The organism is Ideonella sp. A 288, from assembly GCF_002198735.1.
In the GTDB taxonomy this organism is placed as follows: domain Bacteria; phylum Pseudomonadota; class Gammaproteobacteria; order Burkholderiales; family Burkholderiaceae_C; genus Pseudaquabacterium.
The window spans coordinates 1-55,783 of sequence record NZ_MWLO01000158.1 but is presented as its reverse complement, the minus strand read 5'-3'; the positions used below and the strand labels follow the sequence as shown (position 1 = coordinate 55,783).

Sequence of the window (55,783 nt, the reverse complement as noted above, 5' to 3'; positions counted from 1 at the left end):
GCCATGCGCGAGAGGATCAACGACCTGGCCGCGCGCTGCGACTGGGTGCTGCCCGGCCTGGACGAAGGACGGCAACTCACCGGCGAGGCCACGCCCGAGGGCATCGCCGCCTTCTACCGGGCGCAAGGCGCGAGCCTGGTGGTCGTCAAGATGGGGGCCGAAGGCGCTTACTTCAACGGTCAGCAGGGTTGTGGCCATGTGGCCGCCTGGCCGGTCGAACGTGTGGTCGACACGGTGGGTGCGGGCGACGGCTTCGCGGTGGGCCTGATCAGTGCGCTGCTCGACGGACGCCCGGTGGCCGAGGCCGTGCGGCGCGCCACCTGGATCGGCGCCCGCGCGGTGCAGGTGCGGGGCGACACCGAAGGCCTGCCGACGCGGGCCGAGTTGATGGCTGCCCAGCTCTGAAGCCCCGTGGCGGGCGCCGCAGCAGAGGGTTTTCCTGTGCTGTGCCGGCCCGGTGGCACCGCTACCATCGGCGCAAATTGGCCTGACCACCTGACCGCCCGCCCATGCCCCTCCAGGCCGTCGAACCCCGCCGCCTGTACCGCCAGATCGCCGACCAGTTGCGCGCGCTGATCCACCGTGGCGTGTACGAGGTGGGCACCCGCCTGCCGGCCGAGCGCGACCTGGCCACCCGGCTGGGCGTGTCGCGGCCGTCGGTGCGCGAGGCGCTGATCGCGCTCGAGGTCGAGGGCCTGGTCGAGGTACGGCCGGGCTCGGGCATCCATGTGGTCGCGCGCGAGCCGGCCGCGTCGGCGCAGCGGCTGGAGCCCAACGCCTTCGGCCCCTTCGAGATCATCCGCGCCCGCCAGGTGGTCGAGGGCGAACTGGCCGCACTGGCCGCCGACGTGGCCAGCCGGGCCCAGGTGGCCGGGCTGCGCGAGGCCATCGCGCTGATGGAAGACGACATCGCCGCCGGGGCCATGCCCACCCGTGGCGACAGGCTGTTCCACGTGCGCCTGGCCGAGGCCGCCGGCAACGGCCCCCTGGTGCGCACCGTGACCGAGCTGTACGACGAGCGCAACAACCCGCTGTTCGAGCAGATGGGCCACCACTTCGAGAGCGAGAAGAGCTGGCGCAAGGCGATCGCCGAGCACCGCAGCGTCGTCGCTGCGGTGGCCGCCCACAAGCCCGATGCCGCGCGGCGTGCGATGCACCTGCACCTCGAACGTTCGCAGGCGCGCTTTGCCGATGCGTGGCCGCCCGCGACGGCGCCTGCCCCGGTGGCCATGCCGTCCTGACCCCGCGCCGACCGAAGGAACCCCCATGTCACTGGCCTGCCTCATCCACGGTGCGCTCGACCTCCGGCTCGAGCAGGAAACCCCGCGCGCGCTGGGCGCGAACGACGTGCTGCTGCGCCTGGGGGCCGGCGGCATCTGCGGCTCCGACCTGCACTACTACAAGGAAGGCCGCGTCGGCGCCTTCGTCGTGCGCGAGCCGCTGGTGCCGGGGCACGAGGCCTCGGGCGTGGTGGTGGCCCTCGGCGATGCCGTCACCCGCGTCGCCATAGGGCAGAAGGTGGCCATCAACCCCTCGCACGCCTGTGGCCGCTGCAGCTACTGCCGCGAAGGCCGCGGCAACCTGTGCCGGCAGATGTTCTTCCTGGGCAGCGCCAGCGTGTTCCCGCATGCGCAGGGCATGTTCCGCGAGCGCTTCGTCATGGGCGAGGCGCAGCTCACGCCGATCACCGAGCCGGGCATCTCGCTGGGCGAGATCGCCTGCGCCGAGCCGCTGTCGATCGGCCTGCATGCCCTCCACCGTGCGGGGCCGGTGCTGGGCGAGACCGTGCTGGTCACCGGTGGCGGCACCATCGGCTGCATGAGCGTGATGGCCGCGCGGCTGGCCGGCGCGGCCCAGGTGATCGTCTGCGACATCAACGACCGCGCGCTCGAGATGGCCCGCACCGTGGGCGCCGACCGCACCATCCGCAGCGACCAGGCCAGTGCGGCCGAGCTGGCCGACCTGGCCGAGGTCTCGATCGAGGCCGCCGGCAGCCCCGCGGCGCTGGCCACCTGCCTGACTGCCACGCGGCGCGGCGGCCGCATCGTGCAGGTGGGCACGCTGCCGGCCGAGGTGGCCTTTCCGGCCAACAGCGTGATGGCGCGCGAGCTCGACTACCGCGGTGCCTTCCGCGCCCACCTCGAGTTCGACTGGGCGGTTCAGGCCATCCGCAGCCGCCGTGTCGACGTGCGGCCGCTGATCAGCGCGCAGCTGCCGCTGGCCGATTCGAAGCAGGCCTTCGAGCTGGCGCTCGACCGCACGCGCAGCACCAAGGTGCAACTCGTCGCCGACTGATCCCCGTTCCCTCGCCGTCCCACACCAACACCACGACAGGAGACACCCGATGACCCGTCCGACCTTCAAGTCCCTGCTGCCCGGCCTCGGCCTGGCCTTCGCCGCCGCGATGTCCACGCTGGTGGCCCTGCCCGCACTGGCGCAGACCAAGCTCAAGTGGGCGCATGTCTACGAGACCAGCGAGCCGTACCACACGCAATCGGTGTGGGCTGCCGAGGAAATCAAGAAGCGCACCAACGGCAAGTTCGACATCCAGGTCTTCCCCGCCTCGTCGCTGGGCAAGGAGACCGACATCAACCAGGGCATGACGCTGGGCACGGTCGACATGATCATCAGCGGGCCGTCGTTCGCGGCGCGCAGCTACCCGCGGCTGGGCATCGCCTACTACCCCTTCATCTTCCGCGACGCCGACCACCAGCTGGCCTACAGCAAGAGCGAGGTCTTCAAGGAGATGGTCGACGGCTACCGCGCCAAGACCGGCATCCAGATCCTGGCCTACACCTACTACGGCGCGCGCCACACCACGGCGCAGAAGGCCTTCACCGACTGCGCCGGCATGAAGGGCCTGAAGATCCGCGTGCCCGATGTGCCGGCGTACCGCGCCACACCCGAGTCCTGCGGTGCCAACCCCACGCCCATCGCGTTTGCCGAGGTCTACCTGGCGCTGCAGAACGGCACCGTGGATGCACAGGAGAACCCGCTCACCACCATCGAGGCGAAGAAGTTCTACGAGGTGCAGAAGCACATCATGCTCACCGGCCACATCGTCGACGGCCTCACCACCCAGGTGGCGCCGCACGTGTGGACCAAGCTCACCGACGCCGAGAAGAAGATCTTCGGCGAGGTGGCTCAGGAGGCCGCGGCCCGCGCCTCGGCGCAGATCAAGAAGCGCGAGGCCGAACTGGTGGAAGAGTTCAAGAAGAAGGGCCTGGGCGTGCACACGGTCAACCGCCAGAGCTTCGTCGACGCGGTGCTGAAGGCCAAGACCGTCGAGTCGCTGGGCTACGACCGGAAGGACTACGACCGCATCACGGCCATCAAATGACCCCCCCGGAGTGGCCTGCGGCCACCTCCCCCCCAGGGGGGGCGGACGCCAGCGGCCCGGCAGAGCCGGTTCCGCGGCGTCTGCTTGGGTGGCTGCAGCGGCCACACTGCCTGACACTCGGAAACGGACACCATGGATCTGGATGCACTGCCCAAGGTGATGGGCGATGACGGGCAGTTCCACGCCGTCGACGAGGCGGTGGACCTGTCCGGCACCACGCCCGAGGCCTGGGCGGCGCTGCTGCTGTTCTGGCTGCTGGGCGCCACGGTGTTCTACCAGTTCTTCACGCGTTATGCGCTGAACAACTCGGCCTCGTGGACGGAAGAGATCGCCCGCTACCTGCTCATCGGCACGGTGTTCGTGGGCATGGCCATCGGCGTGGCCAAGAACAACCACATCCAGGTCGACCTGCTGTACCGCTACCTGCCGCCCGCGGTGGCGCGCGCGCTGGCCACTGCCGTGGACGTGGCCCGCATCGGCTTCTTCGGCGCGATGACCGTGCTGACGGTGCAGATGATGCAGAAGATGGGCAACTACCAGATGACCATCGTCGACCTGCCGATGAACATCGTCTACGGCGTGTGCCTGCTCGGCTTCGCGGCGGCGGCGCTGCGCTCGGTGTGGGTGTTGCGCATCCACCTGCGGCGCGGCTACAGCGTGCTCGAGCGGCCCGAAACCACGATGGACGACCGTTGAGCGCCCGACGATGCTGAAGCTCCTGTTCCTGTTCCTGATGGCCAGCGGCATCCCCGTGGCCATCGCGATGGCCGGCTCGTCGCTGGTCTACATCCTGGTCAGCGGCGACATGCCGGGCTTCGCGGTGGTGCACCGCATGATCGGCGGCATCGACAGCTTCCCGCTGCTGGCCGTGCCCTTCTTCATCCTGGCCGGCAACCTGATGAACAACGCCGGCATCACCAACCGCATCTACAACTTCGCCTTGTCGCTGGTGGGCTGGCTCAAGGGCGGTCTGGGCCACGTCAACGTGGTCGGCTCGGTCATCTTCGCCGGCATGAGCGGCACCGCCATCGCCGACGCCGCGGGCCTGGGCACCATCGAGATCAAGGCCATGAAGGACCATGGCTACGACACCGAGTTCGCGGTCGGCGTCACCGCCGCGTCGGCCACGCTGGGGCCCATCATCCCGCCGTCGCTGCCCTTCGTCATCTACGCCATGATGGCCAACGTGTCGGTGGGCTCGCTGTTCCTTGCCGGCATCCTGCCCGGCGTGCTGATGGCCTTCCTGATGATGCTGACGGTGGCGTACTTCGCCCACAAGAACAACTGGGGCGGCGACATCAAGTTCGAGTGGGCGCGCGTGTCGAAGGCCCTGATCGAGACGGCCGTGGTCATCGCCTGGCCGCTGGCGGTGTATGGCGCCATCGAGAAGGCGGGCCTGCACCCGCAGCTCACGGTGGTGGTGGCCATTGCCGTGCTGTTCGCGGCCGACCGCCTGTTCAACTTCCAGGCCGTGCTGCCGATCATGACGCCGGTGCTGCTGATCGGCGGCATGACCACGGGCCTGTTCACCCCCACCGAGGGCGCCATCGCCGCCTGCGTGTGGGCCATGGTGCTGGGCCTGGCCTGGTACCGCACGCTCAGCTGGAAGATGTTCGTCAAGGTCTGCCTCGACACGGTCGAGACCACGGCCACGGTGATGTTCATCGTGGCCGCCGCGTCGATCTTCGGCTGGATGCTCACCGCCACCGGCGTCACCAGCGACATCGCCGCCTGGGTGCTGGGCTTCACGAAGGAGCCCTGGGTCTTCCTGGCGCTGGCCAACCTGCTGATGCTCTTCGTTGGCTGCTTCCTCGAGCCCACCGCGGCCATCACCATCCTCGTGCCCATCCTGCTGCCGATCGCGCGGCAGCTGGGCATCGACCCGGTGCACTTCGGCCTGGTGATGGTGCTCAACCTGATGATCGGCCTGCTGCACCCGCCGATGGGCATGGTGCTGTTCGTGCTGGCGCGGGTGGCCAAGCTGAGCCTCGAGCGCACGACCATGGCCATCCTGCCCTGGCTGGCGCCATTGCTGGTGAGCCTGATCGTGCTCACCTACGTGCCGGCCATCGGCCTGTGGCTGCCCCGCCAGGTGGGGCTCTGAGCATGACGACCATCACGCAAGTCGAACTGCTGCACGTGGACCTGCCGCCGCCCGTGCCGCGCAGCGACGCCATCCAGTCCTTCGTGACGCAGGAGACGCCGTTCGTGCGCATCACCTGCGACGACGGCTCGCAGGGCATCGGCTACAGCTACACCATCGGCACCGGCGGCTCGTCGGTGATGGCGCTGCTGCGCGACCACCTGGCGCCGCGCCTGATCGGCCGCGACCCGGCACTGATCGAGCAGTTGTGGCGCGAGCTGATGTTCCACACCCATGCCACCACGGTGGGCGCCATCACCAGCCTGGCGCTGGCCGCCATCGACACGGCCCTGTGGGATTGGCGCTGCCGCCGCGACGGCCAGCCGCTGTGGGTGGCCGCCGGTGGCGCCAAGCCGCGCATCCCGGTCTACACCACCGAGGGCGGCTGGCTGCACCTGCCCACCGACACGCTGGTGCGCGAGACCGTGGCCGCGCAGGCCGCCGGCTTCCTGGGTGCCAAGCTGAAGGTCGGCAAGCCGCACGTCAGCGAGGACGTGGCCCGCCTGAAGGCCGTGCGCCAGGCCGTGGGCGACGGCTTCGAGCTGATGGTCGACGCCAACCAGTGCTTCACGCTGTCCGAGGCCTTGCGGCGAGCGCCGCGCTACGCCGAACTGGGCATCGCCTGGTTCGAGGAGCCGCTGCCCGCCGACGACATCACCGGCCATGCCCGGCTGGCCGCGGCCAGCGAGGTGCCGATCGCGGTGGGCGAGTCGCTGTACTCCACCACCCAGTTCGCGGCCTACGTGCAGCAGGGCGCGGCGTCGATCCTGCAGGTGGACGTGGCGCGCATCGGCGGCATCACGCCGTGGCTGAAGGTGGCGCACCTGGCCGAGGCCTTCAACCTGGCGGTGTGCCCGCACTTCCTGATGGAGCTGCACGTGTCGCTGTGCGCGGCGGTGCCCAGTGCAGCCTGGGTGGAGCACATCCCGCAGCTCGATGCGGTGGCCGACAGCCGCCTGGCCATCGTCGACGGCCATGCCGTCGCCCCCGACACGCCCGGCCTGGGCATCCAGTGGCGCTGGGACGAGATCCAGCGCCGCGCCCGCGCCCGGCACACGCTCACCTGAAACACCCGCCCCAGTTCAAGGACTCTCACCCATGGCCCAACGACTCGCCGGCAAGACCGCCTTCCTCACCGCCGCCGGACAAGGCATCGGCCGCGCCGTGGCACTGGCCTTCGTGCGCGAAGGCGCCACCGTCATCGCCACCGACATCAACACCGGCCTGCTCGAGGCCCTGAAGGCCGAATGCGGCTGCACCGTGCAGCGGCTCGACGTCACCGACGCCGCCGCCGTGCAGGCCGCGGCGGCCGCCGCCGGCCCGGTGGACGTGCTGTTCAACGGCGCCGGCTTCGTGCATGCCGGCACGGTGCTCGATTGCACCGAGGACGAATGGACCTTCGCGTTCGACCTGAACGTGCGCTCGCAGTTCCGCACCGTCAAGGCCTTCCTGCCGGGCATGCTGGCCGAGCGGGCAGGGCGGCGCGGTGGCTCCATCATCAACATGGCCTCGGTGGCCGGCAGCATCAAGGGCGCGCCCAACCGCTTTGCCTACGGGGCCACCAAGGCCGCGGTGATCGGGCTGACCAAGTCGGTGGCGGCCGATTTCATCACCCAGGGCGTGCGCTGCAACGCCATCTGCCCGGGCACGGTGGAATCGCCCTCGCTGCGCGACCGCATCGCCGCGGGCGCCCAGGCCAGCGGCCAGAGCCTGGCGCAGGTGGAGGCCTCGTACATCGCGCGCCAGCCGATGGGTCGGCTGGGCAAGGCCGAGGAGATCGCCGCGCTGGCGGTCTACCTGGCCAGCGACGAATCGGGTTTCACCACCGGCACCACGCATGTCATCGACGGCGGCTGGTCCAACTGACCCCACAGGCTCGATCAGAACCTCACCACTTCCACCACAAGGACACCGACATGAAACTGATGCGCCATGGCCCCAAGGGGGCCGAGAAGCCTGCCTTGCTCGACGCCACCGGCCAGGTGCGCGACCTGTCCGCGTTGCTGCCCGACATCGGGCCGGCCACCTTGTCGCCGGCCGGGCTGGCCGCATTGCGCAGCGTGGACGTGTCCACCCTGCCCGTCGTGCCGCAGGGCACGCTGGCCGTTCCCTGGACGGGCATGGGCAAGTTCCTGTGCATCGGCCTCAACTATGCCGACCATGCGGCCGAGTCAAACCTGCCGATCCCGAAGGAGCCCATCCTCTTCATGAAGCCCACCAGCGCCGCGGTCGGCTGCCACCACGACGTGGTGCTGCCGCAGGGCTCGGTGAAGTCCGATTGGGAGGTCGAACTGGGGGTGGTCATCGGCCGCACCGCGCGCTATGTTCCGGAAAGCGATGCGCTCGCGCACGTGGCGGGTTACTGCGTCGTCAACGACGTGTCCGAGCGGGAATACCAGATCGAGCGCGGCGGCACCTGGGACAAGGGCAAGGGCTGCGACACCTTCGGCCCGGTGGGCCCGTGGCTCGTCACGGCCGACGAAGTGCCCGACCCGCAGGCCCTGGGCATGTGGCTGGAAGTGAACGGCCACCGTTACCAGAATGGCAGCACCCGCACGATGATCTTCTCGGTCGCCCAGTTGGTGAGCTATGTCAGCCGCTTCATGACGTTGTATCCGGGCGACCTAATTTCGACCGGAACCCCCCCAGGTGTGGGCATGGGCGTGAAACCTGCACCTGTTTTTCTGAAGCCCGGCGATAGAATGCGCCTAGGCATCGAAGGTCTGGGTGAGCAGTACCAGGCCGTGCACGCGTGGAGCCCGGCGTTGATCGACGGGTGAGCCGTACAGCGATGCCCCATAACATGCGTTGCCGGCGATGGCGATCGGCGACCGTCAAGGGAGTGTTCCCGAACAAGGTGGACCACCCATGCCTGCTCGTACTGCAATTCTTCCCACCGGCGCACGCATCCGTGTGCCCGAACACATCCAGCGCATCGACACGCGCAGCACCCACGGCTGGCAGCTTCGCTACGGCAAGCCCACGCTGTTCTTCTCCGACAGCAAGGCCAAGGGCGCCAGTCCGCGGGCATCGCTCAAGCTGGCGGTCGACGCCCTGCGCGAGCGCCTGTCCACGCTCGACGCGCCCACCGGCCTGCAGCGGTCGGCCAGTGCCAGCAAGCAGAACGACCTGCCTGCCGGCATCAGCGGCCCCATCCTGCGCCAGCGGCCAGGCCGTGCCGCGCCCGAGTGCCATTTCTCGGTCAACCTGCCGCGCTATGGCGACAAGCCGTTGCGGCGCAGCGTCTACATCGCCAACCAGAACACCTACTCGAAAGAGCGGTACCAGGAGGCGCTGGACACCGCCATGGCGCTGCGCCAGGAGGCCGAGAAGGCCTACCAGGAGGCTGCCACCGCGGCCAAGCGTCGCGCGGCCAGCAAGCTGTAAGCCGCCAACGGCCCCCGCCCGGGGGCCGGGCCTGGTGGTTCGTTTCGACGTCCCGCATCCCAGCCTTCCCGTGGGGGCGGCCGTGCGGGCGTGCCTCGTCGGGAGGGCTTTCATCGCAAGCCCACCATGGGCCCGGCGGGTCGCCCCGAGGGCGACCACCGCAGGGCGCCGCCCGGAGGTCACCCAATGAGCCAGAGCCCGGTCATCCGCATCCACTCCGCCGACAACGTGGTGATCGCCCGCCGCCAGTTGCTGGGCGGTACCGTCGTGGCCGACGAAGCCATCACCGTGGCCGGCCTGGTGCCGCCCGGGCACAAGGTGGCCACCCGGCCCATCGCCGCGGGCGAGGCCGTGCGCCGCTACGACCAGGTCATCGGCGTGGCCACCCAGGCCATCGCGCCGGGCCAGCACGTGCACACGCACAACCTGGCGTTCAGTGACTTTGCCCGGCAGCACGCGCCGGGTGCCGGCGCACAGCCCACGGTGCCGGCGGCCGAGCCGGCCACCTTCGACGGCATCGTCCGTGCCGACGGCCGCGTGGCCACGCGCAACTACATCGGCGTGCTCACCAGCGTCAACTGCTCGGCCACCGCGGCCCGGGCGATCGCCGACCATTTCCGCCGCGACGTGCGCCCCGAGTCATTGGCCAACTATCCCAACGTCGACGGCGTGGTGGCCCTGACCCACGGCATGGGCTGCGCCACCGCCAGTGACGGCGAAGAACTGCAGGTGCTGCGCCGCACGCTGGGCGGCTATGCGCGCCACCCCAATTTCGCCGCCGTGCTGGTGGTGGGCCTGGGCTGCGAGACCAACCAGATCCAGGGCCTGATCGCGCAGGAGGGGCTGCAGGAGGGCGCCCACCTGCAGGCCTTCAGCATCCAGGACACCGGCGGCACGGCCAAGACGGTGGCCCGTGGCATCGAGCTGATCCGCGGCATGCTGCCCGAGGCCAATCGCGTGGCGCGCCAGCCGGTGCCGGCCCGCCACCTCACCGTTGGGCTGCAGTGCGGCGGCAGCGACGGCTACTCGGGCATCAGCGCCAACCCGGCGCTGGGCGCCGCCGTCGACCGGCTGGTGCGCCACGGCGGCAGCGCCATCCTCAGCGAGACGCCCGAGATCTACGGCGGCGAGCACCTGCTCACCCGCCGCGCCGTGTCGCGCGAGGTGGCCGACCGGCTGCTGGCCCGCATCGCCTGGTGGGAGGCCTACACCGCCCGCAACGGCATGCAGATGGACAACAACCCCTCGGCCGGCAACAAGGCCGGCGGCCTGACCACGATCCTGGAAAAGAGCCTGGGCGCCATCGCCAAGAGCGGCACCACCAACCTGGTCGACGTGGTCGAGTTCGCGCAGCCCTGCACCGCGCGCGGCCTGATCTACATGGACACGCCGGGCTACGATCCCGTGTCGGCCACCGGGCAGGTGGCCGGCGGCGCCAACCTCATCTGCTTCACCACCGGCCGCGGCTCGGCCTATGGCTGCGCGCCGTCGCCGTCGCTGAAACTGTCCACCAACACCGCGCTGTGGCTGAAGCAGCAGGACGACATCGACATCGACTGCGGCACCATCGTCGACGGGGCCGAGAGCGTCGACGAGGTGGGCGAGCGCATCTTCCGCCTGATGCTCGAGACGGCCTCGGGCCGCATCACCAAGAGCGAGCAGCACGGCTACGGCCAGAACGAGTTCGTGCCGTGGCAGCTGGGCGCGGTGATGTAGCCCTTGCGGCGACGGGGAGCGCGGACATGCGCGGTGGGTGGCCTTCGGCGAATCGCGCGATGCGGCGAATCGTGTTGCCCGTCGCGCGAACCGCAGCCCTGGCCGCGGCACTGTGTGGCGGCTTGGCCGGCAACGCCACCGCGATGGAAGAGGTGCCCTTCATCACCACGCCCGACCACGTCACTGCCGCAATGCTGCAACTGGCCGGCGTGGGCGCCAGCGACTACGTCATCGACCTGGGTTCGGGCGACGGGCGCATCGTCATCACCGCGGCCCGGGTGCATGGCGCGCGTGGGTTGGGCGTGGAGATCGTGCCCGACCTGGTGGCCCAGAGCCGCGAACTGGCGCGCCGCGCCGGCGTGGCCGACCGGGCCGAGTTCCGCGAGCAGGACCTGTTCGCCACCGACCTGTCGCCGGCCAGCGTGGTGACGATGTACCTGCTGCCCGAGGTGAACCTGCAGCTGCGCCCGCGCCTGCTGGCGCTGAAGCCCGGCACGCGCATCGTCTCGCACGACTGGGACCTGGGCGACTGGCGGCCCGACCGCACCCTGGTGCTCGACGTGCCCGACAAGGTTGTGGGCCTGGACAAGCGCAGCCGCCTGCACCTGTGGACCGTGCCCGCCGCGGTGCAGGGCCGCTGGTGCGGCACCGGTGCGCAGCATGGCTGGCAGCTCGACCTGTCGCAGCAGTTCCAGCGGGTGCAGGGCCGCGTCGAGCCGGGCGGCCTGGCCATCGACGCCACGGTGAGCGGCCTCGACCTGGCCTCGGCCGACGGCCTGGCCCTGCGGCTGGTCGATGGTCCGGCACGCGCGCTGGCGGTGCGTCGGGCCGATGGGGCCTGGTCCATGTTGGCGGGTGCGCGGTTCGAGCCGGCTGCAGCCGCCGGGTGCCCGCGCTGAGCGGGCTGCGTCGAGCCACGGTCGCCGACTTGCCTCGATGCCTGTCCGTCACGCCATTCGAGAGGAGCCCACGACATGCTGACCCCCGAGACGATCCAGGCGATCCTGGCACCGATGTTTCCCGGCCTGATGGGCGTGCAGGTGCGCGAGGTCTCACCCGAGCGCGTGCTGGCCACGATGCAGGTGCGGCCCGACCTGTGCACCAGCGGCCAGGCGCTGCACGGTGGCGCGATGATGGCCTTCGCCGACACGCTGGGGGCGGTGGGCACGGTGATGAACCTGCCCGCCGGCAAGCGCACCGCGACCACCGACTCCAACACCCACTTCATCGCCGGCGTGCCGGTGGGCACCACCGTCACCGGCGAGTGCCTGGCGCTGCATCGGGGCCGCACGACCATGGTCTGGCAGACCTCGATCCGCGCCGAATCGGGCAAGCTGTGCGCGGTGGTGACGCAGACGCAGATCGTGCTGGACGCGTGAGCCGCTGGACACCCGGGACGGTGCCTGCCCGCCGGGCGCACGGCATCGATCCGCGCGGGGCCGTCAGGCCTCGATGAAGCCCCAGCGCAGCGCGATCAGCGTCAGCTCGCTCTGGTTGCCGGCGTTGAGCTTCTGCTTCACGTGGTACAGGTGCGTGCCCACGGTGCTGGGCGAGAGCTTCAGGTTGTCGGCGATCTGGGCCACGCTCATGCCGCGGGCCAGTTGCAGGAAGACCGAGAACTCGCGTTCGCTCAGCATGTCGGCCGGGCTGTCGTCGCCGTCGATCTGCGCGGTGGCCAGCGCCTGCGCCGTGCGCGCGTCCAGGTAGCGCTGGCCCTGGGCCACGGCGCGCACCGCAGCGATCAGCTCGTCGGGCGCGCTGCGCTTGGCCAGGTAGCCCAGCGCGCCGGCCTTCAGCACGCGCCGCGGGTGGGCCGTGTCCTCGTGGGCCGACAGGGCCAGCACCCGCACCTTGGGATCCTGCGCCACTAGGCGGCGCACCGCCTCGAGCCCGCCCATGCCGGGCATGGACAGGTCCATCACCACCACGTCGGGGGCAATGCGGGCGTAGTCCTGGCAGGCCTGCTCGCCGGTGTCGGCCTCGGCGGCCACGGCGATGTCGGCATTGCCCAACAGCATGCGAAAGCCCATGCGCACCAGCACATGGTCGTCCACCAGCATCACGCGGATCATGGGGCGGTCTCCAGTGCCGGCGCCGCCATGCGGGGCAGTGTGACGGCCAGCCGCACGCCGCGGCCCTGGTCCCCCGGGCCGATGTCCAGCGTGCCGTGCTGCGAGGCCACGCGCTCGGCCAGCCAGCGCAGGCCGTGGTGGCCGTGGGCGGGCAGGCCGCCGGGCGGCAGGCCCTGGCCGTCGTCGAGCAGTTCCAGCCGCACCGCGGCGGGCTCGGCCGCCACGCGCAGGCGCAGCAGCCGCGCCTGGCCGTGGCGCAGCGCGTTGGTGATGCCTTCCTGCGCCGCGCGGTACAGCGCCAGCGCGGCGTCGGGTTCCAGCGCCGCATCGTCCAGCGCCACCTGCATGTCCACCGCCACGCCGGGGTGGGCGCGGCGCGTGCGCTCGGCCAGATCGGCCAGCGCGTCGGGCAGGCCGAACTGGTCCAGCACCAGCGGCGCCAGCCGCGGGATCAGGCCGTGCATCGCGTCGTACAGGCGGGACGATTCCTGCGCGATCAGCCGCGCCGCGTCGGCCGACTCGGCATCGACGGCCTGCACGCGCTGTGCCACCGACAGCGCCATGCTGCGCATCGCGGTGACCGACTGGCCCAGCTCGTCGTGCAGCTCTCGGGCGATGGTGCGGCGCTCCTGCTCGATGCGCTGGCCCACCCAGTGCGCCAGCTCGCGCTGGTCGGTCAGCTGGCCTTCGGCGCGCACCGCACGCTTCTCGGTTTCGATGTGCTCGGCCAGCACCGCCACCATGCGGTTGAAGGCGGCGCCGATGGCCCCGGCCTCGCGGCCGGGCAGCGGCGGCAGCGTCACGTCGAAGCGGCCGGCCTGCAGTTGGCCCAGCGCATCGACGATGCGCCCGAACGGCCGCACCGTGCGCCCCACCAGCCAGAACACCAGTCCGTTGACCAGCACCAGCAGTACCGCCGCGATGCCGGCGAACCAGACGAAGGCATCCCAGGCATCGACGGCCGCACGCGACGCATCGGCGCGCACCTCCAGCCGGCCGTCGGGGAAGGCGAAGGACTGGGTGGAGGGCTCGGGCGAGATCAGCCGCTCGAACCAGGCGGGCGCGTTGCGGCCGGCCTTGTAGGGCGACTCGGGCGAGCGGTAGATCACCGTGCCGTCGGTGTCGGTGAGCACCAGGTCGTTCGAGCGCACGCGGCCCAGGCCTTCGAGGAAGGCCCGCATCGCCGGCACGCCCTGCGCGGCATACAGCCAGGCATTGCGCTTGAGCAGTTGCGTGGCCACGCGGTTGGCGGCCACCACCTCCTCCTTCACCGAATCGCGCATCGCGCCCAGTTGCACGGCCGTGAGACCGGCCACGAACAGCAGCGTGAGCATGCCGACGATGAGGTTGATCTTGGCGCGCAGGCTCATGGAAAGGCCCGGCGCTCGGCCCACCGGTCCAGGGCGTCGACCATCGCGGCGACCATGCCCGGGTGGGTGGGGTCGTGGCCCGCGTCGTCCACCCATTCCAGGCGGCTGCGGGGCATGCGCGCGTGCAGCCGTTCGGCGCCTTCGGGCGGGCAGATGCGGTCCTGGCGGCCCTGCACCAGATGCACCGGCAGGTCGGGCTTCAGCGTGCCGCAGCGGTCGACCAGCGAGGGCTGGTCCAGCCAGCAGGCCTGCCGCAGGTAATGGCTCTGCACGCGCAGGCGGTCCACCTGCGCGGCCAGCGCCGGGCCGTCCAGCCGGGCCTGGTCGGCGGGCCAGCCGGCCAGCGCGCGCTCCCAGCGCCACCAAGCCAGGGCCATGTGCTCGCGCAGCGTCGGATCGTCGCCGTGCAGGCCCGCGTGCAGCGCGTCCAGCAGCGACTGGCCCTCGGTCGGCGCCACCGAGGCGGCGAAGTGCCGCCACGAGGCCTCGCGCCCCGGCGGCGGCTGGTCGAAGAAGCGCGCGATGTCCTCGGCGCGGCTCAGGAAGATGGCGCGCAGCAGCAGCCCGTCGACGGCCTCGGGGGCGTCGAGCGCATGGGCCAGCGCCAGCGTCGCGCCCCACGAGCCGCCCACCACCAGCCAGCGCGCGATGCCCAGGTGCGTGCGCAGCGCGCGCAGGTCGGCCAGCAGGTGCGCGGTGGTGTTGTGCGCCACCTGCCCGCGCGGCGTGCTCAGCCCCGAGCCGCGCTGGTCGGGCGCGATGACCCGGTAACGCGTGGGGTCGAACATGCGCCACAGCACGGGCGAGGAACCCGAGCCCGGCCCGCCGTGCAGCAGCAGTGCGGGGATGCCGTCGGCGCAGCCCCATTCGCGCACGTGCAGGCGATGGCCGTCGCCGGCGTCGAGGTCGTGCGTGCGGTACGGCGGCTGGTCGGGGTAGGGGATCGGTGTGGGCACGGCGCCGATGGTATCGAGCGCTGCCCCATCGGGCCGCCCGCCGCAAGCCCGGCCCTGGGGCGGGGCTGCAGTTTCATGAAAATCATGAGGCCCGATTCATGATCGGAGCCCTGGGCGGACCGGGGAGGGCGCGCGACCATGCGCCACGGGAACACACCGCATCCCCACGTGGCCAGCCGGCGACGTGCCACCGATCCCCCAGGAGACTTCACATGCAATGGACCACCCCCGCCGCCACCGACCTGCGTTTCGGCTTCGAGATCACGATGTACGTGGCGGCGCGCTGAGCCCAGCCTGTCGTTGACCGCAGGGCCCCTTGCCGGGGCCCTGCTCCTTTGTCGAAGGCAGCATCGCGATGCGCATCACCGTTCTCGGTTCGTCGGCCGGCGGCGGCTTCCCGCAGTGGAACTGCAACTGCCGCAACTGCGCCGGCCTGCGCGCCGGCACCCTGCGCGCCAAGGCCCGCACACAGTCCTCAATCTTCGTGCAGCCCAGCGACCACGCCGACGGCGTGCTGTTCAATGCCTCGCCCGACATCCTCGACCAGATCCGCAGCCGCCCCGCGCTGCAGCCGGGGCGCGCGATCCGCGACACCGCCATCGCCGGCGTGGTGCTGATGGACGGGCAGATCGACCATGCCACGGGCCTGTTCATGCTGCGCGAGCGCACCAGCCCGCTGCCGCTGTGGTGCACCGACCCGGTGGAAGAAGACCTGCGCCAGGGCAACCCGGTGCTTCGCGTGCTGGGCCACTACTGCGGCGTGGCGCGCCAGCGCATCGCGCTGGACGGGCCCGCCTTCGAGGTGCCCGGCGTGGCCGACCTGAAGTTCCGCGCCATGCCGCTGGCCAGCAAGGCCGCGCCGTACTCGCCGCACCGCGAGCAGAGCGTGCCCGGCGACAACATCGGCATGACCATCACCGACCGCCGCAGCGGCCGCAGCGCCTTCTACGCGCCGGGCCTGGGCTCCATCGACCCGGCGGTGTTCGACGCGATGGCCGGTGCCGACGCGGTGCTGGTCGACGGCACCTTCTGGACCGACGACGAGATGATCGCGCTGGGCCTGTCCACCAAGACCGCGCGCGACATCGGCCACCTGCCGCAGTCGGGCGCGGGCGGCATGGTCGAGTGGCTGGGCCGCCTGCCCGCGCGCACCCGCAAGCTGCTCATCCACATCAACAACACCAACCCCATCCTCGACGAGGACTCGCCCCAGCGCGCCGCCCTGGCCGCCGCCGGCATCGAGGTCTGCGAGGACGGGATGACGATCGACCTGTGAGGAGACACATTCGATGATGATGCGTGCCGACCTGCTGAAGGCCCAGGGCCGCGCCGTGCCCGGCGACAAGCCTTGGAGCCGGGACGAGTTCGAGGCCCAGCTGCGCGAGCGCGGCAAGGCCTACCACATCCACCACCCGTTCAACGTCATGCTGAACACGGGCAAGGCGACGCCGGAGCAGATCCGCGGCTGGGTGGCCAACCGCTTCTACTACCAGATCGCCATCCCGGTGAAGGACGCGGCCGTGCTGTCGAACTGCCCTGATCCCGCGGTGCGCCGCGGCTGGGTGCAGCGCATCCTGGACCACGATGGCTTCAAGCTCGGTGGCGTGGAGGATGCCGGCGGCATCGACGCGTGGCTGCGGCTGGCCGAGGCCACCGGCCTCACGCGCGAGGAGGTGCTCGACCTGCGCCACGTGGTGCCGGCGATGCGCTTCGCGGTCGACGCCTACGTGAACTTCGCGCGCCGCGCGCCCTGGCAGGAGGCGGTGTGCTCGTCGCTCACCGAGTTGTTCGCGCCCGAGATCCACAACCAGCGCCTGGCCACCTGGCCGGACCACTATCCGTGGATCGCGAGCGAGGGCCTCAGCTACTTCCGCAACCGCGTCAGCCAGGCGCGGCGCGACGTGGAGCAGGGGCTGGCGGTGACGCTGCAGCACTTCGACACCCGCGCGCTGCAAGAGCGCGCGCTGGAGGTGCTGCAGTTCAAGCTCGACATCCTGTGGGCGATGAACGACGCGATGGCCCAGCGCTACGGGGTGAGTTCATGACGGCACCCTTGAGCACCGACAGCGTGCCGCGCATCGGCCGCGGCTTCCGCCTGCAGTGGGAGGCCGCCCAGGACTGCCACGTGCTGCTGTACCCCGAAGGTATGGTGAAGTTGAACCAGAGCGCCGGCGAGATCCTGAAGCGCTGCGACGGCCAAAACGACGTGGCTGCCATCGTCACCGACCTCGAGGCCGCGTTCAACGCGCAGGGCCTGCAGAAGGACGTGCTGGGCTTTGTCGAAGTGGCGGCCAAGCAGCGCTGGCTGGAGTGGTCATGACGGCGCCATCGACCCGGCCTGGGCCGCCCCTGTGGCTGCTGGCCGAGCTGACGTATCGCTGCCCGCTGCACTGCGTGTTCTGCTACAACCCCACCGACTTTGCGAGCCATTCCCAGGAGCTGTCCACCGACGACTGGATCCGCGTGCTGCGCGAAGGCCGCGAGCTCGGCGCCGTGCAATGCGGGCTGTCGGGCGGCGAGCCGCTGCTGCGCGACGACCTGGAAGAGATCGTCGCCGAGGCCCGCCGCCTGGGCTACTACACCAACCTGCTGACCAGCGGCGTGGGCCTCACCGCCCAGCGCGCCGCTGCGCTGAAGGCCGCGGGGCTGGACCACGTGCAGCTGAGCTTCCAGGATTCCACCCGCGAGATGAACGACTTTCTCTCGCACACCAAGACCTTCGAGCTGAAGCACAAGGTGGCGGCCATCATCAAGGACAACGGCTGGCCGATGGTGATGAACGTGGTGATCCACCGCATGAACATCGACCACATCGACCGCATCATCGGCCTGGCCGCCGAGCTGGGCGCCGAGTACCTGGAACTGGCCAACACCCAGTACTACAGCTGGGCCCTGGTCAACCGCGAACACCTGCTGCCCACCACCGGGCAGTTGCAGCGCGCCGAGGCCGTCACCGACGAATGGCGCCGCAAGCTGGGCGACCGCATGCGCCTGTTCTTCGTCGCGCCCGACTACCACGAAGGCAAGGCCAAGAAGTGCGTCAACGGCTGGGGCAGCATGTTCCTCACCGTGGCGCCCGACGGCGCGGCGCTGCCCTGCCACACCGCGCGCATGCTGCCGGGCCTCACGTTCCCCAACGTGCGCGACATGGGCCTGCGCGAGATCTGGTTCGACTCCGACGGCTTCAACCGTTATCGCGGCACCGGCTGGATGAAGGAGCCCTGCATCAGCTGCGATCGCAAGGAAGAAGACCTGGGCGGTTGCCGCTGCCAGGCCTTCCTGCTGGCCGGCGACGCCACCGCGGCCGACCCGGTGTGCGCCAAGAGCCCGCAGCATGCGCTGGTGCGCGACGCGGTGGCGCTGGGCGAGTCGCCCGCGCGCGTGGTGGAGCACCCGCTGGTGTTCCGCGACCCGGCCAATTCGCGCAGGCTGTCGGCGAAGGGCGGCGTGGAAGCCTGATCCGATGCAGCGGCGGCGGCGCCTCCGGCCGCCGCGCTCAATCGGCGTACAGCCTCGCCAGTTGCCCGATCGCGGCCCGCAGGTGCCGCCGCAGTGCGGCGGGCTGCAGCACCTCGACTTCGGTGCCCAGGCCCAGGAACTGCCGCGTCGCGTGTGGCACCGATTCGATGGGCACGGTCACCCGAATCCAGCGCGGCATGTCGGGATCTGCCTGGGCGGTGCGCGCCACGGCCTCGGCCACCGCGCTGCTCAGCTCCTTCAGCAGCCTCAACCCCTGCGCACTGGCGCGCAGCGTGGCCGTGCCGCTGTAGATCTCGGCCTCGAAGCGGCGCGTCGAGGCCTGCCAGTGCCGCGCCAGGTTGAAGGCCTTGGGCGGCTTGAAGGTCTTGTCCAGCAGCGTCAGCCCCAGGATGCTGGACAGGCGGTAGGTGCGCGGTTCGCGCTCGGCCTCGGGCAGCGCCACCAGGTACCAGATGCCGGCCTTGAGCACCAGGCCCAGGGGCCGCACCACCGGCTGCGAGACGCGCTTCCAGCCGTCGTACGTCATCTGCAACTGGCGCTGCTGCCAGACCGCGCGTGCCACCGCCTGCAGGCGGGGCGGCGGGCTGGCGCTGCGGTACCAGTCCATGGCGTCGATGTGCAGCCGCGCATTCACCCGGGCGGCTTCGGCGCGCAGTGCTTCGGGCAGCGAGGCCAGCACCTTCAGCCGTGCCGACGACGACGCGCTGCCCAGGCCCAGTTCGGTGGCCGCGCCGGGCAGCCCGGCCAGGAACAGGGCCTGCGCCTCGGCCTCGGTCAGGCCGGTGAGCTGGGTGCTCCACCCGGCCCGCAGCTCGAAGCCGCCCTCGCGCCCGCGTTCGGCATACACCGGCACGCCCGCCGCCGACAGCTGGTCCATGTCGCGCAGGACGGTGCGCACCGACACGTCCAGCTCGGCTGCCAGCGCCGGCGCACTCAGTCGGCCACGCGACTGCAGCAGCAGCAGGATGGACAGCAGGCGGCTGGCACGCATCGATGGGGCCTCCGTTCATACATGACATCGTTTGGCATGGTTGGGTCAGTATGGTGCCGTCACCGTCACTGCACAAGCTGCCACCATGCGTGTCCTACCCTGGCCCCTCCGATGGGCCGCCCGCCTGCCGGGCACCCTCGCCGTGCTGGCGATCGCGTTCGCCAGCGTGGCCGCCCAAGCGGCCGAACCCGGCCCCTTGCCCAGCGACGCCGAAGGCTTCTACTTCCTGGCGGGCGAGTGGCAGGTGCAGCACCGCAGGCTCGAGGACCCCTGGGGCGAGCGAGAGGCGTGGCGCCAGTCGGAAGGCAGCGCCAGCTTCCGTACGCTGGTGGATGGCCTGGTCAGCGTGGAGGAACTGCGCGACGCCAAGGGGGCACCCTTCGGTGGTGCCGTGCGCACCTTCGACCGCGAGCGCCGCGTCTGGTCCGACAGTTGGGTGGGCGTGCGAGACGGCATCCTGCAGCCCGGCGTGATCGGCCGTTTCAACGGGCCGGTGGGCACCTTCATCACGCCGGACACCCACAAGGACAGGGTGATCCTGGCCAAGGGTGTCTGGCGCCGCGTTTCGGCCGACGAGTTCACCTGGGAACAGTTCTTCTCGCGCGACGATGGCGCCACCTGGCTGCTGACCTGGCACATGCGCTTCCAGCGAAAAGCCGGCAGGGTGACGCCGTGACGCCCCTCGACGGGCGCTGCGCCTGTGGCGCGCTGGCGTTTCGGCTGTCCCGGCCGCCGCTGTTCGTGCACGCCTGCCATTGCACGCGCTGCCAGCGCGAGACCGGCGGCGCCTTCGCGCACCACCTGATGATCGAGACCGCGCACCTGCACCTGCTGCAAGGCGAGCCGCACTTTGCGCGGGTGCCGACCGACAGCGGGCGCCGCCACTGGGTGGTCGGATGTGCCGGATGCCAGGCGGTGGTCTGGAACGCCCATGGCAGCCGCAACCCGTTGATCGTCTACCTGCGGGTGGGCACGCTGGACGCACCCGCCACTTGGCCGCCCAGGGCGCACATCTTCGTGAGGTCCAAGCCTGCGTGGATGCTGCTGGACCCGGCGGTGCCGCAGTTCAGCGGCGCCTACGATGCTCGGCGGGTCTGGCCGGCCGAGAGCGTCGCCCGCCATGACCTGGCCCAGGCAGCGCGTGCGGCCGGGCGCAGGGCACCGGCCTCGACCGCACCCGTGCCAGCCCCGCGAAAGCGATCGGCGCCGACACGCACCACGTGACGGCGCCGATGCCGCCGCGCGGCCCGGCCGTCAGGGATCGGTCACCGCGACGAACACGACAGGCTGGTCGGAGCCTGGCACGACCACGAAATCGCCGAGCGTGCCGAACGTGATCGGCGGCGGCGTGACGCACGACGAACCGATGAAGCGAAAGGTCTCCTTGAACCGCACCGTGGTCTGCTGCGGTGAGTACTGCACGTCGGTGATCTGCAGCGTGGTGCACGGCCTCGAGGCGCCGCGGCTGATGCCGACGACCATCTGGCCGGGGAAACTCGTCGGCGGCAGCGGCGGCACGAAGTAGCGCGACAGGGCGTCGAGTTCGGCCTGCGTGCGCACCACGACCTGCCCGGCAGGCATCGTCAGGGTGCCGTCGAGCGTGAAGCGGCCCTGCACGGCAGGCTCGGTGCCATCGCTGCCGCCGCAGGCCGCGATGGCGAGCAGCAGGGGTGCGAGACACATCGACAAGGACAGGCGATTCGACATCAGCGACCTCCGTTGCGGCTGACCAGGATGGTGCCGCCGGTACCGGCCACCCACGCCATGTCGGCATCCAGCGCGAACACCGCACCCAGGTTGGCCGCACTGCCGCTGTCCTGCAGGGTCCATGATTCACCGCCGTCGGTGCTCGACAGCACCACGCCGTTGTCGCCCACGGCCCAGCCATGCTGCGCGCTGATGAAGCGCACGGCCCTGAGCTGTGTGGTCGGCAGCGCGGGCACGCGCGAGGCCTGCCATGTCAAGCCGCCGTCCCGGGTGGTCAGGATGCGCTGGCCGTCGACGAGCCCGCCGCGGTTGGCGTCCACGAAGGCGAATCGCGACGCGGTCGACGGGGCGTCGCCCGGCGTGGTCGAGCGCGTCCAGGTGGCGCCGGCGTCGGCGCTGCGCCACAGGCCGGTCGAGTCGCGCGCAATGGCGAACAGCACCCCTCCGGGGGCCAGTCCGAGGCTCAGGCATTGCGTGCCGAAGCGGGTGGGCACCACGGTCCAGCTGCGGCCACCGTCGGTGCTGTGGTGCAGTTGTCCGACGCAGGCCAGCGGATCGTCGCGTCCGCCACCGTTGCGCTCGGCGCGTTGGCTGGTCGCCCACAACTCACCGGTGCCGGCCAGCAGCACTTGCGACAGGTTCTCCGGCGGCGAGGCCAGCGGGGCCCACTCGGCGGCGGCGCCGCTGCCAGTGCCGGCGCCACGGCAGTGGCGGAGCACACCCGCAGGTCCGTCGCCGACCTGCACCAGGCCGTCCGCATCGCATCGGGCGCTGTCCATCGTGCGCGACGTCCAGGTGCGGCCCCCGTCAACGGTGTCGAGCAGCGCGTCGCCGGCGGAGACCGCGATGCCGCGCTGCAGGTCGAAGAAGTGCAGGCCGATCAGGTCGACCAGGCCCGCCGTGAACGGGCGCCCGCCCGGGATCAGCGTGGCTGTGGCGCCGCCGTCGCGCGAATGGAAGGTCTGGCCGTTCGAGGCGAGCACCAGGCCGCCCGCACCGTCGACCGACGGTGCCGCCCGCAGGCCGTCGACCCGCAGGATGCGCCAATGCGCACCGCCGTCGCCGCTGTAGACGATGTCTGGGCCGACGAAGCCGGCGATCGACTCGCTGTCCAATACGAATTCGATGACCGAGGGGTCCGCATCCCTCCCGGGCGGCAGTGCCATCGCCGACCAGCTGAGGCCGTGGTCCGCGGTCCGGAACATCGGCAGCCCGCTGAACCCCTGAGCGCGGCCCCAGCCCCGTCCCTGAGCCGAGAGCAGCACCGGGATGATGGCCAGCCCCTGCACCTTCTGCACCGGCACATCGGCCCAGCCAAGCCCGCCGTCCTGGCTGACCTGCATCTGCTCGGCCACGGGCGCCCCGGATGGCGACAGGCCCGCCGCGCGGTAGCGCACGAAGCCGTCGCCACCGGTCGAGGCAAACAGGTCGAAGCCATCGTTGTGCGCCACGCGCGCCGAATTGAGACCGAGGTCGGTGGATACGAGGTCGCCGGCGGGGTCGAAACGGCGCATCACGCCCGATGGCGTCACCACGTCCGGGGCGAAGGCGCTGTCGCGCCAGGTGAGGCCGCCGTCGGTGCTCACCCGAGCGGGCTGTGCCGGCCCCACCACGAGGCGCTGCCGATCGAGCACCCACAGGCGGGACCACAACAGGCCGGGCCCCAGGCCGGCGTCCACCGCTGTCCAGTGCTGGCCGCCGTTGACTGTGCGCAGCAGCGCGCCGTCCCACCCCAGCGCCCAGGCGTGGTCGGCGTCGGCAAACTGCAGGGTGTGCAGCGAGGATTCGAAGTGGCTCGCCTGCCGCACGCGGGCCCAGGTGTCACCGCCGTCGGTGGTACGCAGCACCATGCCCGCCTCGCCGACGGCCACGCCATGCAGCGGGTCGATGAAGCGCACCGCGTTCACGGTGTTGCCCCAGGGCAGCGGGCGCTGCCAGCACCAGCCTGTCTGCGCCGGGCCCTGGCAGGCCATGCCCTGCACCAGGGCCTCGCGCGCGGCAGCATCGGCGGCCGGTGAGGGTGACGGTGCAGCACCGCCGCCGCACGCGGACAGCAGGGCCGCCAGGGTGACTGTCGCCAGGGCAGGAATGGCTCGCATGGGATGGGTTTCTTGCGTTGGACTCGTGGCCCATTGTGGTGACGGCCTGCCCGTGGCGGTGTGATGGGCGTCACGTCGATCGACATGAGCATCGCATGAAATGAGCGTCCACTTGTCGGCTGCTCTTTCGTCCACCGGCCGGCTCCTGGCCGCCGTCCGGGCGGCCGTGCTACCGCGTGTCACCGGCGGACGCCATGGCCTGGGCGGGCGCTGTGCCGAGCAGCCTCTGTCGCGCGCAGCGCCCTCGGGCGCCGGTGACAGATTGCCCCGGCCGCGGCTCTGTCGGCGGCCTTTACAGCAGCGCACTTTGCGCAATGCGTGGGCGCACCCAAGTCCGCGTCGATGCAATGCAATCGGCCAGATGGTACGAATCTCGCATGGCAGCGCCCTTGGCCGGCGAGCTTGCCGGGAATTCTCGACTGCATGGAGACCGATTGATGACCGTTGCTTCGAATCCGACACCGCCGCACCGGTGCGCCGGACGGCCTGGCCCCTGGCCCACGGTGCTGGCCTGCGCCTGGCGGACGGCTGCGCTGTGCCTGGCGCTGGCCGCCGGCCCCGCACTGGCCGCGGTGCAGTCTTACAGCGGCCACTTCGTCGGCGACGATGACATCGTGATGATCCCCTTCTCGCTGGCGCACGACGGGCCGGTCGGCGCGCGCAGTTGGGGCTACGCCGGCGGCGTCAACGGCGCCGGCGACACCATCGCTGCGGGCGGCTTCGATACGGTGCTGTCCCTGTTCGACGGCAGCGGTGCCTTGATCGCGCTGAACAACGACGACGTTTCCGGCACCGTGGCCACCGATCCGCTGAGCGGCAATGCCTGGGACGCGCTGCTCACGCTGGCGTTGAGCGCGGGTGACTACACACTGGTGCTCACCCAGAGCGACAACCTGCCGCTCGGTGCGTTCCTTTCCGACGGTTTCCTGCGCACCGGCGACGCCAGCTTCAGCGGCAGCTCGGTGGGGGTACCGGGTGGCCAGTTCTACGACCTGGCTGGCCACGCGCGCACCGACTTCTGGGCGCTCGACCTGAGCCTGCCGAACGCGGTGCCCGAGCCCGGTGCGCTGGCGCTCGCACTCTTGGGCCTGGCCGGGCTCGCCGTCCGCGCCCGCCGCCGCCGCTGAACTGCCAACCCCTACAGGAGCCTCCCCATGCATCACCTTGCCTTGCGACCGACCCTGCTGGCCGCCGCGCTGGCGCTGGCCTCGACGGCCCACGCACTCGAACTGCCGGTGGCGGCCGATGCCCACACCACGGCCGCACAGCCGGCGGTGAACGGCGGCGTGCTGCCCACCGTGAACGTCGCGACGACCACGCTGCCCGGCAACCGGGGCTTCCTGCGCTTCGACCTGACGGCACTGCCGGCCGGCTTGGCGCCCGAGCAGGTGGCCCGCGCCACGCTGCGCCTGTGGGTCAACCGGGTGGGCACGCCGGGGGCGGTGGACCTGTACCACGTGCACTCCGCCTGGGGCGAGACCACCGTCACCGAGTTGGTACAGCCCGGCACCGGCGGGCTCGTCGGCAGCCTCGACGTGCAGACCGCAGGCCGCTGGGTGATGCTCGACGTGACCCAGACCGTGCGGCTCTGGCTGTCCGGCGGGGCGCCCGCCCAGGGCCTGGCGCTGCTGGCGCGGCCCGGCGTGTCGGTGTTCTTCGACAGCAAGGAAAACGTCGCCACCAGCCACCCCGCCGCCATCGACGTGGCGCTGGCCGGCCCCCGCGGTGAACCTGGCCTGCAGGGCGAGCCCGGTGCCACCGGTGCGCAGGGCTTGCCCGGGCCCAAGGGCGATCCCGGCCCGCAGGGCCTGCCGGGTGTCGCCGGCGCCCAGGGGTTGCCCGGCGCCCAGGGGTTGCCCGGTGCCCAGGGCCTGCCCGGTGCCAAGGGCGATCCGGGGCCGCAGGGTGTGCCGGGCCTCTCGGGCCTCCCGGGGCCCAAGGGCGACCCCGGCCCGCAGGGCCTGCCGGGCGCGCCCGGCGCCACGGGGGCCACCGGCGCCGCCGGTGCGGTCGGGCCCCAGGGGCCAGCAGGGTCGCTGGCCGACCTGGGCTGCTTCGAGGGCCAGACGGCCACCTGGACCGGCACGGCCTGGGCCTGCTCGAACGACCCCTTCGCGCTGCCCACGCCCACGCCCACGGGCCCGATGTCGCTGCAGGTGGCCTTCGGCGCGACAGCGGGGGTGGATGAGCAGAGCTCATGGTCCCAGAGTTGGGGCAGCGGCGAAACCGTGGTCGATGGGCGTTTCCGGCCCGATGTGCTGGTGCTGCAGGGCTCGCCCCGCGACGGCCGGCGGATCCTGACGCAAAGCAACTTCCGCATCGACATCGGCGGCGCCGCCTTCTTCAGTTCCCGCATCGACGTCGCCGTGCTGGGCCATGTCCACATCCCGCGCGTGCCCGACGCGAGCGGCCAGCATTTCAGGCCCGGTGCGCCGTCGCGGGTGCTGTCCACCGTCACCGCGCGGCTCGGCGGCACCACCGGACGCTCCGAGGCCTACACCTGGTACCGCGACACGCTGCTGAACCCGGCCGCGCCGGGCAACCGCCGCAACATCTCGATCCGTCTGCTGAATGCCGCCCTCACGGCCGAGGTGCACGGCTACGACCTGGGCGACTGCCGCATCGTCCACTGGGAAGCGCGCATCGACGATCTTCCGCGCGAGACGATCCGCACCGATTGCCGCTTCGATGGCGTCAGCGGCACCGCGCGGCCGCAGTTTGCCGGCTGGTTCGGCGACCTGATCGCCGGCCGACCGTCGCTGCGGGACGTCACGGTGAACTACCTGAACACCGTCACCGGCAACCTGGCGCGCACCTTCGTGTACGGCGCGGCCTTCCCCGTGCGCTACGTGCTGCCCACGCTCTCCGCCACTGCCGGCACCTCTGCCGTGGTCGAGCGGGTCGAGATCCTGCCGGACACGCTCGCGGTGCAGTGACGGGGTGACGTGACGCGATCCGGCGTCACGTCACGGTGGCCGGGGCCGGCTTGACGTCGGGGCGCTGCGATGCAGCCACCTCGATGCAGTGGCGCCCGCGCGCCTTCGCCGCGTACAGCGCGGCATCGGCCGCGCGCAGCAAGGCCTTGGCCTCGGTGCCGGATTCGGGGGCACTGGCCAGGCCGATGGTGAAGGTCACCGGCTCCGGCATCGCATCGCCCCCCAGGCCGTCACCCACGCGGCCCTGGGCCAGCAGCTCTGAAAAGCGCGCCTGCGCCTCGGCGGCCGTGGTGCCGACGAGCAGGCACAGGAACTCATCGCCGCCATAGCGGCAGGCCAGGTCGCCCGAGCGGATGCTGCGCATCAGCGTCGACGCCACCGCACGCAGCACGCGGTCGCCCATGTCGTGCCCGTAGGTGTCGTTGAAGTGCTTGAAGTGGTCGATGTCGACGACCGCCAAGGTCAGCGCTTGCCCCGAGCGGGTGCAGCGCGCCAGCTCGCGCGGCAACGCCTCGTCGAACAGGCGCCGGTTCGGCAATCCGGTGAGCGCGTCGTGCAGGGCCTGCTCGCGCAGGCTGTCGCGAAGCCGCAGGTTCGACAGGCCCAGCTTGATCACCTCGCCGAAGAGCTCGGCCCGCCGCCGCAGCGCATCGTCGAGCGGTTCGTTCCCGGCCGCCACGTCGTCGGCCACCTGCAGCACGCCCAGCAACTGGCCTTCGACGTACAGCGGCGTGCACAGCAGCCGGCCGATTTCCCCGACGCTGTCGTGGGCGCAGTGCAGGCCGTGCCCTGGCGACTGCAGGTGCGGGCCGCCACGCCGGATCGCCCAGCAGGATTCGCGCTCGCAGCGGGGTGGCAACATGGTGGGTGTGCCCCACTCGCCGACCCGCGTCATCTCGTTCGCGTCGCCGCGGCCGACCATCGACAGCGCGCCAGAGCCGCCGGCGAACAGCCGCGACCCCACGGCGCGGATCACCTCGAAGGCCTCGGCCTCGGTGCGCGCCGATTGCAGCAGCTCGTTCAGCTCGGAGATCTGCGCCATGTCCTGCTTGTGCCGCTCGAGGTCGCCGACCATCGCCCGCAGCTGGGCGTTGGATGCGCGCAGTTCGTCGTCGCGCCGCCGGCGTTCGGTGGCGTTGGTGACCATCGCCAGCGCGCCGGCGTGGCGCCCGTCGGGCTCGGTGATCAGGCAGGTCGAAACCTCGGCCCACAGCTCGCTGCCGTCGGTGCGCACGAAGCGGAACTCGTGTCGCACGCTGCCGCCGCTGCGCAGGCCGAAGAACAGCTCGGTGGCGGTGCGCCGGCCGTCCTCGTCCATGAAGTCGAACATCGAGCGGCCGTGCAGCGCCGCCGCGGTGGTGCCCAGCATCTGCGCCATGGCCTCGTTGGCCAGTGTCGTCGTGCCCTGCTGGTCGACCTGCCACACGCCTTCGCCGGCCGTTTCGACGATGCGCCGGTGGCGCAACTCGCTGGCGGCCAGCGCGGCGGCGGCGGCCTCGATGTTGCGCGTGCGCTCTCGGGCCTCCTGCTCGTAGCGCTCGAAGGCCGCCGCGATCTCGCCGATCTCGTCGGCGCGGTCGAACTCGGCGATGGCCGCGGGCTCGTCCCCGGCGGAGCCATCGCGGATGCGCTGCGCGATCGCCATCAGCGGCCGCGTCAGCGACGCGTAGAACCACACGCCGAGCGCCAGCGCCACGACCAGGCTGCTCACCACCGACAGGACCACATCGCGCCAGACGTTCTGCAGGAAGCGCTCGACCCGCGGTCCGCGGCCGGTCACGACCAGCAACTCGCCGACCCGCTTGCCGGTGGGGCCGTAGGTCAGCGGCAGGCGGTACTCCTGGTTGGGGGGCACGTAGCGGGTCCACCAGGCGCCCGCATCGGCAGTCCCCTTGTCCTTGTGGCCGTCGGCCAGCGTCTCGCCGAAGTCGTTGCGCAGCACCACCTCGCGCACCGGCGCGAACGACAGCGCGCCCTGCACGACGACGGCGGCCGCCTGCGCATTGAGGTGGTAGGCGGCCTGCGCCGCGGGCTCTCGCGTGACGGCGAGCATCTGCTCGATGTCGCGCCGCTCGTCTTCTTCCGAGGCCTTGTAGTCGCGGCTGACCTGCAGCGCGCTGAAGGCCAGGCCCAGCACCAGGCCGATCAGCGCCACGATCACGGCCTGCCGGATCGCCAGGCGCCCCTCGGCGCGCGACCGCCTGATGGGCCTCACGGACGGGCCCCTTTCGCGGCGCTGCGCTGCCACTGCAGCAGGGCTTCTTCCAGCAGCCGCGCGGCCAGCCCGCTGCGCTGGGCGGCGGCGAGCCGGGCATCCACGGCCGTGACCAGCGACGCGCAGGGGCTGCGGCGCGAGAAGCCATGGTGGATGAAGCCTTCATTGACCAGACGCGGCAACGGTGCGATGCGCTCGGACTGGCCGGCCCGCATCAGGTGTGCGCGGCCGGTGTACAGGCCGGTCACCACATAGTCGATGCGACCGGCGGCCAGCTTGTTGAAGTTGACCTCCAGGCTGTCCACGTCCTCCAGCGTCAGGTGCGTTTCCGCAAAGCGATCGAAGTCGTCGCCGAAGCGGTCACCGGCACTGCGCCCGCCTCGCTTGCCCACCAGATCGTCCGGACCGTCGAACTTCAACGGTCGGGCGCGGGCGGCGAACAATGCCATCGGGTTGGGAAAGGACGGGGAGCGCGTGAAGTCGAGGTAGACCTCGCGCTCGGGAGTGGGTTTCAGGCTCACGACCAGGTCGATCTCGCCGTACTCGGCGGACTTCAGCACGCGCGGCCAGGGCCCGACGAAGCGGGCCTCCCAGCGCACCCCCATCTCGTCGAGGATGCGGCCGGTGAGCGCGACGCTGGCGCCGACGATGCGGTCGCCCTCGGCCCAGTGGTAGGGCGGGTAATCGGGGTTGGCCGAGAAGACGACCCGGGTGCATTGCGCCGCCACGGGCGCTGCCAGTGCCGCCATCAGCAACAGCCCGAAATGCCACTGCCCTGGAAACATTGCCACCTCCGCAGGTGCCCCCGAACGCGTGTCGATTATCGCGCCCGGCCGCTGCGACTGAACACTCGAACTGGCGGCCGATCCAGGTGTTGATCCGCCGGTCTGCCGGTGGCCCGGGGCCCAAGCGCATGCAGCGTTGCGGCACGTCAATGAAACGGCACTCCGGCTGGGTCGGCATGTCAACCCGCCTTGGTGTGCAGACGCCATGCTGTCGGCATGCCCGAGGGCGCACCGCACCGGAACGCACCGAGACACGGGTTCGCAACCGCACAGACCCGCATCGCGTATGCCCATAGGCTCGACCGAAAGGAGCAGGCCGATCAGGCCCGGACATGGCCACCACCCCAGCCGGCACCGCCGCGCGCAGCAGGCAGCCCGACCCTGCGATGACGCCGGGCGCGGACGGCGCGGTGTCGGGGCTGACCGCCGCCGAGGCCGCCCGGCGCCTGGCCGCCGACGGGCCCAATGCGCTGCCCGGCGGACAGCATCGCAGCCTGCTGACGATCGCTGCCGAGACGGTCCGCGAGCCGATGTTCCTGCTGCTGCTGGCCGCGGGCACCCTGTACCTGGTGTTCGGCGACCTGCAGGAGGGCCTGACGCTCTTCGGCTTCGTGCTCGTCACCCTGGCGCTCACCCTGTACCAGGAAGGCAAGACCGAGCGTGCCATCGAGGCGCTGAGGGATCTCACCAGCCCGCGCGCGCTGGTCATCCGCGATGGCCAGCCGCAGCGCATCGCCGGGCGCGACGTGGTGTGCGGCGACCTGCTGAAGCTGAGCGAAGGCGACCGCGTGCCGGCCGATGCCCTGCTGGTGTCGGCCGACGGCGTCCGTGCCGACGAATCGCTGTTGACGGGCGAGGCCGTTCCGGTCGGCAAGCGCCTGGCGCTGCCGGCCGAACTGGCCGCCGCGGCCGGCCCGGTGGACGCGGCCCGGGTGCCGCCCGGCGGCGACGACCTGCCGAGGGTCTACGCCGGCACGCTGATCGTTCAGGGCCATGCGCTGGCGAGCGTGACGGCCACCGGCGCGCGCAGCGAGATCGGCCGCATCGGCACCGCGCTGGGCACGGTGGAGAACGAGCGCTCGCCGCTGCAGAAGCAGACCGCCCGGCTGGTGCGCAACCTGGCCCTGCTGGCCCTGGCGCTGAGCTTGGCGCTGGTGGTGGTGCACGGCTTGCTCAAGGGCGACTGGCTGCAGGCGCTGCTGGCCGGCATCGCGCTGGCGATGGCCATGCTGCCCGAGGAGTACCCGGTGGTGCTCACCGTGTTCCCGGCCCTCGGCGCGCGCCGGCTGTCGAAGGAAGGCGTGCTCACCCGGCGCATCAACGCCATCGAGACGCTGGGCGCCACCACCGTGCTGTGCAGCGACAAGACCGGCACGCTCACCGGCAACCGCATGACGGTGACGCACCTGGCCGCGGGCGGCGCCGACCTGGGCGACCGCCAGGCGCTGGATTCGCTGACCGATGGCCCGTTGCCCGAACCCTTCCACGCGCTGGTGGAAGTGGCCATCCTGGCCAGCGTGGTCGATCCCTTCGACCCGATGGAAAAGGCCTTCCACGAACTCGGCCAGCGCTTCCTGGCCGACACCGAGCACCTGCACCGCGACTGGCGCCTGGTGCAGACCTATGCGCTCAGCCCGGCGCTGCGCGCGATGTCGCACGTGTGGGCGTCGTCGGCCGACGGGGTGCAGACGGTGGCCGCCAAGGGCGCGCCGGAGGCGGTGGTCGACCTGTGCCACCTCGATCCCACGCAGGCGGCGCACATCGCCCGCGTGGTCGACGAACTGGCCGCCGAGGGGCTGCGCGTGCTGGCGGTGGCGCGCGGCACCTTCACCGGGCAGGACTGGCCGGCGACCGAGCACGACTTCGACTTCGAGTTCATCGGCCTGCTGGGCCTGGCGGACCCCGTGCGTCCGGAAGTGCCTGCCGCGGTGGCCGAGTGCCGTGCCGCCGGCATCCGCGTGGTCATGATCACCGGCGACTACCCGGCCACGGCGCGCGCCATCGCGCACCAGGCTGGGCTCACCGGCCTGCGGGGTGCGGTGGGGGCGGCCGGGCTCACCGGCCTGCCGGGCGCGGCGGCGCCGGCCGGGCGCGATGTCGAGTTGCTGTCCGGCGACGAGATCGCCACGCTCGGCGACGACGCGCTGCGCGAGCGCATGGCCACCGTCAGCGTCTGCGCGCGCATCGCACCCGATCAGAAGCTGCGCATCGTGCAGGCCCTGAAGGCCCGCGGCGACATCGTCGCGATGACCGGCGACGGTGTGAACGACGCCCCCGCGCTGCGCGCCGCGCACGTGGGCGTGGCGATGGGCGGGCGCGGCACCGACGTGGCCCGCGAGTCGGCGTCGCTGGTGCTGATCGACGACAACTTCGCGTCCATCGTGGCCGCGGTGCGCCTGGGGCGCCGCATCTTCGACAACCTGCGCAAGGCCATGTCGTACATCCTGGCGGTGCACGTGCCGATTGCCGGCATGGCGCTGCTGCCGGTGCTGTTCGGCTGGCCCGCCCTGCTGTACCCGATGCACATCGCCCTGCTCGAGCTCATCATCGACCCGGCCTGCTCGGTCGCGTTCGAGAACGAGCCCGCCGAGCGCGACCTGATGCAGCGCCCACCGCGGGACGCCGCCGCGCCGCTGTTCGGTGGCGCCACGCTGTGGCTGGCGCTGGTGCAGGGCCTGGGCGTGCTGGCTGTGGTGCTGGCCGCGTTCGCCTGGGCCAGCCCGCGGATCCCCGAGGCGGAGGCCCGGGCCTTCGCGTTCGCCACGCTGGTGGTGGGCAACCTGGCGCTCATCCTGTCCAACCGCTCGGCCACGCGCTCGCTGTGGGCGACGCTGCGCACGCCGAACACGACGCTGTGGGTGGTCATCGGCCTGGCCTTGGCCTTGTTGCTGGCCGCGCTCTACGTGCCCTGGGCCGTGGGCGTGCTGCGCTTCGCCCCTTTGCCGGCCCACGAACTTGCCGCGGCCTGCGCATTGGGCCTGCTGAGCGTGCTCTGGTTCGAAGGCATCAAGTGGGTGCGGCGGCGCGGCCTGCGGGCGGGGCGGCGCGAGACCGGGGAGCCCGCCCGGCCATGAACGCCCGCCGAGGGGGCGCCGACACCGCAGCTTAAGGTTTTCTGAGCACGCGGCGCTCGCGGCCCACTCGTTGATGGCCCTCAAGCGGATGCCGGCGACGCCCACTCAGAATGCATGGAATCCGCTGGCGCTGCGCCGACGGACACGATCCCAAGATGCCCCTGTGACCGATGACCGCCATTGAACTGCTGGGCCTGATCGTGGCGGCGCTGCTGCTGCAGTTGATGGTGGGCATCGGCGTGTCTCTGTGGCGCAGGCGCGCGGCACCGGTGACGACCCAGCCGGCCAACGCGTCGCCGGCGGGCGCGCGGTCGACCAGCGCCTGGCCCGGATGGCGCGAGTTCCGCGTCTCGCAGCGCACATTCGAGGATGCCGCGCGGTCGCAGTGTTCGTTCTACCTGCAGCCCGTCGACGGCCAGGCGCTGCCCGCCTTCAAGCCGGGCCAGTTCCTGACCTTCAGCCTGGATCTCGTGCCGCCCACTTTGCAGGGCAGCGCGGCGCCGCGCGTCATCACGCGTTGCTACTCGCTGTCGGATCGGCCCGATCCGTCGCACTACCGCGTGACGATCAAGCGCGTGCCGGCACCGGCGGATCACCCCGAGGTGGCGCCGGGCCTGTCGTCGAACCACTTCCACGACCACGTGCAGGTCGGCGACGTGCTGCGCGTGAAGGCCCCGGCCGGCCACTTCCACATCGACGCCGACCCGGCCGTGCCCGCGGTGCTGATCGGCGGGGGCATCGGCATCACGCCGATGATGAGCATGCTGCGCTGGTGCATGGCCGAGCAGCCGCAGCGCACCGTGCACCTCTACTACGGCCTGCGCAACAGCCGCGAGCATGCCTTCAAGCCTCAGATCGAGGCGATGGCGGCAGCGCACCCGGCACTGCGCCTGAACATCGCCTACAGCCGTCCCGACGAGACCGACGTGCTCGGCCGCGACCACCAGCACCGCGGGCACGTGGACGTGGAACTGCTGCGCCGCACGCTGCCGCACGGGCGCCACCAGTTCTATGTCTGCGGCCCGCCCGCGATGATGGAGACGCTGGTGCCCGCGCTGGCGGCCTGGGGCGTGCCGGTCGCCGACATCCATTTCGAGGCGTTCGGTCCGGCGTCCGTCAAGCTGCCCGGCACGCCCGAGGCCGCTGCGCCGGCCGCCGCCGAGGTCGAGGTGCGCTTCCAGCGATCGGGCCGCACGCTCACCTGGGACGGGCGCGACGCGACGCTGCTCGACTTTGCCGAGCGGCACGGCATCGCGGTCGAATCCGGTTGCCGGTCGGGCGGCTGCGGCAGCTGCGAGACCCGCCTGCTGGAAGGCACGGTGCAGTACAGCCAGGCACCCGACCACGACGTGGCGCCGGGCCACTGCCTGTTGTGCGTGGGCCGCCCCTCGTCGCCGCTGGTGCTGGAGGCCTGATGCCCGCCCCCGCCAGGCTCCTGCGACACGAGGTGCTGCCCTTCCTGGGCAGCTTCGTGGCGCTGGCACTCATCGCGCTGGCCCTCGATGGCGTGCTGCACCTCTTCGACCTGCTGTGGATCGGCCGCTGGCTGGGCATCCCCGGCACGTTGATGATCCTCGGGTCCACCGTCTACTCGCTGCGCAAGCGCAAGCTCATCCAGCGCGGGCACCCGGCCAAGTTGCTGCGCTGGCACGAGGCGCTGGCCTGGCTCGGCTCGCTGCTGGTGCTGGTGCACGCGGGCGTGCATTTCAACGCCATCCTGGGCTGGCTGGCCGTCTGGGCCATGCTGATCAACGTGGGCAGTGGCCTCACCGGCAAGTTCCTTCTGGACCGTTCTCGCCGGCGCATGGAAGAGGCCCGCCAGCGCCTGCGTGAGCGCGGCCTCAGCGAAGCAGACCTCGAAGACCGGCTGTACTGGGACAGCCTGACCTTCGACGTGGTGAAGAAGTGGCGCGTGGTGCACTTCCCGATCACGCTGGCCTTCACCGTGCTGGCCACCGCGCACATCGTGGCCATCTTCCTGTTCTGGGGCTGGAAATGAAGAAGCCCCCGATCCTGCTGGCCGTCATCGCGCTCAACCTGCTCGTGCTGGTGGCGCTGGTGTTCGTCTACCCGCACCTCATGGTGAGCCCCGGGCCGCTGGTCAAGGGCCATGCCGAACTCGCCACCGACTGCTTTGCCTGTCATGCCGCGTGGCGCGGCGCCTCATCGGGGCGATGCATCGAGTGCCATGCCGTGGCAGACGTCGGCCTGAAGACCACGAAGGGCGTCCCCATCGCGGCCGCGACCATCAAGCGCTCGTTCCACCAGCAGCTGATCGAGCAGGACTGCATGGCCTGCCACAGCGACCACCAGGGACCGAAGCTCACCAAGCGCAGCCGCAAGCCCTTCTCGCACGGGCTGCTGAAGGTGGCCGTGCGCGACACCTGCTCGTCGTGCCACGCGGCACCCAAGGACACCGTGCACCGCGCCCTGAAGCACGAGTGCTCGAAGTGCCACGAGAGCCAGGCCTGGAAGCCGGCGCACTTCGACCACGCCCTGCTGGCCAAGGCCGAGCTGGACCGGTGCGAAAGCTGCCACAACGCGCCGACCGACCGGCTGCACCGCCAGATCAAGGGCAGCTGCCAGTCGTGCCACGCGACCACGGCCTGGAAGCCGGCTACCTTCGACCACAACAAGTACTTCGTGCTCGACCGCGATCACGAGGCCAGCTGCGACACCTGCCACAAGAACAACGACTACAGCCGCTACACCTGCTACGGCTGCCATGAGCACTCGCTGGCCAAGGTGCGGCAGGAGCATGTGGAGGAAGGCATCCAGGACTTCGAGAACTGCGTGGAATGCCACCGCGATCCGGGCGTGGAGCCCGAGAAGAAGGGCGGACGCGAGCGGGGCGGGCGCAAGCGGGACTGAGTGCCGGCGGGTGCGCCGCTGCGGGCTCGAACGGCACGAGGCCCGCCGCCTCAAGTCTCCAATCGCCAGCCCGACCGGTGCAGCGGCAACTGCACCACCTGCTTGCCGCTGGCGGCCAGCAGCGCGTTGGCCAGGGCCGGCGCGATGCTGGGCGGGCCTTCCTCGCCGACGCCGCCTGGCGCGTCGCCGCCCGCCAGCACCAGCACGTCCAGCGGCGGCGTCTGGCCGAGCCTGAGCACCGGGTGGTCGTCGAAGTTGCCCTGGTCGATGCGGCCATTCGTCATCGTGATCTCGCCGAACAGCGCGGCCGACAGGCCGAACAGCGTGCCGCCCGCCATCTGCGCCTCCACCTGGGCCGGGTCGGCCACCACGCCGGGGTCGATGGCCGCGGTGAGGCGCACGATCCTGAAGCGGCCGGGCGCGGTCACCTGCACTTCGCAGACATGGCCGCTGAGGGTGCCGTTGGCCTCGCTCAGCGCCGCGCCGCGGAAGTGGCCGGCCGGCAGCGGCCCGGCCCAATCCGAGCGTGCGGCCAATGCGTCAATGAAGGCCAGTGCGCGTGCATTGCCTGTCAGCAACCGACGGCGGTAGTCCAGCGGGTCGAGGCCCGCGTGGCGCGCCGCGTGGTCCAGCGTGCACTCGAGGAAGAAGCAGTTCTGCGAGTGGCCCACCGACCGCCAGTAGCCGCAGGGCAGGCCGACGTCCACCCGCGTCCAGCGCAGGTCGAGCCGCGGCAGGGCGTATCGCCGGTTGACCCAACCCATCGTCAGCGTCCAGTCGAAGCCGTCGACGGCCGGCGTGTTGGTCAGCCCTGAATGCTCCAGCACCGACGGGCCGGCCATGTCGACGCGCAGGCCGGTGGGTCGGTGGTCGGCGCCCAGCGCCATCCGCACGCGGGCCACCATCGCGGGGCGGCAGAAGCCCGACCGCGTGTCCGCCTCGCGTGACCAGATCGTCTTCACCGGCCGGCCCGCGGCCCGGGCGATCAACGCGGCCTGCACCGCCACGTCGGGTTCCAGCCGGCGGCCGAAGCCGCCACCGCAGTGCTGCGGGTGCACCGTCACGGCGTCGGGATCCAGGCCCAGCGCGTCGGCCACGGCGCGCTGCACGTCGCCCGGCGACTGGGTGGACACCCAGACCTCGGCGCTGCGGTCGCGCACCTCGGCGGTGGCGTTCATCGGTTCCAGGGTCTCGTGCGCCAGGAAGGGCACTTCGAAGCCCAGTTCGACCACGTGCGCCGCATCGGCCAACGCCCGCGCGGTGGCCTCGGGGTCCTGCCGGCGGCTCAGCGCGGCGGGCATGGGGCGCCCCACGGCGTCGCCCACCGCCAGCCACAGCAGGCGGCGGTGGCCGTAGGTGCCGGCCGAGGCCTTGGGGCCGTCGCGCCAACGCGGCCGCAGCGCCAGCGTGCCCTTGTGCGCCGCCCACCAGCCGTCGGCGACCACGGCCAGGCCGCCGGGCAGCGTCACCACCTGGCGCACGCCGCGGATGGCCAGCGCCGGGGCGGAGTCCACCGATTCGAGCAGGCCGCCGAAGGTGGGCGCATGCAGCACCGCGGCCACCCACTGGCCCGGCCGCTGCACGTCGATGCCGTAGACGGCGCGGCCGTCGAGCTTGGGGCCCACCTCGGCCGCGGGGGCGGGCGCCGGGTGGCCCAGCACGGTCCAGTCGCGGGCGGCCTTGGGCTGCGGCGTGTCGGTGGGCGTCAACGCCGCCGCGGCCTGCAGCAGTTCGGCGTAGCCGGCGCTGCGCACCGGGGTGCCGTCGGCCGGGCGGTGCTCCACCCGCCCGTCGCGCGCGGTGCAGAGCTGCGGCGCCAGGCCCCAGCGTGCGGCGGCGGCGCGTACCAGCAGGTCGCGCGCCGCCGCGCACACCGGGGCCAGCGTGGCGTGGGACGAGGTGAAGCCGACGCTGCCGAAGGTGGCGTAGACCTCCAGCGTGCGGTTGGCGAAGCGCGGCTCGACCGGCGCGGGCTCGATGCGCACCCAGTCTGGCGGTACGGCCAGTTCCTCGGCCACCACGCGTGCGATGGCGCGGTGCGTGCCCTGGCCCAGGTGGGCGATGTTGGTCAGCGCGGTCACCCGGCCGCTGGGGTCGAACTTCAGCCAGGCGCCGAAGCCGGGTGGCCGCGGCGTCACGTTCGTCGGTGCGCCGACCGGCGCCGTCTGCGCGTGGGCGAGCGGCAGCGCGCCGGTGCCGATGACCCAGGCACCGCCGGCCAGCGTCGAGACCAGGAAGCCCCGACGCGACCCGCTCGCCGGCGCGTCGGCGGGGCCTGCAGGCGTCGTCGGTGGGAGGGCCTTCATCGCGATCGCGCGTCCGACAAAAGGGGCGAGCGCGCATTGTGCAGCGGCCTGCACCCGCGCCAGCGCCCGTCGCCCGACGGGCCGCGAGCCGGTGGCTCCGGCGTGCGGGCCTACGGAGGCGGGCAGGGCGGTGGGTCAGCGGCTGGTCTGCGGCGGCGGGGCCAGCCACAACTCGACCACGCCGGGCGTGGCCCGCAGGCGCGTGGCCAGGGGCTCGGCGCGGCGCTCGGCCTGCAGGCTGCCGGCGGGCAGGGACGAGCGGGCGTTCATCCAGGCGACGAGCGCCCTGGCGCAGGCTTCGTCGCTGTCGCCGTGCCAGCGCAGCATGTCGGCCCGCACGGGGGTGGGCGGCACCCGGTTGCGCAACTGCGCGCGCACCACCATGTCCTCGCTCACCGGCACGGACGCTCCGATCGACTGCAAGGCCTTGCGCACCGCCAGGTCGTCAGGGTCGCGGGAGCGGCCGTACACCTGCAGGTACACCGTTTTGCCCTGGCAGGGCGCCAGCGAGGGTGTCGCTGCGGCGGCGGGGGGCGGGGCCGCGGCGCGAGCCCCGGGATCGGCCGGCGCTGGCGGGGGCCTGGGCGCGGCCGCTGGTGCAGGCGCTGGTGCCGGCGCCGGTGAAGGCCTCGCGCCGGTCACCGGTGCGGGTGTCGACGAGGTCGTCGGCGCGGGCGCGGTTGTGGGCGCAGTTGCGGGTGCGGGTGCGGGTGCCACCGACACCGGTGGCGTCGGTGCCGCCGCGCTGGCCACCGGCACGGCGGCCGCCACCGCGCTGGCGCCGCTGAGCACCTCGGCGGGCACCGTCGGCTGCACGCCGGCCGGGGCCACGCGCAGGCAGTTGCCCAGCCGGTTGCCCACCTGCGGGCGGTAGTCGCGGCCCCAGTAGCTGGGCGGGCAGTGGGCGAAGTGCGGGTCGGTGTCGCGGCGACGCACCTCGTCTTCCACGTACAGGCAGTGGTCGGGGTCGTCCACCGCCACCAGCCGGGTGCAGGCCGACGGCGGCGGCAGCCCCTGCCCCTGCGCCTTGGTGATGTCCTGGCAGGCGTAGCGGGCGTCGTTGAGCACCGCCTGGGCGGTGTACAGGCGCTCGGCCTGCACCAGCAGGCCGGCCTCGTTGCGCAGCGTCGCCTGGTAGGGCTTGAACCAGCGGTCGAAGCCGTTCGGGCACAGCGTGTCGCCGATGCGCAGCAGTGACGCCGCCAGCGCCTGCGCAGTGGGCACGTCGGGCGGCGACGCGCGCCCGCCGGTGCGCAGCTTGCCCCACAGGTCGGTCAGTTCCTTCAGCGCCTTGTCGTCGGCCTCGGTGGACTTGCTGGCCGAGGTGCGCCAGGCGTCCAGCGCCTGCCACACCGACACGCCCAGCGTGGCGGCGGTGGTCAGGCCGATCGACGCGCCGACGGCGCCGCTGGTCAGCCGCGCGCGCAGGCCGGCGGCGGCCGCGCCGGTGGCTGCCGCCGCGGCGCCGAGCATGCGGCCATCGTCGCGCTTGAAGCACCGCGCCGCCTCGCCGTCGGCAATGCGCTGCAGCAGGCCCGCCGGCAGGCGCTGGCCGATCGAGCGGCCGAGCATGAAGTAGCTCTCCCACTGCGGCTCCTCGAAGGCCTGGTCGGACGTGCTCTGCTGCGGAAAGTCGGGGAACTCGGCCTTGAAGTTGATCAGGTCCACCGGCAGGCCGGAGAACATGTTGGGCTTGACCAGCACCAGCCAGCCGCGGCTGCCGTCCCGGTATTCGATCTCGGCGATGGCCATGCAGGCGTCGCTGGACGGCGAGGCCAGGTCGGCCACCGAGCCGAACACGCGCCAGTCGGCGCCGGCGTGGGTGGCGTCGGGCTTCAGGAAGTGGATCGCGGCGCCCAGGTCCACCCGCGCCTTGCGTACCAGGTTCTCGAGGTCGGCGAAGCGGTACTCGGGGTCGCCGCCGCAGTCGGCCAGCACGATGAGCCGCGTGCGCTCGCGCAGCAGGGCGTAGGCCGCGGTGTTCTCGAAGTGGCCACCGTCGCTGAGGTACCAGAAGTCGGCGTGGTCGCCGCGAAAGCGCCCCAGCAGTTCGCGCAGCAGCAGGCGCGACTTGGCCAGCCAGGCCAGGCGCACGGTGCCGGGCTGCAGGCCGCGCGTGTCCCACCAGTAGCCCAGCCGCACGCCGGCGAACATGGCCAGCGCGGCGATGCCGCTGCGCGTGAGCATGCCCAGGCCTGGGGCGAAGGCCGCGCCCGAGATGGCCGTCCAGCTGCCCAGCGTCAGCGCCTGGTCGGCCGGCATGCGCTGCCAGGGCCGCTCGCCGATGCGCATCCAGCCGCCGGCCATCGCGGTCAGGCCCTGGCCCTTGCGGTCGCCGTTGAACGGCCCCTTGCCGCGCTGCGTCTGGTTCAGGCAGACGTTGATCAGGTGCACCGGGCCACCGCCGGCATGGGGGGCATAGGTGGTGAGGTCTTCGTCGTCGCGCGGGTGGACCTCGCTCACCTCCTTCTGCAGTTCGTAGCCGCCCAGGGGTTCGTCGTCGCGGCGTGCCAGCACGGTGGCGTTCATCGGGAAACGCTCGGCGTTGGCCGCGCCCAGCCAGCCACGGATCAGCCGCGCCCGGTAGAAGCGGTGCAGCGACGACAGGTTGGCGAACTCGACGTGGTGCCCGGTGAGCACCAGGAAGGCGCCGGCGCCGACGAAGTAGAACAGCCAGTGCAGGTGGCCGGCCATGAACTGCATCTCGGTCTGGCCCGGCACGAACACCGTGCCGAAGACCTGGCGGTACAGCAGCGCGATCCACCAGGCCGCCAGCAGCGCGCTGAGCAGCAGGCCGCCGACGTGGGCGATGACGAGCAGGCGGCGCGCCAGCCACTGCGGGGCCGCGCCGCTGGAGCCGCCCAGTGCCGGCAGCACCAGGCGCAGCACGCCTGCGGCGGCCAGCAGGGCCGCACCGAAGCTGGCGGTGGCCTGGGCCTCGAAGGCCATCCACCAGGCCACGCGGTCGAGCACGCCGATGCCGGCCACCACCACCGCGGCCCGCAGCAGCGCGCCCAGCCATTGCGTCAGGCGCACGCTGGCCTGGTGCTCGGCGTAGCCGGGCCGGGCGGCCTCGGCGGCGGCCCAGGCGCAGCCGGTGGTCCAGGTCACCGCGAAGGCGAACAGGCCCATCCACAGCCGGTCTGACAGGCCGATCGCGTCGACGAAGAAGCCCTGCCCCACCCACAGCCCCACCGACACGGCCAATGAGGCCAGGCCTTGCAACGCCAGCAGCGCGGTGCCGTGGCCATCGCGCCGCCGCGGCAGCGCCCAGTAGGCGCACGACAGCGTGGCGGCGGCCCACAGCAGTGGCGCCAGCGCCAGGGCCAGCGTGGGCAGCCAGGCGGGCAGGTGGCGGATGGCGCGCTGCAGGGTGTCGCCCGCGTGCGGCGGGGCCAGCGGGTTCCACAGCCGGTCGAGCGCCTGCCACACGGCCAGGTCCAGCCCGGCCAGCAGCGCGCCCAGCGCGACGGCCAGCAGCGCCAGCTCGATGTGCAGCGCCACCAGGTTGCGCAGCATCGTGGCCGCGGCCACGAACACATCGCGCGTGCCGCGCGCGAAGAGGTAGTTGCTGTTGGCGCGCAGCCACCAAGTGAACCAGCGCTTGTCGGCATCGGCCAGCGCATCCTGCACGCGCTGGGCCCCGTCGCGCAGGCCGGCCGCGCGGTGGAACAGCCGCCCCAGCAGCGCGCCGATGAAGCCGCCGCCCGACACGGTGGACATCAGGTGGAACTTCAACAGCGCCTGGTGCCGCGCCAGCGCCACCAGCAGGCCGAAGCAGAAGGTGGCGCTGCGGATGCCGCCGCCCGACAGCGCCAGGCCCCACAGCGGCGGCGGCTCGGTGGGTGTCGGCGGCGCTGCGTCGGCCCCACCGGGCGGCCGGGGCCCGGCCAGCGCCTGCTCGCGCTGCTGCAACTGCTCGGTGATGGGGTCGCTCATCGCAGGTTCCTGGCGGGCAGGCGCGGTTGGCGCCTTGGATGGCCCGGTGGTGGCCGCAGTGTGGCCCGATCGGCGTCGCAACGATAGCCAGCGCACAGACGCCGTCCCTAATTCGGAGGAACGCCGGGCGCATCGGGACGGCATCGAGCCCCCGCGCGCAACCTGCCGTTGCCAGTGCACACCGCCAGCGCCACATCCGCTCACCTGGTTACCCCGGGACATGGCTTGTTCCAAGACCGGTTGTAAGGACCTGGCGGCTGGTTAACGAAGCGAACCATTCCGCCGGACGACGGGCCGAAGATGCGCCGGCACCTGTCCATCGAGGAGGAGACCGGCATGCAAACCACCACGCTTTCGAGCGCGATGCGCCCTGCGCATCCTGCGGCGCCGGGCTCGGCCCATGCCCCCGGCATGGGGGCGCCGCGCGGACCCGCCATGGCCCAGGGCAGCTGGCTGAAACGCGAGCAGGTCATCATGGGCGCGGTGGTGCAGGTGCAGCTGTGGGCCGACGATCGCCCGCGCGGCGAGGCGGCCATCGCCGCCGTGCTGGCCGAGCTGCACCGCATCAACCGCCTGCTGAGCACGGCACGCGTTGATTCAGAGTTATCGCGTGCCAATGCGATGGCCGCTGCCGGCCCGGTGCGGCTGGGCGAGGAACTGTTCCGCCTGCTGTCTCGATCGGTGGCACTGGCCACGCTGACGCGCGGCGCCTTCGACATCGTGGCGGGCTCGCCGGGCGGCGACGCCGCCGACGCACCCTGGTCGCTGCTGCAACTGGACCCGATCGAGCGCACGCTGCGCTTCGCCCGGCCCGGCGTGCAACTGGATCTGGGCCGCGCCGCCCGCGGCCACGCGGTGGACGCCTGCGGCGTCGTGCTGGCCCGCCACGGCATCCGCCATGCCTGCGTGGCCGTGGGCGGGCATGCGCGGGTGGTGGGCCATCGCCGCGGCATGCCCTGGGTGCTGGGCCTGCGCGACAAGCGCCTGGGCGAGACACCGCTGGCCTTGCTGCCGCTGCAGGACCTGGCCCTGTGCGCCGAAGGCGACGGCACCCAGGCCTTCGAGCACGAGGGCCTTCGCCGGCCCCTGCAGCCCGAGCCCTGGCCCGGTGTCGGGCCCGACACCGGCCTGGCCCCCTGGCGCATGGCCACCGTGATGGCCAACGACGGCCTGGCCGCCGACGCGCTGGCCCGTGCCCTGCGCGTGCACGGCATCGACGCCGGCCTGCGCCTGGTCGGCCGCGTGCCCGACGCCGAGGCGCTGGTGGTGGATGCCGAGGGCCTCCTCCTCGCCACGCCCGCGCTGACGCGGCGGCTTGGGGGGCCGGCATGAGGGAGGCTTTGCAGCGGCTGATCGTGTGGTTCGCCGCAGCCGTGTGGCTGGCCAGCGGCATCGCAGCCTGCAGCGGCGGCGGCACCGACCGCGCCGAGAGCACCGTCACCGTGTCGCCCGACGTGCCCATCGTCTACGTGAAGCGGCCGGTGGGCGTGCGCATGAACCCGACCAACGGCGCGCCCGGCGCGGCCGGCGGCGACCTGATGCTGCGCGAGCAATCGTCGCCCAGCGCGCCCGAGCACAACCTCACCGCGCGCTTCACGCAGGGGCAGGGCGACGCGTCCGACCCCGAGGTGTCCTACGACGGCAAGCGCGTGGTCTTCGCGATGCGCTGCCCGGTGGCCAACACCTCGACGATCGACGGCGCACCCGCCTGCACTGGCCGCTGGAACGTCTGGGAATACGACATGCGGTCCGCCACACAGTCGGGCGGTCTGCTCGGCGGCAGCTTCCGCCGCCTCACGCACAGCACCGACAGCGACGACGTCGACCCCGTCTACCTGCCGGCCGGCCGCGGCATCGTCTTCACGTCGAACCGGCAGACCCGCTCGCGCGCGTTGCAGGCGCTGGGCCGCAACTACCTGGCGCTGGACGAGTACGAGCGCGAGCGCGTGTTCAACCTGCACACCATGGACGCCGACGGCGGTGCCATCGCGCAGATCTCGTTCAACCAGAGCCACGACCGCAACCCGGTGGTGCGACCCAACGGCGACATCATGTTCTCGCGCTGGGACCATGTCGGCGGGCGCAACCACTTCACGATCTTCCGCGCCAAGCCCGACGGCACCGACCTGTTCGTGCTCTACGGCGCGCACAGCGAGGGCAACAGTTACCTGCACCCGCGCGACATGGACCCGGCTGGTGCGTTCAAGGGCCAGGTGGCCACCAGCCTGATGCCGCTGTCGGGCACGCAGGAGGGTGGGGCGCTGGTGCTGGTGGACGCCGCCAACTACTCCGAGAAGGACACGCCGGCCAACGCCAGCGCGCCGGCCCAGGGCGGCCAGCGCCAGATCACCGCGCAGCCCCTGGCCATCGAGCGCGGGCTGTCGATGTTCGGCCGCGTCACCACGCCTTATCCGCTGTGGGACGGCACCGACCGCATCCTGGCCGCCTTCCGCCCCTGCGAGGTGCTGCGCGAGGGCGTGGTGGTGCCCTGCGCCAGCCTCAACGCCGACGAGATGCGCCGCATCACCAGCGAGCGCAGCCGCGCCGAGGCGGCCGCCGACACGCTGCAGGACAACGCTCCTGCAGCCTACGGCATCTACATGCACGATCCGGCCAAGCAGACCTGGCTCAACGTGGCCTCGCCGCCGCCGGGCTTCATGTACACCGACCCGGTGGCGCTGCTGCCGCGGCCCGAGCCCAGCACCGCCGAGGCCACCACCATCGACCCCGCGCTGGCCACGCAGGGCCTGGGCCTGATCGAGGTGCGCAGCGTCTACGACACCGACGGCCTGGGCCGCATGGGCGACGCGGTGATCGCCGAGGCCGACCGCGCCGGCGCCTGCGCCCAGCCAATCCCCAAGATCGCGCCCACCGACCCGCAGGACCTGCGACCCCAGGTGGCCGACCTGGCGCGCATGAAGGACCCGGCCGACCCGGCCTACCACTGCAGCCCGGCGCGTCTGCTGCGCGTGGTGCGCGCGGTGGCGCCGCCCGCTGGCGGTGCCGGCATGCGCGAGGCCATCGGCGACACCGATTTCGAGCAGCAGCAGATCCTGGGTTATGCGCCGATCGAGCCCGACGGCTCGATCAAGCTCACCGTGCCGGCCGACGTGCCCATCGCGCTGGCCGTGGTCGATGCCAAGGGCCGCGCCTTCCAGACGCACACCAACTGGATCCAGGTGCGCCCGGGCGAGCGTCGCACCTGCGACGGCTGCCACAGCCCGCGGCGCGGCGGCGCGCTCAACTCCGGCGCGGTGGTCAACGCGCTGCCGGCGGCGCTGCGCAGCGCGCTGGCCTCGGCGCACCAGCCCGGCGAGACGATGGCCGGCACGCGCACGCGGCTGGATGCCGCGGCGCTGCTGCTGCAGGCCGACCTGCTGGCCCCCGACGCCTGGGCCGACACCACCCGGCCCGGCGTGCGGGCGCGCGAGGCCGTCGCGCTGCGCTACACCGGCAACACGCTGGCCACCGACGACCTGGCCACCGCGGCGCCGCAGCGCGGCATCGTCAACTACGCCGAGCAGATCCAGCCGCTGTGGACGCGCGACCGCGGCGCGGTCACCTGCGTCAACTGCCATACGCCGGCCTCGCGGCTGGACCTGACGACCAGCATCGCGGGCACCGGGCGGCTGAACAGCTACGAGCGCCTGCTCAACGGCCAGCCGCTGATCGACGCAGCCACCGGCCAGCCGCAGACGCGGCTGGAGGACGGCGTGCCGGTGGCCGTGCGCGGCCCGGCACTGGTGGATAACGGTGCCAGCCAGGGCGAGGCCATCGGCCTGGCCCGCAAGAGCCGGTTGGTGGAACTGCTCTCCGGCGACACGCTGATGGCCGGCAGCGGCGCACGCAGCACCTACCCGGCGCCCGCCGCGCTGGACCACCGCACGCTGCTCAACCGCGCCGAGCAGCGCCTGCTGGCCGAGTGGATCGACCTGGGCGGGCAGTACACCAACGACCCCTTCGATGCCAACGGCCGGCCGCGCGGCGTCACCGGGCTGAGCGAGGCCACTTTCGCACAGACGGTGCTGCCGGTGCTGCGCGAGCAGTGCCTGGGCTGCCACCAGCCGGTGGGCAGCACCGGCGCGACCGGCACGACTGGCGGCTCGGGTGCCACGCCGGCCACCAACCGGCTGGTGCTCACCGGCGATGCCGAGGGCGACTTCAACGTGGCGCTGAGCCTCGTCAACGACGCCTGCAACCCCGCGCGCAGCACCCTGCTCGATCGGCCTTCGCGCGTGCCGCACCCCAGCGGCGCGCTGGCGCAGGCGGCGCCGGTGCTGCCGCCGGCCGGCGCGGGCTACAAGGCCATCGCCGCCTGGATCGCCGGCGGGTGCCCGAGATGACGCGTCGTTCCGGTGTTGCTGTCCGCACGAGCGTCGTGCTGGTCGTCGCGCTGGGCGTCACGCTGGTGGCCGGCTGCGGCGGTGGCAGCCCGCTCGACAACGCCCCCGACATCGCCAACCCGGCGGGGGTGCGCGGGCAGTCGCTGTCCTTCGCCTACTTCCAGGCCTGCGTGCAGCCCATCCTGGTCGCGCCGCTGGCCGCACCGGGCGCCGGCGGGGCCCCCAACACCTGTGCCTCGTCGGGCTGCCACGACAGCGTCAACGGCACCGGCGGCGCGCTGCGCCTGGCCGGCCAGGCGGCGCCGGTGGACCTGGCCGACGCTGCCAGCACGCCCGAGGCGGTGCGGGCCACGGCGATGTACCGCAACTTCGTCTCGGCGCAGGGCATGGCGATCATCGGCGCACCCGAGCAGAGCCTGCTGCTGGCCAAGCCGCGGCTGGCCAACGTGCTGCACGGCGGCGGCCTGATCTTCGAGCGCGCCGACGACGACAACGTGCGGCGCATCGCCTACTGGATCGGCCACCCGATGCCGCAGGGGCAGGACGAATTCAGCACCGCGTCGAACGCGCTGTTCACCCCGGCCGACAGCCGCACCGGACGCTGCAACCCATGACGAGCACCGTGTTCCCCCTGGGCTTGGTGCTGTGCGCGCTGGCGCTGCCGGCGCAGGCTGCCGACGCGGCCGACCCGACCGCGGAGCCCACCACCGAGGCCTTGCAGGTGGCCGATGCCTTCCTCGAGATGCGCACCGGCCCGGGCCGCGGCTACCCCGTCTTCCACGTCGCCCAGCGCGGCGAGGCGGTCGTCGTGCTGCTGCGCCACACCGACTGGTTCAAGGTGCGCAGCGCGCGCGGCGCCGAGGGCTGGGTCGAGCGCGCGCAACTGCAGGGCACGCTCACCGCGGCCGGCAGCCCCAAGACCTTCCGCGACCTGCTGGTCGACGACTACCTGGCCCGGCGGGTGGAGATGGGCGCGGCCTGGGGGCGCTTCAAGTCCGAGCCGATGCTCAAGCTGTGGGGCGCCGTGCGCCTGGGCGAATCGCTGGGTGTGGAACTGAGCGTGGGCCAGGTGCAGGGCCTGTTCTCGGGCACCGACTTCTGGCACGTCAACGCGGTGGCCGAGCCCTGGAGCGACAAGCGCCTGTCGCCCTACCTGTCGGTGGGCGTGGGCAGCTTCAGCAACCTGCCCAACCAGAGCCTGGTCGGCGCGGTCGACACCCGCGCCAAGCTGGCCAACGCTGGCCTGGGCCTGCGCTGGTACGTCACCGAGCGCTTCGTGGCCCGCACCGACTGGACGCTCTACACCGCCTTCGTCTCCGACCAGCGCAGCCGCGAGTTCCGCGCGCTGACGCTGGGCCTGTCGTTCTTCTTCTGACGCCCCCAACCCCTTCAAAGCCACCATGCGCCACCGTCCCGCCCACGCCGCACTGATCGCCTCCCTGCTGGCAGCAACCGTGGCCCCCTGGGCCCAGGCCGCCGACAACGAGCCCGTGATCCAGCCGCAGGTGCAGCGCCGCGAGCTGAAGCTGCCGCGCATCCCCAGCAACGACTTCGAGGCGGGGCTGTTCGTCGGCACCTACGCCACGCAGAACTTCGGCTCGTCGGCGGTGGCCGGCGTGCGCCTGGGCTACCACCTCACCGAAGACTTCTTTGCCGAGGCCACGATCGCCGGCACGCAGGTCAGCGATGAGTCGTTCCGCCAGATCCTGCCCGGCGGCGTGTTCCCCACGGCGAAGGAGACGCTGAGCTACGCCAACCTCTCCGCCGGCTGGAACGTGCTGCCCGGCGAGGTGTTCTTCGGCCGCCATGTGGCCAAGGCCTCGTCGGTGTACCTGATCGGCGGCATCGGCACCACGCGCTTCGCGCAGCAGCGGCGGCAGACGATCAACGTGGGCTTGGGGCTGCGCCTGTTCCTGCGCGACTGGGCGGCCATCCAGGTGGACATGCGCGACCACGTCTTCTCGCTCGACCTGCTGGGCAAGCGCCAGACCACGCAGAACCTCGAGCTGACCACCGGCGTGACCTTCTTCTTCTGATGATGGCCATGAACGCTTCCTCGTCACGCCGTGCCGCCTGCGTCGCCGCCGCACTGCTGGCGTTCGCGCCCGTTCATGCCGCGGTGCAGACCGACACCGCCGCGCCCGACTTCACGCTGCGCACGCTGGACGGCCCGGCCCTGCGACTGGCCGAGCAGCGCGGCCGCGTCGTGCTGGTCAACTTCTGGGCCAGCTGGTGCGGCCCCTGCCGGCAGGAGATGCCGCAGCTCAACCGCCTGCACGACAAGTACCGCGCCGCCGGCCTGGTGCTGCTGGGCATCAACATCGACGACGACCCGCGCCAGGCGGCCGCGCTGAAAGAACGTTACGAGCTGCGCTTCCCCGTGCTGCTGGACACCGACAAGGCGGTGGTCAAGCGCTACGACCTGGGCGCCATGCCGGCCACCGTGCTGATCGACCGCGACGGCCGCGTGCGCCGCCTGCACCGCGGCTACCGCGACGGCCTCGAACTCACCTACGACCAGCAGATCCGGGAGTTGATCAAGGAATGACACGCCTCGCCTTCATCCCGATGCTGATCGTGGCCGCGTCTTTGGCGGGGTGCTCTTCGTGGTCCTGGCCCCGGCCCTGGGTTCAGCCCTACGAGCGCGAGCGCCTGGCCGACCCGCTGATGAAGCCCTCGCGTGACCTGCTGGCCGACCGCCACCGGGCGCACGTGCACGAGGTGCGCGAAGGCGCGCGCGGCGCCACCGCGGTGCAAGGAGGCGGCTGTGGCTGCAACTGACGGCACCGCGTGGAAGGGCCTGTGCCGCGCGCTGTGGGCGGCCTCCGGCAGCCTGCTGGCCGCCGCGCCGGCCGCGGCCGTCGACCTGCCCGACAACCGCGCCGAGGCGCTGCTGCACGTGTACGACGGTGGCGGCACCACCGCCAGCGGCCCGGCCTTCCTGGTGCGCAAGCGCGTGGGCGACGCGCTGTCGCTGTCGGGCTCGGTCTACGTGGACATGGTCAGCAACGCCTCGGTCGACGTCGTCACCACCGCCAGCCCCTTCCACGAGCGCCGCACCGCGGTCGACCTGGGCCTGGAGCATGTCGTCCGCGACGCCACCATCAAGCTCGGTCTCGGCCAGAGCAGCGAGCCCGACTACCGCGCGCGCAGCCTGTCGTTGGACGTGACTCAGGAGGTGTTCGGCGGCATGACCACCGTGGCGCTGGGCTTCAGCCGTGGTGCCGACGACGTGGGCAAGAAGGGCACTGCCGGCTTCTTCGACCGCGCCACGCACTGGCAGTACCGGCTGGGCGCCACGCAGGTGCTGAGCCCGCGCTGGCTGGCCAGCGTCAACCTCGAGGCGCTGGCCGACGACGGCTACCTCGGCAGCCCCTACCGCGTCGCCCGCGTCTTTGGGGCGGCCGTGCCCGAACGCCACCCGCGCACCCGATCGGGCCGCGCCGCGCGCTTGCCGCGCGCGGCGACGTGGCCGGCATCGGCATGCTGCGCGCCGAGTACCGCTACTACTGGGACAACTGGGCCGTCAAGGCGCACACGCTGGAAGTCGGCCACGGCCGCCACGTCGGCGAGGTGTGGACGGTGGAGGGCAGCCTGCGCCTGCACCGCCAGGGCGCCGCGCTGTTCTACAGCGACAACGCCGGCACCGAGACGCTGTACCTGTCGCGCAACCGCCAGTTGTCCCGCTTCTCGAGCCTGGGGCTGATGGCCAAGGCGTCGTACGCGCTACCGCGGGCGACGGGCCAGGCGCCGATCTGGCTCAACGGCGCCGTCGAGTTCAAGCACTTCGGCTACCGCGACTTCACCGACCTGCGCACCGGATCGTCCTATGCCCACAACGCCACGCTGCTGCAACTCTATGTCTCGTCCACTTTCTGATCTTTGGCGCGTGGTCGCGCAGGCGATGTTCATCGCCACCGCGCTGCTCGGCGCCGCCGCGTCGCAGGCCGACGAGGCCGTCAAACCTGCGGCGGCAGCCAGCGCGCCGATGGCCGCGGTCATGCCTGCGCCCGCCGCCTCCGCACCGCCTGCCAGCCTCGACACCCGCCTGCAGGACGTCAAGGCCGAGGTCATCCGCCTCAACCGCGACCTGCTGGTGCTGGAGGAGGAACTGCTGTTCCCCGCCAGCACGCAGGTGGCGCTGTTCGTGTCGATGGACGTGGGCAAGCTGTTCTCGCTGGGCTCGGTGCAGGTGCTGCTGGACGACAAGGTGGTCGCCAGCCACCTGTACACCCCGCTCGAGGTGCAGGCGCTGCACCGCGGCGGCGTGCAGCGGCTCTACCTGGGCAACCTGCGTGCCGGCCCGCACGAACTGGTGGCCTACTTCACCGGCGCCGGCCCGCATGAGCGCGACTACAAGCGTGGCACGAAGCTCTCGTTCGAGAAAGGCGTCGACCCGCGCTACATCGAGCTGCAGATCCGCGACGTGCAGGCGAAGCTGCAGCCTGAGTTCGAGGTGAAGGTCTGGCAGTGATGCGCCGGCCGCCCCTCCCCCGGCCGCGCCGCGCGGCCCTGGCGCTGGCCGTGCTGTGGGCGCTGGCCGGCGCGTTCGCCTTCTCGGGCTCGGCGCGGGCCCAGCCCGCGGCGGCGGTGCCCGCCCAGGCGGGCGATGCCGATGTGCCCCGCCCGGTGCAGGCGCCGCACTACGGCGACGCGCTCTTCGGCTTCTTCCAGGAGCGCTGGTTCCCGGCCATCACCTCGCTGATGGTGTCGCAGCACTTCGCCCGCCTGCCCACCCACGAGGACGATGCCGAACTGCTGCGTGGCGGCCTGCTGTTGTCCTATGGCCAGCACCGCGAGGCCGGCGAGGTGTTCGAGCGCCTGGTCGCCACGCGGCCGGCGCTGCGCGATCGTGCCTGGTTCTTCCTGGCCCGCTCGCGCCACCAGCGTGGCCTGTTCGACGAGGCCGAGGCTGCCCTGGCGCGCATCGGGCAGTCCTTGCCCGGCACCCTGGAGGACGACCGCCGCCTGCTGCACGCGCAACTGCTGCTGGCCCGTGGCGCCTCGGCCGAGGCCGCCGCGGTGCTGGAGGCCGCGGCACAGCGGCCCGGCGCGTCGCCCTTCGCCCGCTACAACCGCGGCATCGCGCTGCTGCAAAGCGGCGATGTGGCCGGCGGCCGCGCGGCGCTCGACGCGCTGGGCCGCGAGCCCAGCGCCGACGAAGAAACACGCCAGGTGCGCGACCGCGCCAACGTCGCGCTGGGCTTCTCGGCCCTGCGCGACGACGAGCCCGCGCTGGCCCGCGACGCGCTGCAGCGCGTGCGCCTGGACAGCGGGCCGTCGAACCAGGCGCTGCTGGGCTTCGGCTGGGCCGCCGCGGCGCTGAAGCAGCCCGAGCGGGCGCTGGTTCCCTGGCTGGAACTCTCCACCCGCGACCCTGGCGACGCGGCGGTGCTGGAATCGCGCATCGCCGTGCCGCACGCCTATGCCGAGCTGGGCGCGCGCGGCGAGGCGCTGACGCGCTACCAGGCCGCGATCGACGCCTATGAGGCCGAGCGCCAGTCGCTCACCGAGGCCATCGCGGCCATCCGCGAAGCCGACGCGCTGGCGCCGCTGCTCGACGCCGGCAGCGGCGACGAACCCGGCCGCGAGGTGGACGCCGCGCCGCCGACCATGTCGCATGCCGCGCAGCTGGTGCCGCTGCTGGCCGACCATGCGATGCAGGAGGGGCTGAAGAGCCACCGCGATCTGCGCTGGTTCGACCGCAACCTGCGCGACTGGTCGGACAGCCTGCTGGCCTTCGACGAGGTGCTGGTGCACCGCAGCCGGGCCTATGCCGAGCGGCTGCCGCAGCTGCTGGCCCGCGCCAACGACGCCGCGCAGGGCGTGGCCGCGCTGCAGGCCCGGCGCGACGCCCTGGCCGCCGAGGTGGACCGCGCCGAGGCCGATGCCGATGGCCTGGCGCTGGCCAGCCCCGCCGAGCTGGCGATGCGCACCCGCGTGGCCGAGCTGCGCGCCGCCTTGCCGGCGCTGGGCGAGGGCGCCGAGGCGGCATCCTTCGCCGACCGGATCAGACGCGTCGATGGCGCGTTGGGATGGCGGCTGGCCCAGGCCTGGCCGCAGCGCCTGTGGGACGCGCGCAAGGCGTTGGCGGCGCTCGGCTCGGCGCTCGACCAGGCCCGTTTTCGCGAGGCGGCGCTGGCCCAGGCCCAGCGCGACGAGCCGCAGCGCTTCGAGCGCCTGGCCGGGCGCCTGGCCGAGCTGTCGCGGCGCGTGGCCGCGCTGAACCCGCAGGTGGTGGCGCTGGCCCGCGAGCAGCGCGAGGTGCTGCAGGCCACCGCCATCGCGGCGCTGGCGCGCTCGCAGCAGCGACTGGCCGACTACACCGCGCAGGCGCGTTTTGCGCTGGCCCAGCTGCAGGACGCGCCAGCCGAACTCGCGCGCCACCAAGGGGAGGCCGATCATGCGCCCACGCACTAGGGCCGCCACGGGCGCCACGTCACCGCGCCTTCGCGGGCTGGTCCTGACCCTGCTGGCCGGTGGCCTCGCCGGCTGCGGCCTCTTCCAGCGTCCACCCGCGGGCGACGACGCACCCACGCTGGCCAGCCTGGCCCAACGCCGCGTCGACGTGGTGCCCGATGCTGGCCCGCCGCGCGACGAGGCCCGTGCCATCGCCGCCTACCAGGCCTTCCTGGCCATCGCGCCGACCTCGCCGGGCACACCGGGCGCCGCGGCCGTTGTGGGCCGCGCGACGGCCACGCAGGCCGTGCCGGCGCTGCGCGGCGACCCGAGGCAGGCGCTGGGTGCCGACCCCATGCAGGCGCAGCGCGTTGACCCCACCCAGGCGCTTCGCGCCGTGGCCATGCGCCGCCTCGGCGACCTCGAGATGGACCTGGCCGACAAGCGCGCCGGCGACGGCGACGCGCCCGACTACGGCCCGGCCATCGCCCGCTACCAGGCCTACCTGGCGGCGCACCCGACCGACCCTGGCAATGACCGCGTGCTGTACCAGCTGGCGCGGGCGCAGGAGCAGGGCGGCCAGCCCGAGGCGGCGCTGAAGACGCTGGACCGCCTGGTGGCCGCGCACCCGCTCACCGCGCACCGCGACGAGGCCGAGTTCCGCCGCGGCGAGCTGCTGTTCAGCGCCCGGCGCTACGAGCCGGCCGAAGCCGCCTACGGCGCGGTGCTGCAGGCCGGCGCCGGCAACCCCTTCCTCGACCGCGCGCTCTACATGCAGGGCTGGTCGCGCTACAAGCAGGGCCGGCTCGACGAGGCGCTGGACGCCTTCTTCGGCGTGCTCGACGTGAAGCTCGGCGGCCGCCCCACCGGTGACGACAGCGGCGACGAGCGACCCATCGCCGAGCTGCCCGGCCTCACCCGCGCCGACCGCGAACTGCTCGAGGACACGCTGCGCGTCGTCTCGCTCAGCCTGGACGGCCTGCAGGGCGCGGCCAGCATCGCCGGCCACGTGCACAGCGACCGGCGCGAGGCCTATGCCTGGCGTGTCTACGAGCAGCTCGGCGAGCTGTACCTTCGCCAGGGCCGCAGCAAGGACGCCGCCGACACCTTCGCCCGCTTCGCGCAGGTGCAGCCGACGGCGCCGCAGGCGCCGCTGGCGCAGTCGCGCGTGATCGCCATCTACGAGGCCTCTGGCTTCGACGGCCTGGCACTGGCCGCGAAGCGGGACTTCGTCGTCGCGCACGGCGCGGCCAGCGCGATGCGCCAGTCCAACCCGGCCGGCTGGCTGCGGGCGCAGCCGCGGGTGCATGAGCACCTGGCGGCGCTGGCCCGCCACCACCACGCGGTGGCGCAGACGAGCCGGCGCGAGGCCGACGTCGACGAGGCCGTGCGCTGGTACGGCGCGCTGCTGGAGGCCTTCCCCAACGACCGGCAGGCGCCGGCCGCGCGCTTCCTGCTGGCCGAGCTGTTGGCCGAGGCCGGCCGCCACGCGCCGGCGGCAGCCGAGTACGAGCGCTCGGCCTACGCGCCGCTGCGCCATGCGCACAGCGCGGACGCCGGCTACGCCGCGCTGCTGGCCCGGGGCGAGCTCGTGAAGCGCGCCGACGCCGCCGACCGCCCTGCGCTGCAGCGCGCCCAGGTGGACAGCGCCCGCCGCTTTGCAGCGGCCTTTGCCGACGACCCGCGCCGCGCCGCCGTGATGACCGGCGCCGCCGACACGCTGTTTGCCTTGCGCGACATCGACGCGTCCACCGCGCTGGCCCGCGAGGTGCTGGCGCTGCAGCCGCCGGCCGCGGCCACGCAGCGCCGCGTGGCCTGGACGGTGGTGGCGCACGGTGCCTTCGAGCGCAGCGACTTTGCCGCCGCCGAGGCCGCCTACGGCGAGGTACTGGCCCTGGTGCCGGCGCAGGATGGCGCCCGCGCCGAACTGGTCGATCGCCAGGCCGCGGCCATCTACCGCCAGGGCGAGGCCGCGCGCGAGGGCGGCCGCACGCAGGACGCGGTGGGTCACTTCGGCCGCGTCGCGGCGGTGGCGCCGCAATCGGCCGTCGGCGCCAACGCGCAGATCGACGCCGCCGCCGCGATGATCGCGCTGAAGGACTGGACCGGCGCCGCGCGCACGCTGGAGGACTTCCGCCGCCGCCACGCCAGTCACCCGCTGGCCGCAGGCCTGCCGGCGCGGCTGGCACTGGTTTACACCGAATTGGGCCGCTGGGGCCCGGCCGCGGCCGAGTTCGACCGACTGGCGGCTACGCTGCCGGATACCGGTGTCGACGCAGAGGCCGCGCGCGCCGCGCGCTGGCGCGCCGCCGAGCTGCACGAGAAGGCCGGCGACCGGGCCACCGCGGGCAAGGCCTTTGCCGCCTACCTGCAGCGCCACCCGCAGCCGCTGGAGGCCGCCGTGGAAGCGCGCTGGCGACTGGCCGCGATGGCCGAGTTCGAGGGCCGCGCCAAGGACGCGAAGGCCTGGCTCGACGGCCTGCGCCAGGCCGATGCCGGCGGCGGCGACGCGCGCACGCCGCGCACCCGCACGCTGGGCGCGCTGGCCGCGCTGCAACTGGCCGAGGCGCCGGCGCAGGCCTACCGCCAGGTGGCCCTCGTGGAGCCGCTGGCGCGCACGCTGAAGCTGAAGAAGGCCCGCTTCGACGAGGCCCTGCAGGCCTATGCGCGGGCCGCCGACACCGGCGTGGCCGAGGGCGCCAGCGCCGCCACCTTCCACAGCGCCGCGCTGTACCAGGACTTCGGCCGCGCGGTGCTGGCGTCGCAGCGGCCGCGGCCCAAGGGCCGGCCGCTGGGCAAGGCCGAGGCCGAGCAGTACCAGGTGATGCTGGAGGAGCAGGCCTTCCCGTTCGAGGAGAAGGCCATCGAGCTGCACGCGCTCAACGCCCAGCGCACCGCGCAGGGCCTGTACGACGGCTGGGTGCGCAAGAGCTACGCCGCGCTGCGCGAGCTGCGGCCGCTGCGCTACGGCAAGGACGAGCGGGTGGCGCCGCTGGTGGCGGCCGCGACGACCGACGCGAACCGGCCGGCTGCGGCCGGGCCGAGGACGGCCGCGTCGTGGAATGCCGAGGGCATCGCCCACCGCGAGGCCGGGCGCTTTGCCGAGGCGCAGGCGGCCTACGAGCGCGCGCTGGCGCTGGACGGCGGCTACGCGCCCGCGCTGCTGAACCTCGGCATCCTGTGGGATCTGTACCTGCACGACGGTGCCCGCGCGCTGGCGCAGTACGACGCCTACCAGCGCGTCAGCGGCGGTGACGCCACCGTCGACCGCTGGATCGCAGACCTGCGCAACCGCAAACCCCAGCATGCGCTGGCCACCCACGCCAAGGAGCCTGCACGATGAACCGCAGCACTGCACGGGCGGCCACCGCCGTCGCCATCGCCGCCGTCCTCGCCACGCTGGGCGCCGCCGCAGCGGCGCAGGACCGCGCCGACCTCGAGCGCGCCCGGATCATCGGCAACCGCGAGCTGCCCAAGGTGCTGTACATCGTGCCTTGGAAGAAACCGCTGTCCGCCGCCGGCATCGGCCGCCCGGCCGGCGGCGTGCTCGACGACGCGCTGCAGCCCATCGACCGCGAGGTGTTCCGCCGCGGCCTGCGCTTCGACGCCCAGTTGCGCGCGCGCAGCGCCGACGAGGCCGCGGCCGCGCCAGCG

At 72.4% G+C, this 55,783-nt stretch carries 48 protein-coding genes and 2 pseudogenes (1 of these 50 cut by a window edge); 40 read left to right on the top strand and 10 right to left on the bottom strand.

Features of this window, described 5'->3' with window-relative positions:
• From EOINJALH_RS29040 to EOINJALH_RS28980, 13 genes are all read left to right on the top strand, one after another.
• Nucleotides 1-405, top strand: partial view of a sugar kinase gene (locus EOINJALH_RS29040; RefSeq protein WP_088286832.1) — the final stretch only. 537 nt of this gene lie to the left of the window's left edge; only the last 405 of its 942 coding nucleotides appear in the window; the start codon falls outside the window, past its left edge; its stop codon occupies nucleotides 403-405.
• A 104-nt stretch (nucleotides 406-509) separates the two neighbouring features.
• Complete coding sequence (locus EOINJALH_RS29035) at nucleotides 510-1,241, top strand: FadR/GntR family transcriptional regulator (RefSeq protein ID WP_088286831.1); 732 nt, start codon at nucleotides 510-512, stop codon at nucleotides 1,239-1,241.
• 25 nt (nucleotides 1,242-1,266) lie between these two features.
• Nucleotides 1,267-2,295, top strand: coding sequence for an L-idonate 5-dehydrogenase (locus tag EOINJALH_RS29030; RefSeq protein WP_088286829.1), 1,029 nt, complete (start codon nucleotides 1,267-1,269; stop codon nucleotides 2,293-2,295).
• Between the two features lie 49 nt (nucleotides 2,296-2,344).
• The gene (locus tag EOINJALH_RS29025; protein WP_088286827.1) at nucleotides 2,345-3,340 is read left to right on the top strand and encodes a sialic acid TRAP transporter substrate-binding protein SiaP; all 996 of its coding nucleotides are present in this window, start codon (nucleotides 2,345-2,347) and stop codon (nucleotides 3,338-3,340) included.
• 132 nt (nucleotides 3,341-3,472) lie between these two features.
• A complete protein-coding gene (locus tag EOINJALH_RS29020; protein WP_088286825.1) occupies nucleotides 3,473-4,036 on the top strand; it encodes a TRAP transporter small permease in 564 nt (187 codons plus the stop codon).
• 10 nt (nucleotides 4,037-4,046) lie between these two features.
• Entirely contained in the window at nucleotides 4,047-5,444 is a 1,398-nt protein-coding gene (locus EOINJALH_RS29015; RefSeq protein ID WP_088286823.1) for a TRAP transporter large permease, read from the top strand.
• Between the two features lie 2 nt (nucleotides 5,445-5,446).
• The gene (locus tag EOINJALH_RS29010) at nucleotides 5,447-6,550 is read left to right on the top strand and encodes a mandelate racemase/muconate lactonizing enzyme family protein (RefSeq protein WP_088286821.1); all 1,104 of its coding nucleotides are present in this window, start codon (nucleotides 5,447-5,449) and stop codon (nucleotides 6,548-6,550) included.
• A gap of 31 nt (nucleotides 6,551-6,581) precedes the next feature.
• Nucleotides 6,582-7,349, top strand: coding sequence for an SDR family oxidoreductase (locus tag EOINJALH_RS29005; protein ID WP_088286819.1), 768 nt, complete (start codon nucleotides 6,582-6,584; stop codon nucleotides 7,347-7,349).
• A gap of 50 nt (nucleotides 7,350-7,399) precedes the next feature.
• A complete protein-coding gene (locus EOINJALH_RS29000) occupies nucleotides 7,400-8,263 on the top strand; it encodes a fumarylacetoacetate hydrolase family protein (protein ID WP_088286817.1) in 864 nt (287 codons plus the stop codon).
• Between the two features lie 88 nt (nucleotides 8,264-8,351).
• The gene (locus EOINJALH_RS28995) at nucleotides 8,352-8,870 is read left to right on the top strand and encodes a hypothetical protein (protein WP_144290217.1); all 519 of its coding nucleotides are present in this window, start codon (nucleotides 8,352-8,354) and stop codon (nucleotides 8,868-8,870) included.
• A gap of 186 nt (nucleotides 8,871-9,056) precedes the next feature.
• Entirely contained in the window at nucleotides 9,057-10,586 is a 1,530-nt protein-coding gene (locus EOINJALH_RS28990) for a UxaA family hydrolase (RefSeq protein ID WP_088286813.1), read from the top strand.
• 74 nt (nucleotides 10,587-10,660) lie between these two features.
• Nucleotides 10,661-11,485: a cyclopropane-fatty-acyl-phospholipid synthase family protein gene (locus EOINJALH_RS28985; RefSeq protein ID WP_144290216.1), complete on the top strand. Its 825-nt coding sequence runs from the start codon at nucleotides 10,661-10,663 to the stop codon at nucleotides 11,483-11,485.
• A gap of 75 nt (nucleotides 11,486-11,560) precedes the next feature.
• On the top strand, nucleotides 11,561-11,965 hold the full coding sequence (locus EOINJALH_RS28980) for a PaaI family thioesterase (RefSeq protein ID WP_088286809.1): 405 nt from the start codon (nucleotides 11,561-11,563) through the stop codon (nucleotides 11,963-11,965).
• Between the two features lie 63 nt (nucleotides 11,966-12,028).
• Here EOINJALH_RS28980 and EOINJALH_RS28975 read toward each other — a convergent pair whose 3' ends face one another.
• From EOINJALH_RS28975 to EOINJALH_RS28965, 3 genes are read right to left on the bottom strand one after another with little or no spacing between them, the layout of a single operon-like run.
• Nucleotides 12,029-12,658 (bottom strand): response regulator transcription factor, encoded by a 630-nt coding sequence (locus EOINJALH_RS28975; protein ID WP_088286807.1) that lies wholly within the window; start codon nucleotides 12,656-12,658, stop codon nucleotides 12,029-12,031.
• Nucleotides 12,655-14,028, bottom strand: coding sequence for a HAMP domain-containing protein (locus tag EOINJALH_RS28970; protein ID WP_088286805.1), 1,374 nt, complete (start codon nucleotides 14,026-14,028; stop codon nucleotides 12,655-12,657). Before EOINJALH_RS28970 ends, EOINJALH_RS28975 begins: the two co-directional genes overlap by 4 nt.
• Entirely contained in the window at nucleotides 14,025-14,984 is a 960-nt protein-coding gene (locus EOINJALH_RS28965) for an alpha/beta fold hydrolase (RefSeq protein WP_088286803.1), read from the bottom strand. The genes EOINJALH_RS28970 and EOINJALH_RS28965 overlap by 4 nt, the downstream gene beginning before the upstream one ends.
• 212 nt (nucleotides 14,985-15,196) lie before the next feature.
• Here EOINJALH_RS28965 and pqqA point away from each other — a divergent pair, with 212 nt between their 5' ends.
• The 5 genes from pqqA (at nucleotide 15,197) to pqqE (ending at nucleotide 18,443) form a co-directional block, all read left to right on the top strand.
• Nucleotides 15,197-15,271: a pyrroloquinoline quinone precursor peptide PqqA gene (gene pqqA / locus EOINJALH_RS31485; protein WP_144290218.1), complete on the top strand. Its 75-nt coding sequence runs from the start codon at nucleotides 15,197-15,199 to the stop codon at nucleotides 15,269-15,271.
• Between the two features lie 68 nt (nucleotides 15,272-15,339).
• A complete protein-coding gene (gene pqqB / locus EOINJALH_RS28955) occupies nucleotides 15,340-16,260 on the top strand; it encodes a pyrroloquinoline quinone biosynthesis protein PqqB (protein ID WP_088286799.1) in 921 nt (306 codons plus the stop codon).
• 13 nt (nucleotides 16,261-16,273) lie between these two features.
• Nucleotides 16,274-17,029: a pyrroloquinoline-quinone synthase PqqC gene (gene pqqC, locus EOINJALH_RS28950; protein WP_234414093.1), complete on the top strand. Its 756-nt coding sequence runs from the start codon at nucleotides 16,274-16,276 to the stop codon at nucleotides 17,027-17,029.
• Entirely contained in the window at nucleotides 17,026-17,304 is a 279-nt protein-coding gene (gene pqqD, locus EOINJALH_RS28945) for a pyrroloquinoline quinone biosynthesis peptide chaperone PqqD (RefSeq protein WP_088286797.1), read from the top strand. The genes pqqC and pqqD overlap by 4 nt, the downstream gene beginning before the upstream one ends.
• Complete coding sequence (pqqE, locus tag EOINJALH_RS28940; protein WP_088286795.1) at nucleotides 17,301-18,443, top strand: pyrroloquinoline quinone biosynthesis protein PqqE; 1,143 nt, start codon at nucleotides 17,301-17,303, stop codon at nucleotides 18,441-18,443. Before pqqD ends, pqqE begins: the two co-directional genes overlap by 4 nt.
• 37 nt (nucleotides 18,444-18,480) lie before the next feature.
• Here pqqE and EOINJALH_RS28935 read toward each other — a convergent pair whose 3' ends face one another.
• On the bottom strand, nucleotides 18,481-19,455 hold the full coding sequence (locus EOINJALH_RS28935; RefSeq protein WP_088286793.1) for a YafY family protein: 975 nt from the start codon (nucleotides 19,453-19,455) through the stop codon (nucleotides 18,481-18,483).
• An 85-nt stretch (nucleotides 19,456-19,540) separates the two neighbouring features.
• On the opposite strand from EOINJALH_RS28935, the gene EOINJALH_RS32070 reads away from it, so the two are divergent.
• Together EOINJALH_RS32070 and EOINJALH_RS32065 are read left to right on the top strand one after the other, a co-directional pair.
• The gene (locus EOINJALH_RS32070; RefSeq protein ID WP_158219942.1) at nucleotides 19,541-20,131 is read left to right on the top strand and encodes a hypothetical protein; all 591 of its coding nucleotides are present in this window, start codon (nucleotides 19,541-19,543) and stop codon (nucleotides 20,129-20,131) included.
• Nucleotides 20,128-20,679, top strand: coding sequence for a GFA family protein (locus EOINJALH_RS32065; protein WP_158219941.1), 552 nt, complete (start codon nucleotides 20,128-20,130; stop codon nucleotides 20,677-20,679). The genes EOINJALH_RS32070 and EOINJALH_RS32065 overlap by 4 nt, the downstream gene beginning before the upstream one ends.
• A gap of 30 nt (nucleotides 20,680-20,709) precedes the next feature.
• On the opposite strand, the gene EOINJALH_RS28925 is transcribed toward EOINJALH_RS32065, so the two are convergent.
• On the bottom strand, nucleotides 20,710-21,162 hold the full coding sequence (locus tag EOINJALH_RS28925; RefSeq protein WP_088286791.1) for a hypothetical protein: 453 nt from the start codon (nucleotides 21,160-21,162) through the stop codon (nucleotides 20,710-20,712).
• Nucleotides 21,162-23,261 carry a YCF48-related protein gene (locus EOINJALH_RS28920; protein ID WP_088286789.1) on the bottom strand — a complete coding sequence of 700 codons (2,100 nt, stop codon included), beginning with the start codon at nucleotides 23,259-23,261 and terminating at the stop codon, nucleotides 21,162-21,164. The genes EOINJALH_RS28925 and EOINJALH_RS28920 overlap by 1 nt, the downstream gene beginning before the upstream one ends.
• Before the next feature lie 437 nt (nucleotides 23,262-23,698).
• Here EOINJALH_RS28920 and EOINJALH_RS28915 point away from each other — a divergent pair, with 437 nt between their 5' ends.
• Nucleotides 23,699-24,388, top strand: coding sequence for a DVUA0089 family protein (locus EOINJALH_RS28915; RefSeq protein WP_158219940.1), 690 nt, complete (start codon nucleotides 23,699-23,701; stop codon nucleotides 24,386-24,388).
• A gap of 27 nt (nucleotides 24,389-24,415) precedes the next feature.
• A complete protein-coding gene (locus EOINJALH_RS28910; RefSeq protein WP_144290214.1) occupies nucleotides 24,416-26,197 on the top strand; it encodes a DNRLRE domain-containing protein in 1,782 nt (593 codons plus the stop codon).
• 25 nt (nucleotides 26,198-26,222) lie between these two features.
• Here the strand turns inward: EOINJALH_RS28910 and EOINJALH_RS28905 are convergent, their stop codons facing one another.
• Together EOINJALH_RS28905 and EOINJALH_RS28900 are read right to left on the bottom strand one after the other, a co-directional pair.
• On the bottom strand, nucleotides 26,223-28,412 hold the full coding sequence (locus EOINJALH_RS28905) for a sensor domain-containing diguanylate cyclase (protein WP_088286785.1): 2,190 nt from the start codon (nucleotides 28,410-28,412) through the stop codon (nucleotides 26,223-26,225).
• The gene (locus EOINJALH_RS28900) at nucleotides 28,409-29,197 is read right to left on the bottom strand and encodes an ABC transporter substrate-binding protein (RefSeq protein ID WP_158219939.1); all 789 of its coding nucleotides are present in this window, start codon (nucleotides 29,195-29,197) and stop codon (nucleotides 28,409-28,411) included. The genes EOINJALH_RS28905 and EOINJALH_RS28900 overlap by 4 nt, the downstream gene beginning before the upstream one ends.
• Nucleotides 29,198-29,529: 332 nt before the next feature.
• Between EOINJALH_RS28900 and EOINJALH_RS28895 the strand changes: the two genes are divergently transcribed.
• The 4 genes from EOINJALH_RS28895 (at nucleotide 29,530) to EOINJALH_RS28880 (ending at nucleotide 35,142) form a co-directional block, all read left to right on the top strand.
• A complete protein-coding gene (locus EOINJALH_RS28895) occupies nucleotides 29,530-32,271 on the top strand; it encodes a cation-translocating P-type ATPase (RefSeq protein ID WP_310732359.1) in 2,742 nt (913 codons plus the stop codon).
• A gap of 170 nt (nucleotides 32,272-32,441) precedes the next feature.
• Nucleotides 32,442-33,686 carry a 2Fe-2S iron-sulfur cluster-binding protein gene (locus EOINJALH_RS28890; protein WP_088286781.1) on the top strand — a complete coding sequence of 415 codons (1,245 nt, stop codon included), beginning with the start codon at nucleotides 32,442-32,444 and terminating at the stop codon, nucleotides 33,684-33,686.
• Nucleotides 33,686-34,270: a hypothetical protein gene (locus EOINJALH_RS28885; protein ID WP_088286779.1), complete on the top strand. Its 585-nt coding sequence runs from the start codon at nucleotides 33,686-33,688 to the stop codon at nucleotides 34,268-34,270. The genes EOINJALH_RS28890 and EOINJALH_RS28885 overlap by 1 nt, the downstream gene beginning before the upstream one ends.
• Nucleotides 34,267-35,142, top strand: a complete 876-nt coding sequence (locus tag EOINJALH_RS28880; RefSeq protein ID WP_088286777.1) for a cytochrome c3 family protein — start codon at nucleotides 34,267-34,269, stop codon at nucleotides 35,140-35,142. Before EOINJALH_RS28885 ends, EOINJALH_RS28880 begins: the two co-directional genes overlap by 4 nt.
• Before the next feature lie 50 nt (nucleotides 35,143-35,192).
• On the opposite strand, the gene EOINJALH_RS28875 is transcribed toward EOINJALH_RS28880, so the two are convergent.
• Both EOINJALH_RS28875 and EOINJALH_RS28870 read right to left on the bottom strand, forming a co-directional pair.
• On the bottom strand, nucleotides 35,193-37,448 hold the full coding sequence (locus tag EOINJALH_RS28875; RefSeq protein WP_088286775.1) for a molybdopterin cofactor-binding domain-containing protein: 2,256 nt from the start codon (nucleotides 37,446-37,448) through the stop codon (nucleotides 35,193-35,195).
• A gap of 135 nt (nucleotides 37,449-37,583) precedes the next feature.
• Nucleotides 37,584-41,387 (bottom strand): patatin-like phospholipase family protein, encoded by a 3,804-nt coding sequence (locus EOINJALH_RS28870; protein WP_158219938.1) that lies wholly within the window; start codon nucleotides 41,385-41,387, stop codon nucleotides 37,584-37,586.
• Nucleotides 41,388-41,723: 336 nt separating this feature from the next.
• On the opposite strand from EOINJALH_RS28870, the gene EOINJALH_RS28865 reads away from it, so the two are divergent.
• The 14 genes and pseudogenes from EOINJALH_RS28865 to EOINJALH_RS28805 form a co-directional block, all read left to right on the top strand.
• Nucleotides 41,724-42,719, top strand: a complete 996-nt coding sequence (locus tag EOINJALH_RS28865; RefSeq protein WP_158219937.1) for an FAD:protein FMN transferase — start codon at nucleotides 41,724-41,726, stop codon at nucleotides 42,717-42,719.
• On the top strand, nucleotides 42,716-45,730 hold the full coding sequence (locus EOINJALH_RS28860; RefSeq protein ID WP_088286769.1) for a hypothetical protein: 3,015 nt from the start codon (nucleotides 42,716-42,718) through the stop codon (nucleotides 45,728-45,730). The genes EOINJALH_RS28865 and EOINJALH_RS28860 overlap by 4 nt, the downstream gene beginning before the upstream one ends.
• Nucleotides 45,727-46,344, top strand: coding sequence for a hypothetical protein (locus tag EOINJALH_RS28855; protein WP_144290213.1), 618 nt, complete (start codon nucleotides 45,727-45,729; stop codon nucleotides 46,342-46,344). Before EOINJALH_RS28860 ends, EOINJALH_RS28855 begins: the two co-directional genes overlap by 4 nt.
• Nucleotides 46,341-47,105, top strand: a complete 765-nt coding sequence (locus tag EOINJALH_RS28850) for an SH3 domain-containing protein (RefSeq protein WP_088286765.1) — start codon at nucleotides 46,341-46,343, stop codon at nucleotides 47,103-47,105. The genes EOINJALH_RS28855 and EOINJALH_RS28850 overlap by 4 nt, the downstream gene beginning before the upstream one ends.
• A gap of 25 nt (nucleotides 47,106-47,130) precedes the next feature.
• Nucleotides 47,131-47,766 (top strand): outer membrane beta-barrel domain-containing protein, encoded by a 636-nt coding sequence (locus EOINJALH_RS28845; RefSeq protein ID WP_088286763.1) that lies wholly within the window; start codon nucleotides 47,131-47,133, stop codon nucleotides 47,764-47,766.
• Nucleotides 47,767-47,774: 8 nt separating this feature from the next.
• Nucleotides 47,775-48,278 carry a TlpA disulfide reductase family protein gene (locus EOINJALH_RS28840; RefSeq protein WP_234414092.1) on the top strand — a complete coding sequence of 168 codons (504 nt, stop codon included), beginning with the start codon at nucleotides 47,775-47,777 and terminating at the stop codon, nucleotides 48,276-48,278.
• Nucleotides 48,275-48,511: a DUF4266 domain-containing protein gene (locus tag EOINJALH_RS28835; RefSeq protein WP_088286762.1), complete on the top strand. Its 237-nt coding sequence runs from the start codon at nucleotides 48,275-48,277 to the stop codon at nucleotides 48,509-48,511. The genes EOINJALH_RS28840 and EOINJALH_RS28835 overlap by 4 nt, the downstream gene beginning before the upstream one ends.
• Nucleotides 48,512-48,728: 217 nt before the next feature.
• Nucleotides 48,729-48,911 (top strand): annotated as a pseudogene (locus tag EOINJALH_RS33570) (hypothetical protein); the annotation flags it as partial.
• 302 nt (nucleotides 48,912-49,213) lie between these two features.
• Nucleotides 49,214-49,378: pseudogene (locus tag EOINJALH_RS33565) on the top strand (DUF3570 domain-containing protein); the annotation flags it as partial.
• Between the two features lie 57 nt (nucleotides 49,379-49,435).
• Nucleotides 49,436-49,609 carry a hypothetical protein gene (locus tag EOINJALH_RS32440; protein WP_199873505.1) on the top strand — a complete coding sequence of 58 codons (174 nt, stop codon included), beginning with the start codon at nucleotides 49,436-49,438 and terminating at the stop codon, nucleotides 49,607-49,609.
• 25 nt (nucleotides 49,610-49,634) lie between these two features.
• Nucleotides 49,635-50,204: an AraC family transcriptional regulator gene (locus EOINJALH_RS28820; protein WP_234414091.1), complete on the top strand. Its 570-nt coding sequence runs from the start codon at nucleotides 49,635-49,637 to the stop codon at nucleotides 50,202-50,204.
• Entirely contained in the window at nucleotides 50,204-52,150 is a 1,947-nt protein-coding gene (locus EOINJALH_RS28815; protein ID WP_088286756.1) for a tetratricopeptide repeat protein, read from the top strand. The genes EOINJALH_RS28820 and EOINJALH_RS28815 overlap by 1 nt, the downstream gene beginning before the upstream one ends.
• Complete coding sequence (locus tag EOINJALH_RS28810; RefSeq protein ID WP_088286754.1) at nucleotides 52,134-55,472, top strand: tetratricopeptide repeat protein; 3,339 nt, start codon at nucleotides 52,134-52,136, stop codon at nucleotides 55,470-55,472. Before EOINJALH_RS28815 ends, EOINJALH_RS28810 begins: the two co-directional genes overlap by 17 nt.
• Nucleotides 55,469-55,783: hypothetical protein (locus EOINJALH_RS28805; protein WP_144290212.1), on the top strand; the 315-nt coding region annotated here is incomplete at its 3' end. The genes EOINJALH_RS28810 and EOINJALH_RS28805, both read left to right, overlap by 4 nt.

What these genes read in the sequence shown, in the direction of transcription:
- EOINJALH_RS28885 (WP_088286779.1), top strand. Translation starts at nt 33,686, where the DNA reads ATGCCCGCCCCCGCCAGGCTCCTGCGACACGAGGTGCTGCCCTTCCTG.
- EOINJALH_RS28855 (WP_144290213.1), top strand. Translation starts at nt 45,727, where the DNA reads ATGACGCGTCGTTCCGGTGTTGCTGTCCGCACGAGCGTCGTGCTGGTC.
- EOINJALH_RS28835 (WP_088286762.1), top strand. Translation starts at nt 48,275, where the DNA reads ATGACACGCCTCGCCTTCATCCCGATGCTGATCGTGGCCGCGTCTTTG.
- EOINJALH_RS32440 (WP_199873505.1), top strand. Translation starts at nt 49,436, where the DNA reads ATGGCCAAGGCGTCGTACGCGCTACCGCGGGCGACGGGCCAGGCGCCG.
- pqqC (WP_234414093.1), top strand. Translation starts at nt 16,274, where the DNA reads ATGATGATGCGTGCCGACCTGCTGAAGGCCCAGGGCCGCGCCGTGCCC.
- EOINJALH_RS32070 (WP_158219942.1), top strand. Translation starts at nt 19,541, where the DNA reads ATGCGTGTCCTACCCTGGCCCCTCCGATGGGCCGCCCGCCTGCCGGGC.
- EOINJALH_RS29000 (WP_088286817.1), top strand. Translation starts at nt 7,400, where the DNA reads ATGAAACTGATGCGCCATGGCCCCAAGGGGGCCGAGAAGCCTGCCTTG.
- EOINJALH_RS29020 (WP_088286825.1), top strand. Translation starts at nt 3,473, where the DNA reads ATGGATCTGGATGCACTGCCCAAGGTGATGGGCGATGACGGGCAGTTC.
- pqqB (WP_088286799.1), top strand. Translation starts at nt 15,340, where the DNA reads ATGCGCATCACCGTTCTCGGTTCGTCGGCCGGCGGCGGCTTCCCGCAG.
- EOINJALH_RS28880 (WP_088286777.1), top strand. Translation starts at nt 34,267, where the DNA reads ATGAAGAAGCCCCCGATCCTGCTGGCCGTCATCGCGCTCAACCTGCTC.
- EOINJALH_RS28860 (WP_088286769.1), top strand. Translation starts at nt 42,716, where the DNA reads ATGAGGGAGGCTTTGCAGCGGCTGATCGTGTGGTTCGCCGCAGCCGTG.
- EOINJALH_RS29010 (WP_088286821.1), top strand. Translation starts at nt 5,447, where the DNA reads ATGACGACCATCACGCAAGTCGAACTGCTGCACGTGGACCTGCCGCCG.
- EOINJALH_RS28850 (WP_088286765.1), top strand. Translation starts at nt 46,341, where the DNA reads ATGACGAGCACCGTGTTCCCCCTGGGCTTGGTGCTGTGCGCGCTGGCG.
- EOINJALH_RS29015 (WP_088286823.1), top strand. Translation starts at nt 4,047, where the DNA reads ATGCTGAAGCTCCTGTTCCTGTTCCTGATGGCCAGCGGCATCCCCGTG.
- EOINJALH_RS28820 (WP_234414091.1), top strand. Translation starts at nt 49,635, where the DNA reads ATGTTCATCGCCACCGCGCTGCTCGGCGCCGCCGCGTCGCAGGCCGAC.
- pqqE (WP_088286795.1), top strand. Translation starts at nt 17,301, where the DNA reads ATGACGGCGCCATCGACCCGGCCTGGGCCGCCCCTGTGGCTGCTGGCC.
- EOINJALH_RS28980 (WP_088286809.1), top strand. Translation starts at nt 11,561, where the DNA reads ATGCTGACCCCCGAGACGATCCAGGCGATCCTGGCACCGATGTTTCCC.
- EOINJALH_RS28915 (WP_158219940.1), top strand. Translation starts at nt 23,699, where the DNA reads ATGACCGTTGCTTCGAATCCGACACCGCCGCACCGGTGCGCCGGACGG.
- EOINJALH_RS29025 (WP_088286827.1), top strand. Translation starts at nt 2,345, where the DNA reads ATGACCCGTCCGACCTTCAAGTCCCTGCTGCCCGGCCTCGGCCTGGCC.
- pqqD (WP_088286797.1), top strand. Translation starts at nt 17,026, where the DNA reads ATGACGGCACCCTTGAGCACCGACAGCGTGCCGCGCATCGGCCGCGGC.
- EOINJALH_RS29030 (WP_088286829.1), top strand. Translation starts at nt 1,267, where the DNA reads ATGTCACTGGCCTGCCTCATCCACGGTGCGCTCGACCTCCGGCTCGAG.
- EOINJALH_RS28970 (WP_088286805.1), bottom strand. Translation starts at nt 14,028, where the DNA reads ATGAGCCTGCGCGCCAAGATCAACCTCATCGTCGGCATGCTCACGCTG.
- EOINJALH_RS28865 (WP_158219937.1), top strand. Translation starts at nt 41,724, where the DNA reads ATGCAAACCACCACGCTTTCGAGCGCGATGCGCCCTGCGCATCCTGCG.
- EOINJALH_RS28910 (WP_144290214.1), top strand. Translation starts at nt 24,416, where the DNA reads ATGCATCACCTTGCCTTGCGACCGACCCTGCTGGCCGCCGCGCTGGCG.
- EOINJALH_RS28840 (WP_234414092.1), top strand. Translation starts at nt 47,775, where the DNA reads ATGAACGCTTCCTCGTCACGCCGTGCCGCCTGCGTCGCCGCCGCACTG.
- EOINJALH_RS28815 (WP_088286756.1), top strand. Translation starts at nt 50,204, where the DNA reads ATGCGCCGGCCGCCCCTCCCCCGGCCGCGCCGCGCGGCCCTGGCGCTG.
- EOINJALH_RS28975 (WP_088286807.1), bottom strand. Translation starts at nt 12,658, where the DNA reads ATGATCCGCGTGATGCTGGTGGACGACCATGTGCTGGTGCGCATGGGC.
- EOINJALH_RS29035 (WP_088286831.1), top strand. Translation starts at nt 510, where the DNA reads ATGCCCCTCCAGGCCGTCGAACCCCGCCGCCTGTACCGCCAGATCGCC.
- EOINJALH_RS29005 (WP_088286819.1), top strand. Translation starts at nt 6,582, where the DNA reads ATGGCCCAACGACTCGCCGGCAAGACCGCCTTCCTCACCGCCGCCGGA.
- EOINJALH_RS28875 (WP_088286775.1), bottom strand. Translation starts at nt 37,448, where the DNA reads ATGAAGGCCCTCCCACCGACGACGCCTGCAGGCCCCGCCGACGCGCCG.
- EOINJALH_RS28925 (WP_088286791.1), bottom strand. Translation starts at nt 21,162, where the DNA reads ATGTCGAATCGCCTGTCCTTGTCGATGTGTCTCGCACCCCTGCTGCTC.
- EOINJALH_RS28845 (WP_088286763.1), top strand. Translation starts at nt 47,131, where the DNA reads ATGCGCCACCGTCCCGCCCACGCCGCACTGATCGCCTCCCTGCTGGCA.
- EOINJALH_RS28995 (WP_144290217.1), top strand. Translation starts at nt 8,352, where the DNA reads ATGCCTGCTCGTACTGCAATTCTTCCCACCGGCGCACGCATCCGTGTG.
- EOINJALH_RS28895 (WP_310732359.1), top strand. Translation starts at nt 29,530, where the DNA reads ATGGCCACCACCCCAGCCGGCACCGCCGCGCGCAGCAGGCAGCCCGAC.
- EOINJALH_RS28900 (WP_158219939.1), bottom strand. Translation starts at nt 29,197, where the DNA reads ATGTTTCCAGGGCAGTGGCATTTCGGGCTGTTGCTGATGGCGGCACTG.
- EOINJALH_RS28870 (WP_158219938.1), bottom strand. Translation starts at nt 41,387, where the DNA reads ATGAGCGACCCCATCACCGAGCAGTTGCAGCAGCGCGAGCAGGCGCTG.
- EOINJALH_RS28810 (WP_088286754.1), top strand. Translation starts at nt 52,134, where the DNA reads ATGCGCCCACGCACTAGGGCCGCCACGGGCGCCACGTCACCGCGCCTT.
- EOINJALH_RS28920 (WP_088286789.1), bottom strand. Translation starts at nt 23,261, where the DNA reads ATGCGAGCCATTCCTGCCCTGGCGACAGTCACCCTGGCGGCCCTGCTG.
- EOINJALH_RS28935 (WP_088286793.1), bottom strand. Translation starts at nt 19,455, where the DNA reads ATGCGTGCCAGCCGCCTGCTGTCCATCCTGCTGCTGCTGCAGTCGCGT.
- EOINJALH_RS28890 (WP_088286781.1), top strand. Translation starts at nt 32,442, where the DNA reads ATGACCGCCATTGAACTGCTGGGCCTGATCGTGGCGGCGCTGCTGCTG.
- EOINJALH_RS28990 (WP_088286813.1), top strand. Translation starts at nt 9,057, where the DNA reads ATGAGCCAGAGCCCGGTCATCCGCATCCACTCCGCCGACAACGTGGTG.